This is a genomic window from Mesorhizobium yinganensis (assembly GCF_040081985.1).
GTDB classification, from domain to species: domain Bacteria; phylum Pseudomonadota; class Alphaproteobacteria; order Rhizobiales; family Rhizobiaceae; genus Kumtagia; species Kumtagia yinganensis.
Map to the genome: position 1 here is coordinate 502,804 of NZ_JBEBMH010000001.1, position 54,835 is coordinate 557,638.

At 64.2% G+C, this 54,835-nt stretch carries 53 protein-coding genes (1 of these 53 cut by a window edge); 23 read left to right on the forward strand and 30 right to left on the reverse strand.

Annotation, left to right across the window (positions count from 1 at the left end; translation table 11 throughout):
• A protein-coding gene (gene rph / locus ABMA59_RS02405) for a ribonuclease PH (RefSeq protein WP_349003691.1) crosses the window boundary here: on the reverse strand, nucleotides 1-437 show its 5' portion. The gene continues 280 nt to the left of window position 1, outside the view; only the first 437 of its 717 coding nucleotides appear in the window; its start codon is at nucleotides 435-437; the stop codon falls past the left edge of the window.
• Between the two features lie 70 nt (nucleotides 438-507).
• Nucleotides 508-1,020 (reverse strand): GNAT family N-acetyltransferase, encoded by a 513-nt coding sequence (locus ABMA59_RS02410; RefSeq protein ID WP_349003692.1) that lies wholly within the window; start codon nucleotides 1,018-1,020, stop codon nucleotides 508-510.
• 50 nt (nucleotides 1,021-1,070) lie between these two features.
• Here ABMA59_RS02410 and hrcA point away from each other — a divergent pair, with 50 nt between their 5' ends.
• Together hrcA and ABMA59_RS02420 are read left to right on the forward strand one after the other, a co-directional pair.
• Nucleotides 1,071-2,141, forward strand: a complete 1,071-nt coding sequence (gene hrcA, locus ABMA59_RS02415) for a heat-inducible transcriptional repressor HrcA (protein ID WP_349003693.1) — start codon at nucleotides 1,071-1,073, stop codon at nucleotides 2,139-2,141.
• A gap of 89 nt (nucleotides 2,142-2,230) precedes the next feature.
• A complete protein-coding gene (locus tag ABMA59_RS02420; protein WP_349003694.1) occupies nucleotides 2,231-2,416 on the forward strand; it encodes a hypothetical protein in 186 nt (61 codons plus the stop codon).
• A 41-nt stretch (nucleotides 2,417-2,457) separates the two neighbouring features.
• Here ABMA59_RS02420 and ABMA59_RS02425 read toward each other — a convergent pair whose 3' ends face one another.
• Complete coding sequence (locus ABMA59_RS02425; RefSeq protein ID WP_349003695.1) at nucleotides 2,458-3,060, reverse strand: YceI family protein; 603 nt, start codon at nucleotides 3,058-3,060, stop codon at nucleotides 2,458-2,460.
• On the reverse strand, nucleotides 3,053-3,688 hold the full coding sequence (locus tag ABMA59_RS02430) for a cytochrome b (protein WP_349003696.1): 636 nt from the start codon (nucleotides 3,686-3,688) through the stop codon (nucleotides 3,053-3,055). The genes ABMA59_RS02425 and ABMA59_RS02430 overlap by 8 nt, the downstream gene beginning before the upstream one ends.
• Before the next feature lie 218 nt (nucleotides 3,689-3,906).
• Here ABMA59_RS02430 and ABMA59_RS02435 point away from each other — a divergent pair, with 218 nt between their 5' ends.
• On the forward strand, nucleotides 3,907-4,524 hold the full coding sequence (locus ABMA59_RS02435; protein WP_349003697.1) for a LysE family translocator: 618 nt from the start codon (nucleotides 3,907-3,909) through the stop codon (nucleotides 4,522-4,524).
• 209 nt (nucleotides 4,525-4,733) lie between these two features.
• Here ABMA59_RS02435 and ABMA59_RS02440 read toward each other — a convergent pair whose 3' ends face one another.
• Nucleotides 4,734-5,021, reverse strand: coding sequence for a DUF3303 domain-containing protein (locus tag ABMA59_RS02440; protein ID WP_349003698.1), 288 nt, complete (start codon nucleotides 5,019-5,021; stop codon nucleotides 4,734-4,736).
• Nucleotides 5,022-5,169: 148 nt separating this feature from the next.
• On the opposite strand from ABMA59_RS02440, the gene cysK reads away from it, so the two are divergent.
• Nucleotides 5,170-6,150, forward strand: a complete 981-nt coding sequence (gene cysK / locus ABMA59_RS02445; protein ID WP_349003699.1) for a cysteine synthase A — start codon at nucleotides 5,170-5,172, stop codon at nucleotides 6,148-6,150.
• 126 nt (nucleotides 6,151-6,276) lie between these two features.
• A complete protein-coding gene (locus ABMA59_RS02450) occupies nucleotides 6,277-6,780 on the forward strand; it encodes a PaaI family thioesterase (RefSeq protein ID WP_349003700.1) in 504 nt (167 codons plus the stop codon).
• On the opposite strand, the gene ABMA59_RS02455 is transcribed toward ABMA59_RS02450, so the two are convergent.
• A complete protein-coding gene (locus ABMA59_RS02455; RefSeq protein ID WP_349003701.1) occupies nucleotides 6,743-7,510 on the reverse strand; it encodes a fatty acid desaturase CarF family protein in 768 nt (255 codons plus the stop codon). The genes ABMA59_RS02450 and ABMA59_RS02455 overlap by 38 nt on opposite strands.
• Nucleotides 7,511-7,881: 371 nt before the next feature.
• Between ABMA59_RS02455 and ABMA59_RS02460 the strand changes: the two genes are divergently transcribed.
• On the forward strand, nucleotides 7,882-8,499 hold the full coding sequence (locus tag ABMA59_RS02460; RefSeq protein WP_349003702.1) for a glutathione S-transferase family protein: 618 nt from the start codon (nucleotides 7,882-7,884) through the stop codon (nucleotides 8,497-8,499).
• Nucleotides 8,500-8,529: 30 nt separating this feature from the next.
• Here ABMA59_RS02460 and ABMA59_RS02465 read toward each other — a convergent pair whose 3' ends face one another.
• Nucleotides 8,530-9,801, reverse strand: coding sequence for an RNA polymerase sigma factor (locus ABMA59_RS02465; protein WP_349003703.1), 1,272 nt, complete (start codon nucleotides 9,799-9,801; stop codon nucleotides 8,530-8,532).
• Entirely contained in the window at nucleotides 9,798-10,154 is a 357-nt protein-coding gene (locus ABMA59_RS02470; RefSeq protein WP_349003704.1) for a YciI family protein, read from the reverse strand. Before ABMA59_RS02470 ends, ABMA59_RS02465 begins: the two co-directional genes overlap by 4 nt.
• A gap of 250 nt (nucleotides 10,155-10,404) precedes the next feature.
• Here ABMA59_RS02470 and ABMA59_RS02475 point away from each other — a divergent pair, with 250 nt between their 5' ends.
• The 3 genes from ABMA59_RS02475 (at nucleotide 10,405) to ABMA59_RS02485 (ending at nucleotide 14,090) form a co-directional block, all read left to right on the forward strand.
• Nucleotides 10,405-11,364, forward strand: a complete 960-nt coding sequence (locus ABMA59_RS02475) for a TAXI family TRAP transporter solute-binding subunit (RefSeq protein WP_349003705.1) — start codon at nucleotides 10,405-10,407, stop codon at nucleotides 11,362-11,364.
• A gap of 210 nt (nucleotides 11,365-11,574) precedes the next feature.
• A complete protein-coding gene (locus ABMA59_RS02480; protein WP_349003706.1) occupies nucleotides 11,575-13,659 on the forward strand; it encodes a TRAP transporter permease in 2,085 nt (694 codons plus the stop codon).
• A 53-nt stretch (nucleotides 13,660-13,712) separates the two neighbouring features.
• A complete protein-coding gene (locus ABMA59_RS02485) occupies nucleotides 13,713-14,090 on the forward strand; it encodes a DUF1850 domain-containing protein (protein ID WP_349003927.1) in 378 nt (125 codons plus the stop codon).
• A 63-nt stretch (nucleotides 14,091-14,153) separates the two neighbouring features.
• Here ABMA59_RS02485 and ABMA59_RS02490 read toward each other — a convergent pair whose 3' ends face one another.
• Nucleotides 14,154-14,627, reverse strand: a complete 474-nt coding sequence (locus ABMA59_RS02490) for a thiol-disulfide oxidoreductase DCC family protein (RefSeq protein ID WP_349003707.1) — start codon at nucleotides 14,625-14,627, stop codon at nucleotides 14,154-14,156.
• A gap of 141 nt (nucleotides 14,628-14,768) precedes the next feature.
• On the opposite strand from ABMA59_RS02490, the gene ABMA59_RS02495 reads away from it, so the two are divergent.
• On the forward strand, nucleotides 14,769-15,170 hold the full coding sequence (locus tag ABMA59_RS02495; RefSeq protein ID WP_349003708.1) for an iron chaperone: 402 nt from the start codon (nucleotides 14,769-14,771) through the stop codon (nucleotides 15,168-15,170).
• 73 nt (nucleotides 15,171-15,243) lie between these two features.
• Here ABMA59_RS02495 and ABMA59_RS02500 read toward each other — a convergent pair whose 3' ends face one another.
• Nucleotides 15,244-15,402 (reverse strand): hypothetical protein, encoded by a 159-nt coding sequence (locus ABMA59_RS02500; RefSeq protein WP_349003709.1) that lies wholly within the window; start codon nucleotides 15,400-15,402, stop codon nucleotides 15,244-15,246.
• Nucleotides 15,403-15,814: 412 nt separating this feature from the next.
• On the opposite strand from ABMA59_RS02500, the gene ABMA59_RS02505 reads away from it, so the two are divergent.
• A complete protein-coding gene (locus tag ABMA59_RS02505; RefSeq protein WP_349003710.1) occupies nucleotides 15,815-16,321 on the forward strand; it encodes a YciE/YciF ferroxidase family protein in 507 nt (168 codons plus the stop codon).
• Nucleotides 16,322-16,375: 54 nt separating this feature from the next.
• Here ABMA59_RS02505 and ABMA59_RS02510 read toward each other — a convergent pair whose 3' ends face one another.
• On the reverse strand, nucleotides 16,376-17,056 hold the full coding sequence (locus ABMA59_RS02510) for an ArsR/SmtB family transcription factor (RefSeq protein ID WP_349003711.1): 681 nt from the start codon (nucleotides 17,054-17,056) through the stop codon (nucleotides 16,376-16,378).
• Between the two features lie 129 nt (nucleotides 17,057-17,185).
• Nucleotides 17,186-18,169, reverse strand: a complete 984-nt coding sequence (gene mbfA, locus ABMA59_RS02515; protein ID WP_349003712.1) for an iron exporter MbfA — start codon at nucleotides 18,167-18,169, stop codon at nucleotides 17,186-17,188.
• Nucleotides 18,170-18,305: 136 nt separating this feature from the next.
• Between mbfA and ABMA59_RS02520 the strand changes: the two genes are divergently transcribed.
• A complete protein-coding gene (locus ABMA59_RS02520; protein WP_349003713.1) occupies nucleotides 18,306-18,620 on the forward strand; it encodes a hypothetical protein in 315 nt (104 codons plus the stop codon).
• Nucleotides 18,621-18,743: 123 nt separating this feature from the next.
• Here ABMA59_RS02520 and ABMA59_RS02525 read toward each other — a convergent pair whose 3' ends face one another.
• From ABMA59_RS02525 to uxaC, 9 genes are all read right to left on the reverse strand, one after another.
• Nucleotides 18,744-19,535 carry a class I SAM-dependent methyltransferase gene (locus ABMA59_RS02525; protein WP_349003714.1) on the reverse strand — a complete coding sequence of 264 codons (792 nt, stop codon included), beginning with the start codon at nucleotides 19,533-19,535 and terminating at the stop codon, nucleotides 18,744-18,746.
• A 197-nt stretch (nucleotides 19,536-19,732) separates the two neighbouring features.
• Entirely contained in the window at nucleotides 19,733-20,071 is a 339-nt protein-coding gene (locus tag ABMA59_RS02530) for a cupin domain-containing protein (RefSeq protein ID WP_349003715.1), read from the reverse strand.
• Nucleotides 20,072-20,098: 27 nt separating this feature from the next.
• The gene (kduD, locus tag ABMA59_RS02535) at nucleotides 20,099-20,857 is read right to left on the reverse strand and encodes a 2-dehydro-3-deoxy-D-gluconate 5-dehydrogenase KduD (protein WP_349003716.1); all 759 of its coding nucleotides are present in this window, start codon (nucleotides 20,855-20,857) and stop codon (nucleotides 20,099-20,101) included.
• Nucleotides 20,854-21,696: a 5-dehydro-4-deoxy-D-glucuronate isomerase gene (kduI, locus tag ABMA59_RS02540; RefSeq protein ID WP_349003717.1), complete on the reverse strand. Its 843-nt coding sequence runs from the start codon at nucleotides 21,694-21,696 to the stop codon at nucleotides 20,854-20,856. The genes kduD and kduI overlap by 4 nt, the downstream gene beginning before the upstream one ends.
• A gap of 25 nt (nucleotides 21,697-21,721) precedes the next feature.
• On the reverse strand, nucleotides 21,722-22,489 hold the full coding sequence (locus tag ABMA59_RS02545; protein WP_349003718.1) for a FadR/GntR family transcriptional regulator: 768 nt from the start codon (nucleotides 22,487-22,489) through the stop codon (nucleotides 21,722-21,724).
• A 6-nt stretch (nucleotides 22,490-22,495) separates the two neighbouring features.
• On the reverse strand, nucleotides 22,496-23,776 hold the full coding sequence (locus ABMA59_RS02550) for a TRAP transporter large permease (protein WP_349003719.1): 1,281 nt from the start codon (nucleotides 23,774-23,776) through the stop codon (nucleotides 22,496-22,498).
• A 4-nt stretch (nucleotides 23,777-23,780) separates the two neighbouring features.
• The gene (locus ABMA59_RS02555; RefSeq protein ID WP_425475855.1) at nucleotides 23,781-24,341 is read right to left on the reverse strand and encodes a TRAP transporter small permease; all 561 of its coding nucleotides are present in this window, start codon (nucleotides 24,339-24,341) and stop codon (nucleotides 23,781-23,783) included.
• 168 nt (nucleotides 24,342-24,509) lie between these two features.
• Complete coding sequence (locus ABMA59_RS02560; RefSeq protein ID WP_349003721.1) at nucleotides 24,510-25,487, reverse strand: TRAP transporter substrate-binding protein; 978 nt, start codon at nucleotides 25,485-25,487, stop codon at nucleotides 24,510-24,512.
• Nucleotides 25,488-25,521: 34 nt separating this feature from the next.
• On the reverse strand, nucleotides 25,522-26,931 hold the full coding sequence (uxaC, locus tag ABMA59_RS02565; protein ID WP_349003722.1) for a glucuronate isomerase: 1,410 nt from the start codon (nucleotides 26,929-26,931) through the stop codon (nucleotides 25,522-25,524).
• Nucleotides 26,932-27,107: 176 nt separating this feature from the next.
• Between uxaC and ABMA59_RS02570 the strand changes: the two genes are divergently transcribed.
• The 7 genes from ABMA59_RS02570 (at nucleotide 27,108) to ABMA59_RS02600 (ending at nucleotide 38,642) form a co-directional block, all read left to right on the forward strand.
• Nucleotides 27,108-28,580, forward strand: coding sequence for a mannitol dehydrogenase family protein (locus ABMA59_RS02570; protein ID WP_349003723.1), 1,473 nt, complete (start codon nucleotides 27,108-27,110; stop codon nucleotides 28,578-28,580).
• Nucleotide 28,581: 1 nt separating this feature from the next.
• Nucleotides 28,582-29,760, forward strand: coding sequence for a mannonate dehydratase (gene uxuA / locus ABMA59_RS02575; RefSeq protein ID WP_349003724.1), 1,179 nt, complete (start codon nucleotides 28,582-28,584; stop codon nucleotides 29,758-29,760).
• A gap of 3 nt (nucleotides 29,761-29,763) precedes the next feature.
• On the forward strand, nucleotides 29,764-30,807 hold the full coding sequence (locus ABMA59_RS02580) for a Gfo/Idh/MocA family protein (RefSeq protein WP_349003725.1): 1,044 nt from the start codon (nucleotides 29,764-29,766) through the stop codon (nucleotides 30,805-30,807).
• 246 nt (nucleotides 30,808-31,053) lie between these two features.
• Nucleotides 31,054-31,395 carry a winged helix-turn-helix domain-containing protein gene (locus ABMA59_RS02585; RefSeq protein ID WP_349003726.1) on the forward strand — a complete coding sequence of 114 codons (342 nt, stop codon included), beginning with the start codon at nucleotides 31,054-31,056 and terminating at the stop codon, nucleotides 31,393-31,395.
• 114 nt (nucleotides 31,396-31,509) lie between these two features.
• On the forward strand, nucleotides 31,510-34,869 hold the full coding sequence (locus tag ABMA59_RS02590; protein WP_349003727.1) for a transglutaminase family protein: 3,360 nt from the start codon (nucleotides 31,510-31,512) through the stop codon (nucleotides 34,867-34,869).
• A 245-nt stretch (nucleotides 34,870-35,114) separates the two neighbouring features.
• A complete protein-coding gene (locus ABMA59_RS02595) occupies nucleotides 35,115-37,514 on the forward strand; it encodes a circularly permuted type 2 ATP-grasp protein (protein WP_349003728.1) in 2,400 nt (799 codons plus the stop codon).
• Between the two features lie 252 nt (nucleotides 37,515-37,766).
• Nucleotides 37,767-38,642: a transglutaminase family protein gene (locus ABMA59_RS02600; protein ID WP_349003729.1), complete on the forward strand. Its 876-nt coding sequence runs from the start codon at nucleotides 37,767-37,769 to the stop codon at nucleotides 38,640-38,642.
• On the opposite strand, the gene ABMA59_RS02605 is transcribed toward ABMA59_RS02600, so the two are convergent.
• Nucleotides 38,552-38,839 carry a hypothetical protein gene (locus tag ABMA59_RS02605; protein WP_349003730.1) on the reverse strand — a complete coding sequence of 96 codons (288 nt, stop codon included), beginning with the start codon at nucleotides 38,837-38,839 and terminating at the stop codon, nucleotides 38,552-38,554. The genes ABMA59_RS02600 and ABMA59_RS02605 overlap by 91 nt on opposite strands.
• A gap of 402 nt (nucleotides 38,840-39,241) precedes the next feature.
• On the opposite strand from ABMA59_RS02605, the gene ilvD reads away from it, so the two are divergent.
• The 3 genes from ilvD (at nucleotide 39,242) to ABMA59_RS02620 (ending at nucleotide 42,858) form a co-directional block, all read left to right on the forward strand.
• Complete coding sequence (ilvD, locus tag ABMA59_RS02610) at nucleotides 39,242-41,080, forward strand: dihydroxy-acid dehydratase (protein WP_349003731.1); 1,839 nt, start codon at nucleotides 39,242-39,244, stop codon at nucleotides 41,078-41,080.
• 92 nt (nucleotides 41,081-41,172) lie between these two features.
• Nucleotides 41,173-41,484, forward strand: coding sequence for a hypothetical protein (locus ABMA59_RS02615; protein ID WP_349003732.1), 312 nt, complete (start codon nucleotides 41,173-41,175; stop codon nucleotides 41,482-41,484).
• Nucleotides 41,485-41,634: 150 nt separating this feature from the next.
• Nucleotides 41,635-42,858: an MFS transporter gene (locus ABMA59_RS02620; RefSeq protein WP_349003733.1), complete on the forward strand. Its 1,224-nt coding sequence runs from the start codon at nucleotides 41,635-41,637 to the stop codon at nucleotides 42,856-42,858.
• A 4-nt stretch (nucleotides 42,859-42,862) separates the two neighbouring features.
• On the opposite strand, the gene ABMA59_RS02625 is transcribed toward ABMA59_RS02620, so the two are convergent.
• The 7 genes from ABMA59_RS02625 to ABMA59_RS02655 form a co-directional block, all read right to left on the reverse strand.
• A complete protein-coding gene (locus ABMA59_RS02625; RefSeq protein WP_349003734.1) occupies nucleotides 42,863-44,053 on the reverse strand; it encodes a serine hydrolase domain-containing protein in 1,191 nt (396 codons plus the stop codon).
• 25 nt (nucleotides 44,054-44,078) lie between these two features.
• Nucleotides 44,079-45,281, reverse strand: a complete 1,203-nt coding sequence (locus ABMA59_RS02630) for a serine hydrolase domain-containing protein (protein WP_349003735.1) — start codon at nucleotides 45,279-45,281, stop codon at nucleotides 44,079-44,081.
• A gap of 51 nt (nucleotides 45,282-45,332) precedes the next feature.
• A complete protein-coding gene (locus ABMA59_RS02635; protein ID WP_349003736.1) occupies nucleotides 45,333-46,361 on the reverse strand; it encodes an ABC transporter substrate-binding protein in 1,029 nt (342 codons plus the stop codon).
• A gap of 23 nt (nucleotides 46,362-46,384) precedes the next feature.
• Nucleotides 46,385-47,185: an ABC transporter permease gene (locus tag ABMA59_RS02640; RefSeq protein WP_349003737.1), complete on the reverse strand. Its 801-nt coding sequence runs from the start codon at nucleotides 47,183-47,185 to the stop codon at nucleotides 46,385-46,387.
• On the reverse strand, nucleotides 47,178-48,095 hold the full coding sequence (locus tag ABMA59_RS02645) for an ABC transporter permease (RefSeq protein ID WP_349003738.1): 918 nt from the start codon (nucleotides 48,093-48,095) through the stop codon (nucleotides 47,178-47,180). Before ABMA59_RS02645 ends, ABMA59_RS02640 begins: the two co-directional genes overlap by 8 nt.
• Before the next feature lie 3 nt (nucleotides 48,096-48,098).
• Nucleotides 48,099-49,196 carry an ABC transporter ATP-binding protein gene (locus tag ABMA59_RS02650; RefSeq protein WP_349003739.1) on the reverse strand — a complete coding sequence of 366 codons (1,098 nt, stop codon included), beginning with the start codon at nucleotides 49,194-49,196 and terminating at the stop codon, nucleotides 48,099-48,101.
• Nucleotides 49,197-49,344: 148 nt separating this feature from the next.
• Nucleotides 49,345-51,009: an amidohydrolase gene (locus ABMA59_RS02655; protein ID WP_349003740.1), complete on the reverse strand. Its 1,665-nt coding sequence runs from the start codon at nucleotides 51,007-51,009 to the stop codon at nucleotides 49,345-49,347.
• Between the two features lie 144 nt (nucleotides 51,010-51,153).
• Between ABMA59_RS02655 and ABMA59_RS02660 the strand changes: the two genes are divergently transcribed.
• Nucleotides 51,154-52,185, forward strand: coding sequence for a histone deacetylase family protein (locus ABMA59_RS02660; protein WP_349003741.1), 1,032 nt, complete (start codon nucleotides 51,154-51,156; stop codon nucleotides 52,183-52,185).
• A gap of 296 nt (nucleotides 52,186-52,481) precedes the next feature.
• Here ABMA59_RS02660 and pbpC read toward each other — a convergent pair whose 3' ends face one another.
• On the reverse strand, nucleotides 52,482-54,596 hold the full coding sequence (gene pbpC, locus ABMA59_RS02665) for a penicillin-binding protein 1C (protein WP_349003742.1): 2,115 nt from the start codon (nucleotides 54,594-54,596) through the stop codon (nucleotides 52,482-52,484).
• Nucleotides 54,597-54,835: the final 239 nt, after the last annotated feature.

Below are 54,835 nucleotides of genomic sequence, written 5' to 3' on the forward strand. Positions count from 1 at the left end.
GTCTCCATCCAGCGCAGGCAGTCGTGCAGGGCTACCCAGCCGCCGGTGATGGAGGCCGTGCGCGTGCCACCGTCGGCCTGGATGACGTCGCAGTCCACCGTGATCTGCATTTCGCCCAGCGCCTGCAGATCGACCACTGCGCGCAGCGAACGGCCGATCAGCCGCTGGATTTCCAGCGTGCGTCCGCCCTGCTTGCCGGTCGAAGCCTCGCGGCGTGTGCGCTCGCCGGTGGCGCGCGGCAGCATGCCATATTCGGCCGTCACCCAGCCTCGGCCGGTGTTGCGCATCCAGCCCGGCACCTTTTCTTCCAGGCTCGCGGTGCACAGCACATGCGTATCGCCGAACTTGACAAGGCACGAGCCTTCGGCATGCTTGGAGACGTTGCGCTCGAAAGAAATCGCGCGCATTTCGTCGGGCTGTCTCTTGGACGGACGCATCAAGGCTCCTGCGGTTCAAATCGTGGCGGGCTTTTAGACCCGCCGGCAGGGGAGCGCAAAGGAAAAGCGGTCAGGGCAGACGCTCGAACTTCAACACCCTGTCGCCCTTGTATTCGATCTCGCCATAGTGGCCGTAGCCGAGTTTTCGCGCCACGCCGATGGACGCGGCATTGTCGGGATCGATGATGCACACGGTGCGCCCTGCGCCGCGACTGGCGTCGAACCAGCGATGGGCGGCGTGCGCCGCTTCGGTGGCGAAACCCTTGCCCTGTGCGTGTCCGGCGAAAACCCAGGCTGCCTCCGGAAAGGGATCGAAATCGTTGCCGAGATCGCGATGGAAGTCGGCAAGGCCGGTGTCGCCGAGATAGCGGCCGGTCTGCCTGTCGACGACGGCGAAGACGCCATGGCCGAGGGCCGTCCAATGGCCGATGTTGCGCAGAAGCTTGTTCCAGACGTCCTGCCTGCTCGCATGAGCACCATGGGTGATGAACTGCATGACCTCGGCGTCGTTGCTGACGGCGAGCAATTCGTCGAAGTCATCCAGGATGTGGGGACGAAGGATGAGGCGTTCGGTCTCGATCATCGGGTTCCGCTTGTCACGTGGGCCACGCTGTTTATATCTTTCACAAGGATATGAACACGCCGATCAAAGACCCGACCCTGCAATCACTCGACGCCCGTTCGCGCGACATTTTCCGGCGCATCGTCGATTCCTACCTGCTCGACGGCGAGCCGGTCGGTTCGCGCAACCTGTCGCGCATGCTGCCGGCGAGCCTGTCGCCCGCCACGGTGCGCAACGTGATGAGCGATTTGGAGCAACTCGGGCTGATCTATGCACCGCATATTTCGGCCGGCCGGCTGCCGACGCAAAAGGGACTACGCTTTTTCGTCGACGCCTTCCTCGAACTCGGCGACCTGACGGAAGAAGAACGCCGCTCGATCGACACGCAGATCAAGGCGTCGGGGCAGGGGGTGTCGGTCGAGCAGATGCTGACGGAGGCGAGCCAGCTTCTTTCGGGCGCCTCGCGCGGCGCGGGCCTGGTGCTGGCGGCAAAAAGCGAGGTGCCGCTGAAGCATATCGAATTCATCCAGCTCGAGCCGCAGCGGGCGCTGGCGGTGCTGGTGTCGCAGAACGGCGACGTCGAGAACCGGGTGATCGAGCTGCCGGCCGGCGTGACGGCTTCGCAATTGCAGGAGGCGTCGAATTTCCTCAACGCCCATATACGCGGCCGCACGCTGGCGGAGGCGCGCACCGAGATCGCTCGAGTCCAGCAGGAGACCAAGGCGGCGTTGGACACGCTGTCGCAGCAACTGGTGGAGAAGGGGTTGGCTGTCTGGGCCGGTGCCGAAAGCGGCCTGCCGGCCCGGCTGATCGTGCGCGGCCGCGCCAACCTGCTGGAGAATGTGACGGCGCAGGCCGACCTGGATTTGCTGCGTCACCTGTTCGATGACATGGAGACGCAGGACGGCATGATCCAGTTGCTCGACCTGGCCGAAGCGGGGTCGGGCGTGCGGATCTTCATCGGCTCGGAGAACAAGCTGTTTTCGCTGTCCGGCTCGTCGCTGGTCGTCGCGCCCTATCGCGACAAGGATGCGCGAGTCGTCGGCGCCCTTGGCGTCATCGGCCCGACGCGGCTGAATTATGCCCGCATCGTGCCGATGGTGGATTATACGGCGCAGTTGATTTCAAGGATGCTGCGGTAGGCCGCGTCGACGCGCTCAATCAGAACGTGGCCGAGCCGCCTGATCCGGTATAGGCTGCGCGATACGAGCAGGCGAGGCGGGAGGCAGTCATGGCCCTGGAACAGATCAAGGCGCAGATCGCGCTTTTGCTGGAAGAGATGGTCAGCCGGCCCGAGGACGCGCATGAAGTGCACGAGCAGGTGCGCGAAAAGCTCGCCGAACTCCGGGCCATGGGCATGCCTCTGCCGCAGGATCTGGTCGAACTGGAGCAGATGCTGGACCAGGCCGGGTACTGAGCGTTTCGCGAGCGGCTTTCGAAGCGAATCCGGGTTTGCAGTTACTTCCGCGTCCCGTTCAGCGTCATGTCGAACTGCACGACGTTGGAATAGACCGGCGTGCCGACATCCATGCCGTAGGGCGAGCGGTAGATCGAGCCGGTAACGCGGAAGGAGATGGCCTTGCCGTTGCGTTTGCCCACCGTCGCCTCGAACTGCGCCTTTCGCGATTTGCCGCGCGCCGTCAGCACGCCGTCGATGCGCGCTTCGTCGTCGCTTATCCTGGTGACCGAGGTCGAGCGGAAGGTGATTTCGGGATGGTTGGCCACATCGAACACCGCGTCGGAGCGCAGGAAGTCGGTGATGCGGGCCTGCTGGGCCGCAACGCTCTTGGCGTACAGCGTGATCGAAACGTTGGATTTCGAGACGTTGTTGCCGTCGATTTTGAAGGAGCCGCTGTAGGAGCCGAAGCTGCCGTTGATGCCGCCGCCGCCGACCTGGTCGACCTTGAAGTTGATCTTGGAGGAAGAATCGATGCGGTAGTTGCCGGCTGCTTCCGACAGCGCGTCGGCGGAGGCGGGTGCGGGCAGAAGAAAGAGGCTCGCGGCCATGGCCAGTGCGGCAGCGCTGCCGGCGCTGGCAGGCTTGGGGAAATGGTCAAACATCGTCGTTGGTCTCCAGGGTGACGCGATGCGTCGCCGGCCGTGCCGCCCGGCCGGGCAGCATGCGGACAAGCACGTCGTCGCGTAAGAGGAAGTGATGGCGCAGCGCCGCGGCCGCGTGGCCGAGGGCGAGCAGGCCGGCGCCGTAGGCCAGCAATTCATGCGCCTCGCCCCAAAAAGCCTCGGCCGCGTCGGACGGCGTCAGCGGCAGATGCGGCACGACAACGAGGTTGAAGGCGAAGCTCGGAATGCCGAGCGTCGAAGTGGAGGCCAGCGCCCAGCCGGCCAAAGGGACCGCGATGGTGGCGGCGAGCAGGATCCATTGCACGGTTTCCGCCGCGGCCCGCTCGAGGCCGGACAAGGCGGCAGACTGCGGCGGACGGCCGGCGGCAAGCCGCCAGACCAGCCGCAGCAGCGCCAGCGCCAGGATCAGGAAACCGAAGGATTTGTGCCATTGGATGAGTTCGAACTGGAGAGCCAGGCTTTTGACCTGCTCCATCGAAAAACCGAAGACGATCTGGCTAAGAAACAGCAGCGCGATCGTCCAATGCAGGATAATCGCGACGAGACCATAGGTATTCTGGCGATAACGCGGCATGGTCTTCCGGGCGCTGGCTGCGATCAGGCTCATCCGACACTAACGCACCATGCCGCATGCGTCTTCCGAGGGATCACTATCCCGCGGTCACGAGATCGGGAACGGTGAGGCGGACGGAGCGCTCGGCGAACGCGTCGCTCGAAAACACGGCAAGGGTTCGAGAGGCTCTGGCCCGGAGCGCAACGGAGGCTGCGCCATTTCCGCCGGAGTGGTTTTGTGGCAAAGGGTGCCTCCTGTTTCGGAGAGCTGGAATGACGGTTGCCGGTTTCATAGCCTATAGCGGCGCGCTGGCGCTGGCCGCCGCCATTCCCGGTCCGGGCGTGACGGCGCTGGTGGCGCGTGCGCTGGGCTCAGGTTTTCGCTCGTCGCTGTTCATGTCCCTCGGCCTGATCCTCGGCGACCTGACTTATCTGACCGCGGTTGTGCTGGGTCTTGCGCTGGTGGCGCAGACCTTCGGCATGGTGTTCCTCGTCGTCAAATGGTTCGGCATCGCCTATCTCGCCTATCTTGCCTGGACGTTCTGGAGCAGTGGCATCACGCCTGAAAATGTCGAGGCGAGGAAAGGCAAGGGCGGGCTGGTCTCCAGCTTCGTCGCCGGGCTGACCGTCACGCTCGGCAATCCAAAGACGATGATCTTCTACCTCGCCATCACGCCGACGATCGTCGATCTGAAGACGATCACCCTTGCCGACTATGGCGTGCTTTGCGTGCTGACCGTGGTGGTCCTGCTGGTCGTGCTGGTTCCGTATCTGGCACTGGCGGCAAAGGCGCGCTGGTTCTTGAAGACGCCGCGCGCGCTAAAGGCGCTGAACCGTACCGCCGCGACCTTCATGGCGGGTGCGGCGCTGGCGATCGCCTCGCGGCAGTAATACCTCGTCTGCCCGAAATTGATCCGGAAAGCGCAGGGCCGAAGCGGCGCAAGTGCCGGGGACAGTTTACTTTTTTCGGCCCGCGCGACTTCTGGACTGCTGCGACCTTTCTGCCGAAAGAAAGTAAACAGTCCCCTGCGCTTCCCCTTAGGGCATGCACCACGCGCGAACGGTTTCCGGGATGCCCGGTGGACTGAGTGAAACGGTGTTCACGCCGGCTTAGGCGCCGAGTCGAGATGTGTCATGACCAGCGCGCGCGTCTCCGCGCTGGGGACGACCGGCACGATCTCCATAGTCACGCCCGTACCGCGCCAATGAAGTATCCATTCCTGAAACGCTTTGGCGTCGCTGCAGCGCATGAGCTGGAAACAGCGGCCGAAATTAGCTTCTACCCAGCTTTCGACGAATTCCAACCCGTCGGGAAGGCCGCGCCCGCTCTCGCGGAAGCGCTGGTAGATGGGGACCATGTCGTTGTTTTCGAAGCGTTCGATGACCATGAAAAGCATTTGTTCCCGCTTTCGCCGCTCTTGCCAAACAGCTTTGCGTTGAAGCCGCCAAAGCCGGTCTAATGTTCCGGTTCCGGGTCTCGGCACCTGTGTCAATCTCGGCTATCTTGCCCGCCAAAATCAATCGAGGAGCGAAACGATGAACAAGCCGGTCAGCACCACGCACGTCCCTGGGCGCGGGCGTGTCTACAATTCGATCACCGAGACGATCGGCGATACGCCCCTGGTCCGGCTCGACAAGTTTGCCAGGGACAAGGGCATCGTCGCCAACCTTCTGGCGAAACTCGAATTCTTCAACCCGATCGCCAGCGTCAAGGACCGCATCGGCGTCGCCATGATCGAATCGCTCGAGGCGCAGGGCCGCATCACGCCCGGCAAGACGACGCTGATCGAGCCGACATCGGGCAATACCGGCATCGCGCTGGCCTTCGCGGCGGCCGCCAAGGGCTACAAGCTGATCCTGACCATGCCCGAGACCATGTCGCTGGAGCGCCGGAAAATGCTGGCGCTGCTCGGCGCCGAGCTGGTGCTCACCGAAGGCGCCAAGGGCATGAAGGGGGCGATCGCCAAGGCGGACGAACTCGCCGCCACGCTGCCCGACGCGGTGATCCCGCAGCAGTTCGAGAACCCGGCCAATCCGGAAATCCACCGCCAGACCACGGCGGAGGAAATCTGGAACGACACGCAGGGCGGCGTCGACATTTTTGTCGCCGGCATCGGCACGGGCGGCACGATCACTGGCGTCGGCCAGGTGATCAAGAAACGCAAGCCGTCGCTGCATGTGGTGGCGGTCGAGCCGGAGGCCTCGCCGGTGCTGTCGGGCGGCCAGCCCGGCCCGCACAAGATCCAGGGTATCGGCGCGGGTTTTGCGCCAAAGATCCTCGACACGACGATCTATGACGAGATCGTAAAAGTTTCGAACGAGGATTCCATCGCCAATGCGCGGCTGGTGGCGCGGTTGGAGGGCGTGCCGGTCGGCATATCGTCGGGCGCGGCGCTGCAGGCGGCGATCGTCGTCGGCTCGCGGCCGGAGAATGCCGGCAAGAATCTTGTCGTGATCATCCCGTCCTTTGCCGAGCGCTATCTGTCGACCATTTTGTTCGAAGGGCTGGGCGGATAGCCGTACGGCAAATATCGGAACTCAGAACGGCGGGGCTAACCTACGATGAGTCGATGACTCTCGTGGGAAGAGTGGATAGGATAGAAGAAGTTCGGTTCTTGATATCGCCCGTGTTCGTAGATTCAGATGGGCACAATGCTGCGATTCGTTCTTCCGATCATTTTTCCTATAGGCCGCCCTTTGGTCTTTGCCATGATCCGCCGTCGTCTCGGCGAAATAATTCCCCTCAACAAACTGTTGGAGATTGAATTCGATTCGATATCGGACGGAGCCTCGAAAGCCTCTCTGCCATTTCGGACGGCAATTACCAATCATATCGGAACCGTGCATGCCACGGCAATTTTCGGCCTCGCCGAAGCCGCGTCGGGAGGTGCTGCGGCTGGTGCCCTTGCTCCTTACGCCGCGAGCATTCGACCGGTTACGGCAAGCGCAAGCGTCAATTTCCTGAAGGCTGCCCGCGGACAATTGACAGCTGTCGGTCAGGTCGCGATGCCGCCTGATGAGATTCGTGAGATGTTGTCAAATAAACGAAAGGTTCAATTTGACGTTCTGGTTGACGTTTTCGACGACAGCAACGTAGAGATAGCTAATTTTATATTTTCGTGGCATGTTCTTCTAAAGGGGAGGTAGCCTTTTCTTTTAGTTTATATCTTCTGGCGATTGGTCCAAGAAAAATGTTTACGAGAGGGTCGGACCAACCGTTTACGCTGGAGAAATCGGATTCGAATAGGACATGGTGGAAATTGTGTTCCACGGGATTCAGCATCAATCTGAAATTTTGTAAGACCCTGACCGCGGGCGGAATAGGAGCTTTCCTGAACAGTTTTTTCAATTCGTTCTTCTGCTTTTTACTATCCTGCATCGCGGCTATGCGCCGGAGTGTTTCGTTCAGTTCCGTGGCGGGTATGAACGATCCCATGTGAGCGTATGAATGAATCTGGTGGAAGAAAAAGGCCCAAAAGCTCATCCCCGCGACGACCATCGATGCAAAAAACCAGCCTCCTCCATCAAGGTGAAGGAGCGCCAGACCCAGGATCGAGAACGGGATGCTGCAATAAGCCCCCTTGGTAAGGTTGACGACATAGTCTTGCGGATCGAGCGTGGGATCGTCGTGATGCTGCCGGAACTCGCTCGCAATCGGACCAAGGATCGGCATTTTCTCAGGGAAAATGTAGTCAAATCCAAAATGGGCGAGGCCCGTAAAGAGATCGGACACAAATGCACTGACAAGGAATGCGCATGGTATAAACCACATGCTGATCTTGTAGTTAACGCAAATCTTTATGAACAAGATGACCAAAAGAATTATTCCGGCTAGTACCGTGATCCGTGATTCTTTCGGCAATTCCATTGGAGACATTTGTCATCCCCAGCGGCCATCAATGGTGTCGCTGCCACCATGCGCACTAATTCTTGAGGTCAATGCCTAGCTATCTTAATCAAAACTTGTGAGGACACAACACTGTGAATGCTTCAGTCGACTATTTTTTCTTATCCAACGCACCTTCGGTTGTGGAATCAGCGAACTTAAGTCATTCATGGCTCTAGGCTAGGTGGAGGAAATGCTGATCGGCCACCGTAGCCAGTCGAAAGATCGACGTTGCTCTCTCGAACGCCGGGTGCAAGGAGCCCTTCTGTCACCGAACGCGTTGATCGCAGGCGTTCGAATTCTTGCATGACGATTGCCATTATGTCGCTTGACGCTATCGTCGCCGAAAAATGGGAGGGGCAATGTACACGCTCTACAGCCGGCCGGGTTCCGGCGGTTTTGTCGTCGAGGCCGCGCTGCGCATGGCCGGCGCGGCTTATGAAGTCGTCCGGGTGGAGAAGGCCTCGCCGCCCGCGGGCTACGAGAAACTGAGCCCGCTCAGGCAGGTGCCGGCACTGACGCTGCCGGACGGGCGCACCATCACCGAATCGGCGGCGATATGTCTGCTCTTGCAGGAGACTTTTCCATCCGCCGAAATCGGGCCGGCGGCGGGCGCGCATGAGCGGCCCGAATTTTTACGCTGGATGGCGTTCCTGTCGTCCATGCTCTATCCGACGCTGATGCGGTTCTTCTTCTGCGAGCGCTCGACCACGGATCGAGGCGGGCTCGACGCGGTCAAGGAAGCAGCGATTGTCGAAGCCGACAGAGGTTTTCTGGTCGTCGACCAGGCGCTGGCGGGGCGCGACTGGCTGGCTGGTGGGCAGAAATCCATCGCCGACATCTATCTGCTGATGCTGGCATATTGGCATCCGGTCGCCGACAAGCCGCGCGACGAATGGATCAACATCGTGCGTGTCTGCGAGGCGCTGAAACGCGATCCGCTGGTGGCCGAACTCAATGAGAAGCACAGGTTCTGGTGAGGGTCATGGCCGGCCTTTGCCCGGCGGACTTCAATTCAGCAGCGCAGCCGGCAGGGCATCCATCCTGCCTTGCAGGAAACGACGCAGGGCAGGGTCGCGCTCCAGGGCTATGGCCCGGCGGTAGGCTTCGCGGGCGCTGTCGTTGCGATCGAGGCGGGCCAGCACCATGCCGCGCGCCGCCCAATAGGGCTGGTAGTCGGCGAGACGCCGGTCGGCCGAAAGCCTTTCGAGAATGGCGATCGCGGTGCCGGCCTGCCCGGCCTCGGTCAGCGCCACGGCCCGGTTCACCTCGACCACCGGCGAATAGGCGATGCGCCCAAGCATCGCATAGAGCCCGGCAATGGCCGGCCAGTCGGTCGATCCGAAGTGTCTGCGGGCGCAGTGGGCGGATTGCAGCGCGGCCTCTATCTGGTAGCGGCCGGGGCGGCCCATGCCGCCGGCGGCGGCAAGCAGGCGTTCGGCCTCGTCGATGAGTTTGTTGTCCCACAGCAGAACATCCTGCTCGCCCAGCGGCACGAAATCGCCGTCCGTGGTGCGGCGCGCTTCCCGCCGTGCTTCGGCGTAGAGCATCAGCGCCAGCAGGCCGAGCGCTTCAGGCTGGTCAGGCATCAGCGAGGCCACCAGGCGGCCGAGCCAGATCGCCTCGCCGGCAAGGTCGCGCCGGAGCGCCTCCGTGCCGGCCGGGTCCGACCAGCCTTCGGTGAAGGCCGCGTAGATCGCTTCCAGCACGGCATCCAGCCGTTCGGGCAGGTCGGCACGCTCGGGCAGGCGGAACGGAATACCGGTCTGGCGGATGCGGGTTTTGGCGCGCACCAGCCGCTGGCCCATGGTGGCCGGTGCGACCAGGAAGGCGGCGGCGATGGTTGCCGCGTCGAAACCCAGTACGGTCTGCAGGATCAGCGGCGCTCGGATTTCGGGATTGATCGCCGGATGCGCGCAGGCGAACATCAGCGCCAGCCGCTTGTCGGGCACATCGCCGTCGTTTTCCTCCAGTTCCATGGCCTTGCTCTCCTCGCCCATGAGCAACAAATGGTCCTCGGCCTCGCTGCCGGCGCGACGGCGCCGCTGGCGGTCGATGGCGCGGCGGCGGGCGACGGTGAGCAGCCAGGCCTCGGGCTTTTCGGGCACGCCTTTGCTCGGCCACTGCTCAAGTGCTGCCGCGAATGCGTCGGCCAGCGCATCCTCGGCGGCAGCGACGTCGCGGCTGCGGGCTGCCAACACCGCCAGCAGCCGGCCGTAGCTCTGCCGGGCGGCGGTTTCGGCCGCCGCCCGCGCGTCCCTGGATTTCGGCGTGGCGGTCATGCCACCTGCATCTCCCAGATCGGCCTGACCTCTATCGTGCCGTTTCTGGCGCCGGGGCAGCGCTTGGCCCAGTCGATCGCCGCGTCGAGGTCCGGCGCCTCGATCTTGTAATAGCCGGCCAGTTGCTCCTTGGTGTCGGCATAGGGTCCGTCCAGCACCTGGGGCTTGTCGTCGCGCACCCGCACGGTGGTCGAGGCATTGGTCGGGCGCAGCCGGTCGCCGCCGAGCCAGACGCCGGCCTGCTTCATTGCCTCGGTGTAATGGGCATAGGCCGGCATCATGGTCTTGATCTGCTCCGGCGGGATCTTTGCCGCTTCGGTCTCGTCGCCATAGATCATCAGCAGATATTGCATCGAAATTCTCCTTGTTCGCGGGTCGCGCATGTCGCGTACCGATCCTATGTCGCGCGGCTGTCCGTCATTTCGACAGGTCTCCCGAAAAATTTCCGTGCCGCCCTGTTTTTTTCCGCCGGCCCTTTTCGGGCGAGCCTAAGCCATTCGTCTCGGTTGCCAATTGGTGGTTGGCATTTCGATGCCGGCCGCTAAACTCTCGGACGATCGATGCGCGGACAGGTGCCGCGGCGAATCTTCAGGGAGGAACGGCATGCTGGAATTGGGCAGGAAAATCGTGACGGCCGGCGCGGTGGCTGTGGCGGTCGGGTTGGCCGCGGTGCCCGCCAAGGCGCAGGAATTCATCAATGTGCTGACCGGCGGCACGTCCGGCGTCTATTATCCGCTCGGCGTCGCGCTGTCGGAAATCTACGGGAAGGGCATCGAGGGATCGCGCACGCAGGTGCAGGCGACGAAGGCATCGGTCGAGAATTTGAACCTGCTCCAGCAGGGCAAGGGCGAGATCGCCTTTGCGCTGGGCGATTCGGTGGCGCTCGGCTGGGAAGGTAATACCGAGGCGGGTTATCCCGGCAAGCTCGACAGACTGCGCGGCATCGCCGCCATCTATCCGAACTATATCCAGATCGTCGCCAGCCAGGAATCCGGCATCAAGTCGCTGGCCGACCTCAAGGGCAAGAGCCTTTCTGTGGGCGCGCCTGCGTCCGGCACCGAGCTCAACGCCCGCGCCATCTTCGCAGCCGCCGGCATGAAATACGAGGATCTCGGCAAGGTCGAATATCTGCCCTTCGCCGAATCCGTCGAACTGATCAAGAACCGCCAGCTCGACGCCACCTTGCAGTCGGCCGGCCTCGGTGTCGCCTCGATCCGCGACCTCGCCACCTCGCTGCCGATCAACGTCGTGGCCGTGCCGGCGGACGCCGTGGCCAAGATCGGTTCGCCCTATCTGTCTGTGACCATTCCCGCAGGCACTTATGAAGGTCAGGCGGAGGACGTGAACACGGCGGCTGTCGGCAATTTCCTGATCACGCATTCGGACGTTTCCGACGAGACCGCCTACCAGATGACAAAACTCCTGTTCGACAATCTGCCGCAACTGGTCGCAGCCCACGCGGCCGCCAAGGCGATCGACCCGAAGAAGGTGCTGGACGGCATGCCGGTGCCGCTGCATCCCGGCGCCGAGCGGTATTACAAGGAAGCGGGATTGCTGAAGTAGAGCCAGAGCCGGCTCTCCCGCAGGTTTGATGCTCCTTCGCACCCCCCTCTGTCCTACCGGACGCCCTTCGCTTTCGCTCCGGGCGTTCGTCGCTCGAAAAGCCAGGTCATTGGCTTTTCGTCCGCTGCGCGGACCGTTCCTCACCCCCCTCAAGGGGGGAGATTGGCCGGCCGTAGTGCGCTTGCCTTGCAGTAGCGAGTGGAATTCCGAATGAGCGCGACGACGCCTTTATCGACCACGGCCGAAGAACCCATCGAAGGCCTTCCCGAAGGCTGGGGGACCGGTTCTGCCGCCACCGTGGCGTTCGGCATTGCCATCGCCTTCTCTGCCTTCCAACTGCTGACGGCGGCCTATGGCATACTGCCGAGCCAGGTCATTCGGGCGATGCATGTCGGCTTCCTGCTGCTGCTCGGCTTCGGGCTGATCGCCAATCTGCGGGCAAAAAGGCCGGCGGCCAAAAGCTGGTTCTGGCTGCTCGGCATCCTCGGCTTCGCCACCGGCCTCTACAACTGGATCGAATATGTCCCGCTGCTGCACCGCAGCGGTTTCCTCACCGTGCCGGACGTCATCGTCGGCACGCTGCTGATCGTGCTGGTGTTCGAGGCGTCCCGGCAATTGATGGGTCTGCCGCTGACGATCATGTGCGGCCTGTTCCTCGCCTACTGTTTTTTCGGCCAGTACATGCCGGGTCCGCTGGTCCACCGCGGCTACGATTTCGTGCAGATCATCGACTTTTTCGCTTACGGCACCGAGGGCATATTCGGCACGCCGGTCTATGTGTCGGCGGCTTACATCTTCATCTTCGTGGTGTTCGCCGCCTTCCTCGAACGGGCGGGCATGATCGCGCTGTTCAATGACGTGGCGCTGGGGCTGGTCGGGGCGTGGCGCGGCGGGCCGGCGCAGGTCTGCGTGCTGTCCTCGGCGCTGATGGGCACGATTTCCGGCTCCGGGGTCGCCAATGTGGTGGCAAGCGGACAGTTCACCATCCCGCTCATGAAACGCTTCGGCTTCCGCGCCGCCTTCGCGGGAGGCGTCGAGGCGACGTCATCCATGGGCGGCCAGATCATGCCGCCGGTCATGGGCGCCGTCGCCTTCATCATGGCCGAGACGCTCAACATTCCCTATGCGGAGGTGGTCAAGGCGGCGATCATCCCGGCGATCCTGTATTTCGGCGCCTGCTTCTGGCAGGTCTATTTGGAGGCCGGCAAGGCCGGGCTGCGCGGCATGAACAAGGCCGAACTGCCGAACCCGTGGACGGCGGTGAAGCAGCACTGGCCGCTGGTGCTGCCGCTGGCGGCGCTGGTCTACCTGCTGTTTGCCGGCTACACGCCGATCTTCGCCGGCACGATGGGCCTGGCGCTTACCGTCGTTCTCATCCTCGGCACGCCGCTTGCCGCGCTGATCGGGCCGCTGGCCTTCCGAATCGTGTTCTGGATCGCGCTCGGGCTCGCGGCGGCCGCCTTCATGCGCTTCGGCGTCAATCTGCTGGCGCTGGTCATCGGCGCGCTGGTCGCCGCCTGCCTTGCCTTCAAGGGCGGACGGGAGACGCTGGCGATCTGCCGTGATTCTCTCGCCCAGGGCGCCAAGAATGCGCTGCCGGTCGGCATCGCCTGCGCCATCGTCGGCATCGTCATCGGCACGCTGACGCTCACTGGCATCGCCTCGACGCTGATCGGCGCAATCATTGCCATCGGCAAGGATAATCTGTTCCTGTCGCTGGTGCTGACCATGGTCACATGCCTGATCCTCGGCATGGGCATCCCGACCATCCCCAATTACATCATCACCTCGTCGCTGGCCGGGCCGGCGCTGCTCGAACTCGGCGTGCCGCTGATCGTCAGCCACATGTTCGTTTTCTATTTCGGCATCATGGCGGACCTGACGCCACCGGTGGCGCTCGCCGCCTTCGCCGCCGCGCCCATGGCGAAGGTGTCGGGCCAGAAGATCGGCTGGGAGGCGACAAAGCTTGCCATGGCCGGCTATGTCGTGCCGTTCATGGCCGTCTATACGCCGGCACTCATGCTGCAGGACCAAGGGCCGATGGCGGCCGCCTTCGGCTATCCGGTCGAGGTCGCCTACATCGTTTTCAAGGCCTGCATCGGCATCGGCCTGTGGGGCGCGGCCGTCGTCGGCTTCCTGTTCGGAAGGCTGGCCATTTGGGAACGGCTGGTGGCTTTCGGCGCAGGATTGCTGCTAGTGCTCGCCCTGCCGCTCACCGACGAGACCGGTTTCGCGCTGGCGGCGCTGCTGGTGGCGCAGCATTTTTGGCGGGGACGGGAGAAGGTGGCAGGCTGAGCCATGACAGTGCCCTGCATCATCTCTTTCACAGATCGTCGCGATTGACCGCGATGCTTTGCCTCCTCGCCGCCGGCAAGACGACGGCACTCGCTGCCTCCGCCTTCACCCTGTCCTGGACGCATTCGGTGGAGAGGACCCGCTGGGAGGAGGACTGGCGGGTGACGCCCGCCGGCCTGGAGATCGTGGAGGCGCGCGTAAAGGGTTCAGGCGCGGGCATGGAGCCGCCGGCCGATGCCGTGCTCAGGGATGGCTGGTGGGTCTATGCGCCGAAGTTGCCGGCGCGTGACCGGATCATGCTCGCTGCTTCCGGCGCGACGTCTTCGGGCTGGACTTTGTGTACCGCGACAGAATGCCGGGAACTTGGTGCGGCGGTGGGCGATGCTACGGAGATTTCATCTTGTGAGGGCTCATTCGGCGCTTCGAAGTAGAATCCGGAATTCATTGCAATCGGTTGTTTTTGAAAGATCTTCCAGTGGTGGCTCGCGTCGCGGTCAAGCACCGGAATCTTTGCCGATCAACCGGCTCCGCAACGCAGGCGAAGGGATGTCGCAAGCGTCTCGCTTGCCGAACAGTGCGTAGCGGTTTTTGGCGATGCGGTCGTACAGCCAATCGCGGAGCGCGGCGGGGAGCAGGGTCAATACGATTGCTGCCTTCCACGGCCAGCCGAGTTCGCGCATTACCGCGACCAGGCTTTCGATTCTGACATAGCCGACGCCGTCGATCAGGACGAGATTGGTCTCGTAGACGTCGGTCGGGAGACCGAAATGCCGGAACAGGGCTTCGCCCAGCGGCGACTGCGCCGTTGCGAAACGGAAGCGGCGGCGGCGGTCGAGTCTTGTCACCATGCGAGCGAAACCGGAGCATAGGACGCAGACGCCGTCGAAGACGACCAGCGGCCGGTCGCCAAGATCCGGCGGCAGGATGTCGCCCAGGTTATTGTCGGTCGGCGTGTCGGGTTTTCGCATGATGCTTCGTCATCAAGGTAGCGACGTTTATGTTGCCCGCAAGGCGCGTCGACGCCGCAGTCCGGCCGTCTCGAGCTCTCGCGGGAGGGCAGGCGGGTGCGTTATGCTGATTGTCCGGGCCGATCTGTCTGGGAGGAGCGCTTGGCCAAGACCGACTACAAATCCGTGGATGAATACATCGCCGCACAGCCGGAAGCGTCGCAAGCGGTGCTGAAGAAGGTGCGCGAGAGCATTCGCAAGGTGCTGCCGGAGGCCGAGGAGGTAATTTCGTATCAGATTCCGGCCTTCAAGACGAAAGCCGGCCGGCCGATCTATTTTTCCGGGTGGAAAAAACACTATTCGCTTTACCCGGCGACCGGGCCTCTCACCGCCGCTTTCACGAGCGAACTCGCGGCCTATGAAGTGGAGAAGGGGACGATCCGTTTCCCGCTGTCGGCGCCCGTACCAGAGGACTTGATCGGGCGCATCGCACAGTTCCGCGCGAATGAGGTCGAGGAAGAAGCCAAGGCGAAGGCGGCCGCCGCGGCGAAGAAGAAACGCTAGACCTTTTCAGTCGAGCCTGCCCAGGCAGTCGCCCGCGCCTCTATTGCATGGCGTCCGCAAATTCGGTTCGCACTCAATGGAAGGAAGCGCGGGCTTCCATCGAAAGCGTGCCGCGGCGGCGCGCGCAGGCCGGTCCCGGTCCGCGCATATAGTGGCGCTCGGGCCGATAGGTCGGCGCGATGAATTCGCGTATGGCGAAGGCGTAAGTCGAGATGTTCGCCCAGAATGTCATTTTCTTTGACCCCTGTCCCTCGGATGTCCCGTCCGATTGGGGAGACATCGTAGCCGGCACTTCTGAATCCTCCGTGAACGACATGTTAATCTCGTGCCGAAAATCCGTTGCATCGTGGCGAAAAGGCGGTTTTGGCACGGTCTTTTGACGGCTTCTGCCCGCTTTTGCCCAGGTGTGACTTTCGCACCACATCGGTTTCCCCACGATGCCGCCGCTGCAGCGTGAAGTTTCCGCTTCCGTTACGAAAGCCGCGCGGCGGTTACGCTGCGGCTACAAAGAAATCGGGTGTTGTCAGGAACCGCGTCGGATGGCCGGCGTTGCGGGATCAACCGGCGCGGCCGGCCAGGCCAGGTGCGGCGAGGGCACCTCCTGACCGTTTCATCACAATCCGAAACAGGAAGGGACAAGAGCCATGGGCTTTTTCTCGAAGGACATCAAGACGCTCGACGACCTGTTCGTGCACACGTTGCGCGACATCTACTACGCCGAAAAGCAGATCGAGAAGGCACTGCCGAAGATGATCGACAAGGCGACCAATCCGAACCTCAAGGCCGGCTTCGAAAAACACCTGAAGGAAACGGAGGGGCATATCGCCCGCGTCGAGGAAGTGTTCGAACTGCATGGGGTGAAGGCCAAGCAAGTGAACTGCCCCGCCATCGACGGCATTCTGGAAGAGGCAGACGAACTGGCCGGTGACGTTGATGACAAGAAGGTGCTGGATGCCGCGCTGATCGCGGCGGCGCAGGCCGTCGAGCACTACGAGATCACGCGCTACGGCACTCTGATTGCCTGGGCGAAGGAACTGGGCCGGTCCGACTGTGCGGCCGTACTTGCCAAGAACTTGAAGGAAGAAGAGGCGACCGACAGGAAGCTAACGCAGATGGCCGAAAGCAGCGTGAACCTGCAAGCTGCTGAATAGCGCTGACAAGGCATGTCTGACTTCCAGCAAGGCCGGTGCGGGACACCGGCCTTGCTATTGAAGAAACGTCTTCTCGAACGCTTGCCGGCCGGGCGGCGTGAACCTCACGGCGCGGCTCTCCGGGTCGCGGCGCGCCCATTTATCGGCAAGGATGCGGTCGAGGATCGCAGCACCCAGCGCGCCGGCCAGATGCGAGCGGCGCACGCTCCAGTCCAGGCAGGCGCGGCAGACCGGCCGGCGCTTGCCGGGCAGATTTGAAAGATCGATGCCGGCGTCGGCGAAGAATTTCGGCCCGGCGCTGCCCATGGCGATATCCTCGCCGTTTCGTTGAAGAATCGCGCGCCTGACAAAACCGTCCAGCATCGACACCGCCCGGTCGCCGGCAAGGTGATCGTAGCAGACCCGCGCCTCGCGCATCGAAGCATCGCGCGGGCCGGGGCGGGCACGTTTCGGCCCGACCCCTTCGGCGACGCCCATGATCGCTTCCAGCATGGCTGCGACCTGCGGCCCGGCAAGCCGGAAGTAACGATGCCGGCCTTGGCTGGATTGCGACAGGAGGCCGCCTTCGCAGAGCTTCGCCAGATGCGAGCTCGCCGTCGGCAGGCCGACACCGGCCTCCAGCGCCAGCTCGCTGGCGGTGAGCGAAGCGCCACCCATCAGCGCCGTCAGCATGTTCGCCCGCGCCGGGTCTCCGACAAGGGTGGCGATGCGGGCGATGTCGGGTCCTTCACGCATGGTTTTATGTTAATCGAAGTGTCTTGGTTGGGCAACGATAACCACTCCGCATCAATCCGAGGGAATGAGGTTGCAGACAGACCCTGACATCTTTTCCGTTGCGTGCCGGCTGGCCTTCCATTGGCGTGCTCAGGCGCTGCCGATCAGCACGCCGGCGCCGAAGACCAGCGCACCGCCCAGCACCACCTGGAAGGCGGCGCGCAGGAACGGCGTCTCCATATAGCGGTTCTGGATGAAGGCGATGGCCCAAAGCTCCACGAACACAACGGCGGCGGCCACCGTCGTCGCCGTCCAGAAATCCGGGATCAGATAGGGCAGGGCGTGGCCCAACCCGCCGATGGCAGTCATGATGCCGGATGACAGGCCGCGCGCCAATGGCGAACCGCGCCCAGACAGTTTGCCGTCGTCATGCGCCGCCTCGGTAAAGCCCATCGAGATGCCGGCGCCGACCGAGGCCGACAGGCCGACGAGAAAGGTCTGCCAGGTGTCGCCGGTGGCGAAAGCGGCGGCGAAGATCGGCGCCAGCGTCGAGACTGAGCCGTCCATCAACCCGGCAAGGCCCGGCTGGACATAGGTCAGGATGAATTTGCGCCGCTCGTCCTGCAATTCCTGCTTGCGGACAGCTTCTGGCAGATGTGCGCCGCCAAGGCGCCGGGCCAGCGATTCATGGCCCTTTTCCGCCGTTGCCAGATCGCCCAGCAGCTTTCGCGTGCCGGCGTCCTCCGTGCGTTTTGCCGCTTCTTCGTAGAAGCGCTGGGCCGCGTGTTCCATCCGCTCGGCCTGTACACGTACTTTTTCGAGGCCGAGCGGTCGCACCAGCCAGTCCGGCGTACGGTCGTAATAGCCGCTGATATGCTCGCGGCGGACCAGCGGGATGCGTTCGCCGAAGCGTTTGCGGTGCAGGTCGATCAGTGCCGCCCGATGCCGCTCCTCCTCGTCGGCCATGTCGTCGAAAACAGCGGCGGAGTTCGGATAGGTCTCACGCAACCCGTCCGCATAGGCACGGTAGATGCGGCCGTCGTCCTCCTCCGAGGAGATGGCCAGCGCCAGGACCTCCTGTTCACTGAGCGACGCAAACGGTCGGCGGCCGAAGCCCAACACGTGGGAAAGCATGCAATCGCACTCCAGTTTAGAATTATTCTAAACTAAAAGCGATGCGATTTGGGATCAAGGATATTCGCTGGACCGAGTCTTCCTATAGGTGAATTATAGCCTATATGAATACTGCATTCACTCCCGAGGATTTTCCATGCCGAACCAAAACGCCTTCGATCCCAAGCCCGTGCTCGATCTGATCGCCTCCATCGAGGCGGACCTATTGCGCCTTAAAGGCATGTTGGAAGTTACGCCGGAAAAGTTCGATCCGGCCAATCCGCACAACAAGACCGCCGAGGGCAAGCTGACGGCGGAGGGCGTGGAATGCTGCTACCGCATGTTCGACCAGGGACAGAGCCGCTATTCGGTGGCGCGGGCCATGAAGATCTCCTTCGCCGCGGCCACGCACCGTTTCAAGGCGTGGCGTGAGGTTGGAGGCGCCAAACGAACTATGTCGCTGATGGGGTGAGGAACGGTCGGCCGAAGGCCGATTAATCGACGACGATTTGTCGATTGAAGTGACGAACGCCCGGAGCGAAAGCGGAGGGGAGGAGCGGTCGGCCGAAGCCGGAGATGCCGGCGACAGTTTCAGCTAAGTCTCCGCCCTCCGCGCGATCAGGGCCACGGCCTCCACCACTTCGGTCACCAGACCGCCCTGCGCATGTTCAGCGGTGAGCGCGCGGATTTCGCCAGCCAGGGCTTCGGCCGTGGCCACGCCAAGGCGGGCCGGGCTGGTGCGCGAGCGCGACAGCGCGCGGTCGACGAAATCCTCCGCCGGTGTCGCGCGGCGCTCGATGACCGAGACCCGTTCCAGTGCCGGAAATGGCGAGGAGAGCAGTATCGCCTCGTGCGGCACGAAGTCCGGACTGCGCCAAAGCGGTCGTTCACCGGCATACCGCTTGCCGATATCGCTGTAGTCTTTCAGCCAGGCATTCTCGGGCAGTTTCGGGTGGGAGTCGCTGAGCAGCACGACCGCTCCGTCCGGCTCGATCATGCGGTCGAGGCGCTTGAGGGTGTCGACCCTGTCCATCCAGTGGAAGGCCCGACCGATGACGACAGCCTTGAAGCGGCCGAAGCTTGGCCCGAGATCGGACGAACTGCCTGCGCGAAACTCGACTTGAACACCCGTCCGGGCCGCGTTCAGGGCAGCCTGGGCGAGCATCTCGGGCTCCGGGTCGACGGCCAGAATGCTCCCGACATAGGGGCGAAACATCGTTGCCAGCGGGCCGGGGCCGCAGCCGAGATCGAGCAGGCGGTCGGCCGGCCCCAGCCGGCAAAGCTCCGCGACCAGCGCGATGAGGCGCGGCGGGTAGGCGGGACGGGCGCGATAGTGGGCGGCGGTCGAACGGAACCGTTCCGGTTCGAAGGGGACGACGGCGATCATGGCAACCGGTGCAGGATGGGAGGGTGAGAGGCGTCGCCACTGGATATCGGCTGCTGCCTAGCCCGATCAAGCTTATTGCACGGATGGCACGGTAGCTTTTGCGTGAACGCGGGCTCTTGCTGCAAAAGCGTTTGCGCTTGCGCGCAATGTTTATCGCTGGTCGTCTCGCGGCGAGGTGAAGTCGAAAGGGCTCCCGCTCACTTCAAAAAATCCGCCCTGTGCGGCGTGAAGGAATCGATCAGCCGGCCGGCCTCCAGTGCTTTCACGCCATGGGTGATGTTCGATGGTGCGATGAAACTGTCGCCGGCCGACAATATTTCCGTCTTGCCGCCGACGGTGACCTCGAAACGGCCTTCGGCGACGTAACTCGCCTGAACATGCGGATGCGAGTGGAGCCAGCCGATACCGTCCTTCTCGAAGGCGAACTCGACCATCATCAGTTCGTCGGTGTGCAGCACCACGCGGCGACGGTTACCGTCGGGCGTCGCCGTCCACTCGCCTTGCGAGCCGTAAGCGAAGAGTTTTTGCTCGGTCATCGACAGTCTCCCAAGTTTTCCGAGGCGCTACCGCGCTAGCCAGCCGCCATCCACAGGGATCACCGCGCCATGCATGTACTTCGACGCCGGCGCCAGCAGAAAAACCGCGGCGTCGCCGATGTCGCCGGGTTCCGCCCAGCGGCCCGCCGGGATGCGGCCGAGGATGGCTGCCGTGCGGTCCGGATCGTTGCGCAGTGCTTCGGTGTTGTTGGTCACAACGTAACCCGGCGCGATGGCGTTGACGTTGATGCCCTTGGCCGCCCATTCGCACGCGAGCAGCTTCGTCAGCCCGGCGACGCCGTGCTTGGAGGCGGTGTAAGAGGCGATGCGTATGCCGCCCTGGAAGGACAGGACCGAGCCGATGTTGACGATGTTGCCCTTGCGGCCGTCGCCAAGCACATGCCGGCCGAAGGCCTGGCAGAGCAGGAAGGTCGTCTTCAGATTGACGTCCATCACCTCATCCCAGTCGGCGACGCTGAAGTCGACGGCGTCGGCGCGGCGGATGATGCCGGCATTATTGACCAGCCCGTCGATCGCGCCGGCTTCGCGCCACGCGCCGTCGAACATCGCCTGCACGCCGGCGGTGTCGCCGAGGTCGCAGTGCACGGGGTTGAACGTGCCACCGGCTTCCGCGACCAGCGCCGCGGTTTCATCCATCGACGAGCGGCCGACGCCGAAGACCGATCCTCCGGCGCGGGCTACCGAGAGGCAGATACCCTGGCCGATGCCGGTGTTAGCGCCGGTCACCATGATGCGTTTGCCCGAGAGGCTGAAGGCGGCGTTCATCGCATCGACCCCAGCGGCACCGGGTCGACGTCGGTGTAGTCGACATTGTCGCCGGCCATCGCCCAGATGAAAGCATAGTTGGCCGTGCCGCAGCCCGAGTGGATCGACCAGACCGGCGACAGCACCGCTTCCTCGTTGGCCATGACGACGTGCCGGGTCTCGGTCGGCGCGCCCATGAAGTGGAAGACGCGCGCCGTATCGGCGAGATCGAAGTAGAGATAGGCCTCCATGCGGCGGTCGTGGATATGGGCAGGCATGGTGTTCCACACCGAACCCTTGGCGAGTTGGGTCATGCCGACGACGATCTGGCAGGTTTCGATGGTCGTCGTGAACTGGAAGATGGAGCGCTCGTTCGAGGTCTCCTGGCCGCCGAGATCGAGCCGCTTCGCGTTGGCGATGGTGAGAAGTTTTGTCGGATAGGTTTTGTGGGCGGGGGCGGAGAGAAGGTAGAATTTTGCCGGCGTTTTGGGATCGTTCGAGGCAAACGAGACCGTCTCGCCCATGCCTACATAGATCATGTCGCGCGTGCCGAGGTCATGGGTGCCACTGCCGGTGATAGCCTTGCCCGGTCCGCCGATGTTGACCGCGACAAGCTCACGGCGCTCCAGGAAACTTTTCGTACCAGTCGGTTTGATGGCGTCCAGCGTCAGCGGCTCGCCGGCAGGCATGGCGCCGCCCACGACCATGCGGTCGTAATGCGTATAGGTGAGGTTGATGCGGCCTGGCTCGAACAACCCGCCGATGTGGAAGTTGGAGCGCAGTTCATCGGTGCCCATGCGGGCCGCGGCTGCCGGGTCGATCGCATGGCGCGTGGAATAGCTGATGGGACTGTCGGTCATGCCTGTTCCTAAGTGTTCGCGCCCGTCAGGGCGTTGTCCGGCCAAAACTGTAGTCGGCTTGCTGGTCGCTCAGCCGGGCGCGATAGCGCTGCTGGCTGGCGGAGAGATGCATGCGCATGGTGGTGCGCGCCGCGTCGGGATCGCCCGACGATATCGCCCGCAGGATGGCAAGATGCTCCTGCTGCAGCCCCTCCTGATATTCGCGTGTCAGGACCGAATCCGTGCCCCACGGTGAGGTGACGTCGCACGGGATGGCGCGGGTGCCCAGCGCCTCCAGCACGTCGACATAGAAGGGGTTGTTGGTGGCCGCGGCGATGGCGCGGTGAAAGGCGAAGTCGGATTTGCCGGTGGCCTCGCCGAGGCCAATCAGCCGGTCGAACTCGAAGAAGGCTTCCTGGATTTCCGCCAGTTGCGCGCCGTTGCGGCGGATGGAGGCAAGTGCGGCGCTCTCGATCTCGATGCCGAGACGCACCTCCAGAACGTTCAAGGCATGCGAGATCTTGTTGCCTATTTCCAGGCTCAGCGAACTGAAAGCCTGCGCCGGCCGTTCGCGCACGAATACGCCGGCGCCCTGGCGCGGCTCGACCAGGCCGTCGGCGGCGAGTGTGGCGATCGCCTCGCGGATGACCGTGCGGCTAACGCCGAAGGCCTCGGTCATCTGCGTCTCGGTCGGCAGTTTTTGTCCGACCGGAAATTCGCCCGACAGAACCTGCGCGCGCAGCGCCGAGACGACCCGCTCGGAGAGTTTGGGTCTTCGTTCGATGCGCATGTCGGCTGTGAAGTCGGCGGCCATCGATGTCTACCTGAATACGCTCGGCAGCCAGAGCGACAGCGCCGGGATGTAGGTGACGAGACCGAGCACGACGAGGCCGGCGGCATAGAACGGCCAGATCGAGCGCATCGCTTCCCACACGGAGATCTTGCCGACCGCGCAGCAGACGAACTGGACCGCGCCGACAGGCGGCGTGTTCAGCCCGATGCCGAAATTGAGGATCATGATGACGCCGAAATGCACGGGGTCGACGCCGTAGGCCTGCGCCACGGGCAGGAAGATCGGCGTGCAGATGATGATCGTCGGCCCCATGTCCATGAAGGTGCCGAGGAACAGCATCAGAACATTGAGCAGCATCAGCACGACCAGCGGATTTTCCGACACCGCGTTCATCGACGCGATCAACGCGGCCGGCACCTTCAGGAAGGCCATCAGCCATGAAAAGGCGGCCGCCATGCCGATGATCAGCAGCACCATGGCGGTGGTTCGCACCGCACCCTGGGTGGCGTGGACAAAACCTTCCCACGTCATCTGGCGATAGACCAGGATGGTGACCAGCAGCGCGTAGATGACGGCGATGCAGGAGCTTTCCGTGGCCGTGAAGATGCCGGACCGGACGCCGCCGAAGATGATGGCAATCAGCAGCAGGCCGGGAATAGCGACGGCGCCGAGATGCAGCACCGCCGCGAAGCCCGGGAACCGCTCGGTCGGATAGCCCCGGCTGCGCGCCACCAGATAGGCGGTGACCATCAGCGAGAGCGCAAGCAGCAGGCCGGGGATGATGCCGGCGGTGAACAGGTCGGCGATGGAAATCTTGCCGCCGGCAGAGATCGAATAGATGATCATGTTGTGCGAGGGCGGGAGCAACAGCGCGATAAGCGCCGCCATCGAGGTGACATTCACAGCATAATCAGCACCGTAGCCTCGCTGCTTCATCTGTGGAATCATCAATCCGCCGACCGCCGCCGCTTCGGCGACCGCCGAGCCGGAAATGCCGCCGAACAGAGTGGCGGTGACGACGTTCACCTGGCCGAGCCCGCCGCGCAGATGGCCGACCAGGGACGCGGCGAAGGCCACGATCTTCTGCGCGATGCCGCCACGCACCATCAGGTCGCCGGCGTAGATGAAGAACGGGATGGCCAGCAGCGAGAAGACGCTCATGCCCGAGTTCAGCCGCTGAAAGACGATCAGCGGAGGCAGGCCCATATAGATGACGGTGGCGAAACTCGCGACGCCGAGGCAGAAGGCGATCGGCGTGCCGATCAGCATCAGCAGCGTGAAGACGCCGAAGAGAATCCAGAGCTCCATGGCGTTAAACCTTAAGGTTGGCGGTGTCGAGTTCGGCGGCGACTTCGGCCGGCGGCGCCTCGTCGAGGGCGTCGTCGATCGGCGCACCCGACAGGCGCAGCACAATGCGCTCCAGCGTGAACAGCACGACCAGAATGCCGCCGCCGACCAAGGGCACGTAATCCCAGCCGCCCGAAATGCCGAGCGACGGCAGAGTCGTGCTCCAGGTCAGGATGATCAGTTGAATGCCATACCAGACCATGCCGATGCCGAAGGCAAAGGCGACGACATCGGAGATCATCCGCAGCCACTTCTTGCCGCCCTTGGGCAGCACGTAGAGCAGCACGTCGAAGCCGAGATGGTAATTTTCGCGCACGCCGATCGCGGCACCGAGGAAGATGAACCAGCTCATCAGCATGACGGCGCCGGGCTCGGTCCAGCTCGGCGAGTCATTGAGCACGTAACGGCAAAACACCTGCCACGCGACCATGACGGTCATGACCACGAGGCCGATGCCGGCCAGCCACAGCGACAAGGTGCTCAGCTTCGAGAAGAAGCGACCCATTCTTTCCGAACCGGCGGACATCGTTGTGCTCGCTTTTCTTGTTTGCGCCGCCCCTTACCTGCCTTCCGGCATCCTCTCGCCGTGAAGAATGGGGAGAGGGGGGCAGTTGCTACGCTGGCGAACCCTTCTCCCCGTTCTTCACGAGGAGAAGGGCAAGGCTGTGGGGCGGCGCGAGCGTCGCCCGAAAACTCACTGCACAGCCTGCACGTCGGCGACCATCTTCTTCAGCACGTCGTCGGTAATGTGCTTCTCGTAGACGGGCTTCATGGCGTCGATGAAACCCTGCTTCTCCGGCGTGGTGATCTGCGCGCCGCCGGCTTCGACCTTCTTGCGAGACTCGCCGACCTTGGCGGCCCACAGTTCGCGCTGCTTGGCGACGCTGTCCTTGGCGGCCTGCTTGAAGATCGCCTGGTCTTCCGGCGTCAGCTTGTCGAAGGCGGCCTTGTTCATCACGAACACTTCGGGAAGGATGGTGTGCTCGTCGAGCGAATAGTTCTTCGCCACCTCGAAGTGCTTGGCGGTGTCGTAGCTCGGGAAATTGTTCTCGGCGCCGTCGATGACGCCGGTCTCGATTGCCGAGTAGACCTCGCCGTAAGGCATCGGCGTGGCGTTGGCGCCGAGGGCGGCGACCATGTCGACAAAAATGTCCGACTGGATGACGCGGAACTTCAGGCCCTTCATGTCTGCGACGGAATTGATCGGCTTGGTCTTGTTGTAGAAGGAGCGCGCGCCGGCGTCATAGAAGGCGAGCACGACCAGGCCGGCCGGCTCGAACGCCGCCTTGATCTGATCGCCGATCGCCCCGTCCATCACCTTGTGCATATGGTCTTCCGAGCGGAAGATGTAGGGCAAGGCGGGAACGATGGTTTCCTTCACGGTGCCGTTGAACGGCGCCATGGAGACCCGATTCAGCTCGATGACGCCGGAGCGCACCTGCTCGATCGTGTCCTTTTCCTCGCCGAGCTGGGCGGAGTGATAGACCTCCACCGCGTAGCGGCCGCCGGTGCGCTCCTTCACCAGGTCGCCGAAATACTTGACGCCTTCGACGGTCGGATAGCCGTCCGGATGAGTGTCCGACGATTTCAGCACCGTCTGGGCGCCCGCCGGCCCCATCATGACGACCGCGGCGACGCTCGCGGCGGCAAGAAGTTTCGAAAAATGCAGCATGTTCTCCTCCCGTTTTGTTGGTCCTATGGACCCTTCATAGCCGATACGCCTTTTTCGCAAGCGTATGGGCAAGCTCGATCGCCAGTTCGCAGGCTTCCTCCTCGCGCATCCGGTGTTCGGCGACGAGGCGCGCCAGGAAGGCGCAGTCGACCCGCCGCGCGATGTCGTGCCGCGCCGGGATGGACGGGAAGGCGCGGGTGTCGTCGTTGAAACCGACCGTGTTGTAGAAACCTGCGGTCTCCGTCGTCATCTCGCGGAAGCGGCGCATGCCCTCGGGGCTGTCGTGGAACCACCAGGCTGGGCCGAGCCGGAGCGCGGGATAGACGCCGGCGAGCGGCGCCAGCTCGCGCGAATAGCTGGTCTCGTCCAGCGTGAAGACGATCACGGTCAGATTGGGTTCCAGGCCGACCGCGTCGAGCAATGGCCGAAGTGCGGCGACATAGTCCGTATGCGTCGGGATATCGAAACCCTTGTCGCGGCCGAAACGCGCCATCATGGCGGCCGAGTGGTTGCGCAATGAGCCCGGATGGATCTGCATCACCAACCCGTCGTCGAGGCTCATCTTCGCCATCTCGGTCAGCATCTGGGCGCGGAACAGCCGGCGCTCGCGCTCGTCGGTCGAGCCGCGGCGGATGCGGTTGAACAGTTCCTCCGCCGCGGCATCCGAGAGGTTCGCCGTCTCGGCGGAGGCGTGGCCGTGGTCGGTGGATGTCGCACCATAGGTCTTGAAGAAGGCGCGGCGGGTGCGATGGGCGTCGAGGTAACCCTTCCACAGGCCGGTATCGCAGCCGGTGATGTCGGCAAGCTGGTCGAGATTGTCCGAAAACCCCTCGAAATCCGGATCGATGACCGCATCCGGGCGGTAGGCGGTCACAACGCGGCCATTCCAGCCGCTGTCGCGGATGATCTGGTGCCAGCGCAAATCGTCCAGCGCGCCCTCTGTGGTGGCGATCGCCTCGATGTTGAAGCGCTCGAGCAGGGCGCGAGGACGGTAGGCGTCATCCGCGAGTTTTTCGGCGATGGCGTCATAGCTGGAATCGGCCGTGGCGGCCGTTAGGGAGGTGTCGATGCCGAATAGGTGGGACAGCACATAGTCCATCCACAACCGTGTCGGCGTGCCGCGGAACAGATGATAGTTCTGGGCGAAAATCCGCCAGATAGCGCGTCCGTCGGTCTCAACCGGAGCACCATCGAGGCGCGGCACGCCGAGGCTTTCCAGCGAGATGCCCTGGCTGAACAGCATGCGGAAAATGTAATGATCAGGGACAATCAGCAGCCGCGCGGGGTCCGGAAACGGCTCGTTGAGGGCATACCAGCGCGGATCGGTATGGCCGTGCGGGCTGACGATAGGCAGGTCCTTGACTGCGGCGTAAAGCGCGCGGGCGAGCGAACGGACGCCGGGCTCGGCGGGAAACAGCAGATCGGGGTGGATGATGGCATTCATGCTGGCCTGGCCGCTCCTCCTTCGGCCTGCAATGGCTAGGACCGACAAGAAGTAATGTCAACATACAAAAATCATAGGGTTGTATGATGACTTTTGTTGCCTGACCAAAACTCCTGTGTAATAAGCGCCGGGCGGGACGGCTGGGAGGCGGCCCGGCCTTGTGGAGGAGCAGACGGATGGACGAACGAAACAGGCTCGGCGACGCCGCGCTGGGCAAGATCGCCGGTGCAAGCGTGCCTGCCTATGACCGCTCGGCGATCACCGAAGGCATCATTCATCTTGGCGTCGGCGCCTTTCATCGCGCGCATCAGGCCGTCTATGTCGACGACTGCCTTGGCGCCGGTGCGCGGGACTGGGGCATCGTCGGCGTCTCGCTGCGAAGCCCCGATACGCGCGACGCGCTCGGGCCCCAGGATGGGCTCTACACGATCGCGGTGCGCAGTGGCGATGGCGACGCGCTACGTGTCATCGGGTCGATGAAATCCTTGCAGGTCGCGCCGGAGGATCCAGAAGCGCTGCTTTCCCGCATGGCCGATCCAGGTATTCGGATCGTGACGCTGACGGTCACTGAGAAAGCCTATTTGCGCGGCGCCAATGGCGATCTGGATGCCGGCCATGCCGACGTCGCCTGGGACATCGCCAATCCGCAAAAGCCGCGCACGGTTTTCGGGTTCCTTACTGGAGCGCTGGCGCGCCGGCGGGCGGCAGGCGTTGCGCCTTTCACCGTGCTCTGCTGCGACAACCTGCCGACCAATGGCGAGACGGTGCGCCGGCTGACGCAGCAATTCGCGGCGCTTGCCGGCGGTGATTTGGCGTCGTTCGTCGAGAACCACGTTGCGTTTCCCTCGACCATGGTCGATCGCATCGTGCCGGCGACGACCGACAAAGACCGCGAGCGCGTTTCCGAAGCCCTCGGCGTCTTCGATGCCTGGCCGGTGATGACCGAGCCTTTCACTCAATGGGTGGTCGAGGAGAATTTTCCGACGGGCCGGCCCCGTTGGGAACAGTTCGGCGTCACCATGGTGAAGGACGTCGGGCCGTTCGAGGACATGAAACTCCGGCTGCTCAATGGCGCCCATTCCGGCATCGCCTATCTCGGTCTGCTCACCGGTTATCCGACGGTGGCGGATTCGTTCGGCGATCCGCTGATCCGCAGTTTCGTCGACCGGCTGTGGGCCGAAGCCGCGACGACCCTGCCGACGGATGCGGGGTTGGATACGGTCGCCTATACCTCAGCGCTGGCAGAACGCTTCTCCAATCCGGCGCTGCGCCACCGCACCGCACAGATCGCCATGGACGGCAGCCAGAAACTGCCGCAGCGTATCATCGCGTCGGCGCGCCTGCGGCTCAATGACGGTCAGCCGATCAGCAATCTGATGCTGGTCGCCGCCGCCTGGATATCCGCATGCCGGGAGCGCGGACGAAGTCTGCCCGCCGGTCACTTCACCGACCCGCTGGATGCGAAACTTGCCGAGATATTCGCCGTGACCGACGAGCCGGTTGAACTCGTCCACGCCGTGTTTGCGGCGGCTGGATTTTCAGGCGAGGGCGGTGAAGGACTGAAAGCGGCCGCGGCGCGGCACCTGACGACGATTTTTGAGAAGGGCGCGGCCGAGGCTGTTCTTGCCACCGTGCAGGAAGGGGCATGATATGAAACAAACGTGGCGCTGGTTCGGGCCGGACGATTCCGTAAAACTCTCGCATGTGCGGCAGGCCGGTGCTACCGGCATCGTCAGCGCGCTGCATCATCTCAATGACGGCCGCGCCTGGCCGATCGACGAAATCCTCAAGCGCAAAGCGGAGATCGAGGCGGCCGGCCTCGACTGGCCGATCGTCGAGAGCATCGTCCTGCACGAGGACATCAAGACCCGCACCGGCCGCTGGCGCGAGTATCTGGAAAACTACAAGGCCTCGATCCGCGCCGTGGCGTCCGCCGGCATCAAGGTGATCTGCTACAATTTCATGGCGATCACCGACTGGACACGCACCGATCTCGACTATCCGATGTGGCATGGCGGCACAGCTCTACGTTTCGACATGATTGATTTCTGCGCTTATGACGTGCTCGTACTGAAGCGGCGCGGCGCGGACGATGAGCATCCCGCAGAGCGCATCGAGGCGGCGCGCGAACGTCTTGCCGGGATGAGCGAGAGCCAGATTGCGAAACTCGAGCAGAACCTGATCGGCTGGGTGCCGGCGCGCGAATTCATCTTCGACCGCGAGAGTTTTCGCCGGGCACTCGACATCTACAAGGACGTTTCGCTGCAGGGTTTCCGCGAGAACCTGTTTGCGTTCCTGCGCGAGATCGTGCCGGTGGCGGAGGAGGCCGGCGTCAAGATGGCGATCCATCCCGACGACCCGCCGTTCCCGATCTTCGGGCTGCCGCGCGTCGTCTCAAGGGCTGCGGATGCGCGTGCCCTGATCGCCGCGGTCAAGTCAACTTCCAACGGCATCACGCTGTGCACCGGTTCCTACGGCGCCAATCCGGACAACGATCTGGTCGCCATGGCAAAGGAGTTCGCGACGGACATCCATTTCGCGCATCTGCGCAACGTGACCAAGGAGGGCGATTTCTCTTTCCACGAGGCGGAGCATCTGGAAGGCGACACCGACATGGTGCAGGTGGTCGCGGCACTGCTGGCCGAGGAACGCCGCCGCAACGCCGAGGGCCGCGCCGACTGGCAGATCCCGATGCGGCCCGATCATGGCCATGCCATCGTCGACGATATCGGCAAGAAGGTGAACCCCGGCTATTCCTGCATCGGCCGGCTGAAGGGACTGGCGGAATTGCGCGGCATCATGCGCACGCTGGAGAGTCTTCAGGCCTGAACCATGGCGAGGAAACGCATCGCCATCATCGGTCTCGGCATGGCGTCGGCGCCTCACGCCAGAAGCCTGCTCGACCTGGCCGACCGCGTCGAGGTGGCGGCTGCCTACAGTCCGACGCCGGCACGGCGGCAGGCTTTCGCTCGCGAATGGGGCCTGCCAGTTAGTGGCGATCTCGACGCGATCTTTTCCGATCCGTCGATCGGCGCGGTGATGGTGCTGACGCCGCCCAATTCGCATCTCAACTTCGTCGAGCGCGCGGCGGCGGTGGGGAAGCACGTGTTGCTGGAAAAGCCGCTGGACATCTCGATGCAGTGCGCCGAGCAGTTGGTCGCGGCTGCCGAGGAAGCCGGCGTGAAGCTGGGCGTGGTGCTGCAGCATCGTTTCCGCCCGGTGTCGACGGCGCTGGCCGCATTGATCGAGGGTGGCAGGCTGGGCGAATTGGTTAGCGCCTCGGCTAAGCTCGCCAACTGGCGTCCGCAAAGCTACTATGACCAGCCCGGACGCGGCACGAAAGCGCGCGACGGCGGCGGCGTGCTGTTGACCCAGGGCATCCATACGCTCGACCTTCTGATCTCGCTTGCCGGTCTGCCGGCCGAAGTCTCGGCTTTCGCTGCGACCACGCCGGTGCATCGCATGGAGACCGAAGATCTGGCGGTCGGAACCGTCCGCTACGAAAACGGCGCGCTGGGCACGATCCATGCGACGACGACCGCCTATCCGGGCCTGCCGGATTCCATCGAACTCATCGGCACACAAGGCACGGCACGCATCGAAGGCACGAAACTCTTCGCCGCCTTTCACGACGGCGTCCAGCTTGAGCACGACGACGGCGCGCTCGGCGGCGGGGCAGGGGCGGACCCTATGGCCTTCCCGCATCATCATCATCGTGCCGTGCTGGAGGATTTTCTCGACGCGATCGAAACCGACGATCCGGCGCGGCAGCCGAAGGTCAGCGGCCGCGAGGCGTTGAAGGTGCATCGCCTCATCGAGGCGCTGCTGCGTGCCGCGGAGAGCGGAAAGCGCGAGGCGATCTGCGCCCCGGTGTAGTCAGCCACCCTGCCCCTGACCTGGGGCGGGCCCCTCCTCATCAGGGCAGGAAGAGACGCCAAACTCGCTGTCGCCATGCATATTTTGCCCGACACGGCAATTTCCTTCCGACGCGGATTTCGTTACGGATTGACGATCCGGCGCCGGGGGAGGGCAGAGGAAGCGGATGATATCTTTGAATTCAGCGGCCGATGCATTACCGCAGGCGACCCTCCCGCTGCCCCCCGTTTCACGGTAGTTCAGACTATGCCTTCGCTCAGCCTGCGCATCAATCTCGACCCGGACGGGCGTATTGGCCCGGGCAAGATCGAACTGCTCGAACATATCGCGGCTTTCGGCTCGATCTCGGCGGCGGCGCGGCGCATGGACATGTCCTACAAGCACGCCTGGGACCTGGTCGAGGAACTGAACGTGCTTTTCGGCAAGCCGGTCGTGGCTGCCCAGACCGGTGGCAAGAAAGGCGGCGGCGCCCAGCTTACGCCGGTCGGGCTGGCCGTCGTCGCGCGCTTCCGCGCCATCGAGCGCGCCGCGCACGAGGCTGCCGGGCCACATATGGAAGCGCTGCAGCGCGAGATCGACGCGGCATGATCGCGGCGGTGAGTCCATCGCCATGGATGCCGCACTGCAATAAAGGCTTGGCGCAATTCGCCGATTTGTGGAAATGTGGCGTTCAGGCCCCGTCGAGAGGTTTTCGCGCCCCACATGGCAATACTGGCAGCCGTCTACCATCTGACGCATTACAAGTATGACCGCCCGGTCATCCTCAGTCCCCAGATCATCCGCCTGAAACCCGCGCCGCATTCGCGCACGAAGGTGCTCAGCCATTCGCTGAAGGTTTCGCCGCCAAACCATTTCGTCAACGTCCAGCAGGACCCCTACGGCAATTTCCTCGCCCGCTTCGTCTTTCCGGAACCGGTCACCGAACTGAAGATCGAGGTCGACCTCGTCGCCGACATGACGGTCTACAATCCGTTCGATTTCTTCGTGGAGCCGTCGGCCGAGACGTTTCCATTCGAGTATCCCGAGGAACTGACGGAGGACCTGTCCATCTATCGGCGGCCGGAGCCGGCCGACCCGCTGTTCGAAAAATTCGTAGCCTCGATCGACCGCACGCCGATCAATACGGTCAATTTCATCGTGGATCTGAATGCCCGCATCCAGCGCGAGGTGAACTATATCGTGCGCATGGAGCCCGGCGTGCAGACGCCGGACGATACGCTGTCGCTGGCGATGGGCTCATGCCGCGATTCGAGCTGGCTGCTGGTGCAGGTGCTGCGGCATCTGGGATTCGCCGCTCGGTTCGTGTCGGGCTATCTCATCCAGCTCAAGCCCGACCTCGTTTCGCTCGACGGGCCGGCCGGCACGTCCGTCGACTTCACCGACCTGCACGCCTGGTGCGAGGTCTACCTGCCCGGCGCCGGCTGGATCGGGCTCGATCCGACATCCGGCCTGCTCACCGGCGAGAGCCATGTGCCGCTGTCGGCGACGCCGCACTACCGCAACGCCGCGCCGATTTCGGGCGGTTTCACCGGCGATCCGAACACAAAAATCGATTTTGAGTTCGACATGCGGGTCGACCGCATCGCCGAGCATCCGCGTATCACGAGACCTTTCTCCGACGAATCCTGGGAGGCGCTGGACAAACTCGGCAACGAAGTCGACGCGGTGCTGCAGGCCGAGGACGTGCGGCTCACCATGGGCGGTGAGCCGACTTTCGTATCCATCGACGATTTCGAATCTGCGGAATGGAACACCGCGGCCGTCGGGCCGACCAAGCGCGAGAAGGCCGACACATTGATCCGGCGCTTGCGCGAAAAATTCGCGCCGGGCGGGTTCCTGCATTACGGCCAGGGAAAATGGTATCCGGGCGAGAGCCTGCCGCGCTGGACTTTTTCGCTCTACTGGCGGGCGGATGGCGAACCGGTGTGGCGCGACCCGTCGCTGATCGCGGCGGAAGGCGGTGGCGGCAACCCGACGCCGAAGGATGCGGAAATCCTGCTGAAGACGCTTGCCGCCGAACTCGGCGTCGATGCCGAAATGGTGGACGAGGCCTATGAGGACCCCGGCGAATGGGTGCTCAAGGAGGCAAAGCTTCCCGACAATCTCGATCCGGCGAACTCGAAGCTCGCCGACCCGGAGGAGCGCAGCCGCATGGCGCGGGTGTTCGAACGCGGGCTCACGCAACCCTCCGGCTATGTGCTGCCGATCCAGCGCTGGAACGCGCAGGCGGGAGGCCAGCGTTGGAAGTCCGAAAAATGGAAGACTAGGCGTGGCCGGCTGTTCCTGGTGCCGGGCGACTCGCCGGTCGGCTACCGCCTGCCGCTCGGCACGCTTCCTTACATCCCGCCGTCGCAGTTTCCGTTCATCGTGCCGGTCGATCCGTCGGTGCCGCGCGGGCCGCTGCCGCGCCGCGAAATGCCCGCAGCGGATGGGGCCGGTGGCGCCGACGAGATGGCCCACCGCCAGGCGGAGGCGTCCTTCACCGCCGCCACACCGCAGCAGGACATTGTCGAGCAGCAGCTTGGCGAGATCGGCGGCGCGGTGCGCACCGCGATCTCCGTCGAGCCGCGCGACGGGCGGCTCACCGTATTCATGCCGCCCGTCGAGGCGCTGGAAGACTATCTGGAATTGATCGCGGCAGCCGAGGAGGCGGCGCGCAAGACCGGGCTCGCCGTTCATATCGAGGGCTACGCGCCGCCGCACGACCCGCGCCTCAACGTCATCCGCGTCGCGCCTGATCCCGGCGTCATCGAGGTCAACACCCATCCGGCGTCGAGCTGGGCTGACTGTGTTGCGACGACAACCGCCATCTACGAGGAGGCGCGGCAGAGCCGGCTCGGCGCCGACAAGTTCATGATCGACGGCAAGCACACCGGCACCGGCGGCGGCAACCATGTCGTGGTGGGCGGGGCGACGCCCAATGACAGCCCGTTCCTGCGCCGGCCGGACCTCTTGAAAAGCCTGGTGCTCTACTGGCAGCGGCATCCGGCGCTGTCCTACCTGTTTTCCGGCCTGTTCATCGGGCCGACCAGCCAGGCACCGCGTTTCGACGAGGCGCGGCATGACAGTCTCTATGAACTGGAGATCGCACTGGCGCAGGTGCCGCATCCCGGCTCCGGCCTGCTGCCGCCGCTGCCATGGCTGGTTGATCGGCTGTTTCGCAACCTCTTGGTCGACGTCACCGGCAACACGCACCGCTCGGAAATCTGCATCGACAAGCTGTTTTCGCCGGACGGGCCGACCGGTAGGCTGGGGCTGGTCGAGTTCCGCGGTTTCGAGATGCCGCCCAATGCGCGCATGAGCCTGGCGCAGCAACTGCTGGTGCGCGCCATCATCGCAAGATTGTGGAAGAACCCGCTGGACGGCCGCTTCACCCGCTGGGGCACGGCGCTGCACGACCGCTTCATGCTGCCGCATTATGTCTGGCAGGATTTTCTGGATGTGCTGGAGGACCTTCGCCAGAACGGTTTTTCGTTCCGGCCCGAATGGTTTTTCGCGCAACTGGAGTTCAGGTTTCCGTTCTGCGGCGAGATCAGCCAGGCCGGCGTCAAGCTGGAAATCCGGCAGGCGCTGGAGCCCTGGCACGTCATGGGCGAGCAGGGGGCGATCGGCGGCACGGTCCGCTTCGTCGATTCCTCCGTCGAGCGGCTGCAGGTGCGGACGGAAGGGCTGAACCCGCAGCGCCACGCTGTGCTGTGCAACGGCCGGGTCGTCCCGCTGAAAGTCACCGACAACCGCGAGGTCTCAGTGGCGGGCGTGCGCTTCAAGGCGTGGCAGCCGGCGTCGGGCATGCACCCGGTGCTGCCGGTCAACACGCCGCTGACCTTCGACATCTACGACCGCTGGTCGGGCCGCTCGGTCGGCGGCTGCGTCTATCATGTCGCGCATCCCGGCGGACGCAACTACGAGACGTTTCCGGTCAACGCCAACGAGGCCGAGGCGCGCCGGCTGGCCCGTTTCGAGGCGACCGGGCATACGCCGGCAGCCTTCACGCTGTTCGAGGAGCAGCCTTCGGCGGATTTCCCGATGACGCTCGACCTGCGGCGCCCGGCGGGGGTGTGAGGGGTGATGGGAGGTTCTGAGTGGCAGTTTGGCGGGGAGGTTGCGCTCCTTCGCACCCCCCTCTGTCCTGCCGGACATCTCCCCCTCAAGGGGGGAGATTGGCCGGCCGCCTGGGTTTCGCCAACCGTCAGCGTTGCAGAAGGAGCGGTATCGCTGACGCTGCTAATCTCCCCCCTTGAGGGGGAGATGTCCGGCAGGACAGAGGGGGGGGCGCAGGAATGCGACGTGCGCTGTGAGGGTGCGTCATGAAAGCGCCTTCCGCCGCTTCCAACCGCAAGAAACATCTGCTCCTCGACGGCTATCATCCGCTTCCCGGCGTGCCGGACGAGATGGTGGATTCTTCCGGCAATCCGCGCCCCGTCTGGCGCGACTTCATCGCCGCGCTGGAAGATCTCGGTCCCGACGAACTGTCGAAGCGCTTCGCGCGCGCCGACCAGTATCTGCGCGACGCCGGCGTCTATTACCGCGTCTATGACAAGGTCGGGGCGAACGAGCGCGCCTGGCCGCTGTCGCATGTGCCGCTGTTGATCGACGAGGCCGAGTGGGCGGTCATCAGCGCCGGGCTGATGCAGCGGGCCGACCTGTTCGAGGAAATCGTCGCTGACATCTACGGCGGCAACCGGCTGGTGGCGCAGGGACTGCTGCCGCCCGGGCTGATCGCCTCCAGCGCCGAATATCTGCGACCCGTCGCGGGGGTGAAGCCGGCGGGCGGATATTTCCTGCATTTCTGCGCGTTCGAACTCGGGCGCGGGCCGGACGGCGGCTGGTGGGTGCTGGGCGACCGCACCCAGGCGCCTTCCGGCGCCGGGTTCGCGCTGGAGAACCGGGTGGCGACGACGCGCGCGCTGTCGGACATCTATGGCGAGATGCATGTGCACCGGCTGGCGGGTTTCTTCCGCCGGTTTCGCGGCGCGCTGGTGGAAGGGGCGGGGGACCCGGAAGGGCGCGTCGCCATCATGACGCCCGGGCCGCTCAACGAGACTTATTACGAGCACGCCTACATCGCCCGCTATCTCGGCATCATGCTGCTGGAAGGCGAGGATCTGACCGTGGCGGAAGGGCGGCTGATGGTGAGGACCGTGGCGGGCCTGCGGCCGATCAGCGTGCTGTGGCGGCGGCTCGACGCGGCCTTCGCCGATCCGCTGGAGCTCAACCCGGCCTCGCGCATCGGCACGCCGGGGCTTGCGCAGGCGGTGCGGCAGCAGTCGGTGGCGGTGGTCAACGCGCTCGGCTCCGGCATCCTGGAGACGCGGGCGCTGCTTGCGTTCCTGCCGCGGATCTCGCGGGCGCTGCGCGGAGAGGATCTGGCACTGCCGTCGATCGCCACCTGGTGGTGCGGGCAGGCGAAGGAGCGCGACCACGTTGTCGCCAATCTCGACCGCATGATGGTGGGGCCGGCGCTGTCGACGCGGCTGGCCTTCGAGGACGAGGCCAACACGGTGCTCGGCTCGACGCTGACAAAGGAAGCGCGCGAGGCACTGGTGCGGCGGCTGCGCGGGGAGGGCGGAAATTTTGTCGGCCAGGAGGCAGTTACGCTGTCGACCACGCCGGTGCATGTCAATGGCTGGCTGGAGCCGCGGCCGGCGGCGCTGCGCGTCTATCTCGCCCGCACGCCCCAGGGCTGGATCGTGATGCCCGGGGGCTTCGCGCGCGTCGGCGAGACGCAGGATGCGGCCGCGATCGCCATGCAGCGCGGCGGTCATGCGGCCGACGTCTGGGTGGTGGCGAAGGATGCGGTGGCGCGCGACACGCTGCTGCCCGGCGCCGGCGACGATTTCCGCCGCCGCACGCCCGGCAGCCTGCCCAGTCGCGCCGCGGAAAACCTGACCTGGCTCGGCCGTTATGTGGAGCGGGCGGAGGACACGGTGCGCGTGCTGCGCGCCTATCACGTACGGCTGGCCGAAACGGACGATCCCGACCTGCCCCTGCTCGAGGACGTGCGGGACTTCATGGAACCGCTCGGCATCGACATGGATGCCGCGATTCCGGTCGGCCTGCTCGGCATGATCGACAGTGCCATCTACAGCGCCGGGCAGATCCGCGACCGGTTCTCGCCCGACGGCTGGCTGGCGCTGCGCGACCTATCGCGCACGCTGCACAAATTTGCCGGAACTGTGGAGCCGGGCGACGATGCGACGCGCGCCATGACGGTGCTCTTGCGCAAGATCGGCGGGTTCTCGGGCCTGCTGCACGAGAACATGTACCGCTTCACCGGTTGGCGTTTCCTCGAAATCGGGCGGCGGCTTGAGCGGGCGATGCAGATCGCCCGCACGCTCGGCCGGGTGACGCGGGACGAGGCGCCGGACGGCGCACTGGACATGATGCTGGAGATCGGTGACAGCGTGATGACTCATCGAAGGCAGTACACGGTGCGGTCGGGGCGGCGCACGGTGGTCGACCTTCTGGCGCTCGATCCGCTCAACCCGCGCTCGGTGCTGTTCCAGTTGGAGCGGCTGAAGGACGAGATCGACCATTTGCCGAATGCCGGCGGGCATGGCCTGTCGGAGCCCGCCAAGGAGGTCTGGCGGCTGCATACCTGGCTCGCCACCAGGGAGGCTGCGGACCTCTCGCCCGAGGCGCTGGACCAGATCGCCTGGGATGTCGGCGGCTTGTACGACAAGATTTCGCAGGCTTATTTCGGGTAATTTGGCGTTGGAATCGATGGATATCCTAGTGGCCTTAGCACCCCCCTCTGTCCTGCCGGACATCTCCCCCTCAAGGGGGGAGATTGGCAGCTTCATTCGGTTCGCCTTTCCTGCAACGTCGACGATTGGCGAAATCCAGGCGGTCAAAGCAATCTCCCCCCTTGAGGGGGAGATGTCCGGTAGGACAGAGGGGGGTGCGACGGAGCGCGACCTCAACGCCGGGCGTCGCTTGCTTGCCGGCATTCCATCCTGATGCACTACGACATCCGCCTCTCGCTGCACTATGCCTACGACGCCTGGGCGGGCGGCGGGCGGCATCAGGTGCGGGTGCTGCCACCGACGATTCCCGGCGTCCAGCGGGTGGTCGCGGCATCGCTTTCCTTCGCTCCGACACCCACCGAGCGCTCGGATTTCACCGACTTCTTCGGCACCAATGTAACAGCCATCGTCTGCCGCGACGCGCATGATACGCTTGATGTAAAGATGTCGGCGCGGGTGATGGTGGCTCGTCCGCAGATCGGGCTCGACGTTTCGCCTACGGTTTCCAGGTTGAAGGAGGAGGTCGCCGGCGTGCTGACGCTGGCGCCGGATTCGCCGCAGCATTTTCTGGCTGCGAGCGACCATGCCGGCATCGATGCCGCCATCACCGCCTATGCGGCCGTCAGCCTCGGCGAGCCGTCGGTTCGTGCGCTGGCGCGCGACCTCTGCGGCCGCATCCACCGCGATTTCGTCTATGACGGGGAGGCCACCACCGTCGCCACGCACGCCAGCGATGCGTTCGCGCTCAAGCGCGGCGTCTGCCAGGATTTTTCGCATGTGATGATCGCCGGCTTGCGCGGCCTCGGCATTCCGGCTGGCTACGTCAGCGGTTTTCTGCGCACAATCCCGCCGCCCGGCAAGGAACGCTTGGAAGGCGCCGACGCAATGCATGCCTGGGTAAAGGTCTGGTGCGGACTGGAATGCGGCTGGATCGAATTCGACCCGACCAACGACATGCTCGCCTCCAACGACCACATCACCGTCGGCTACGGCCGCGATTATTCGGATGTGGCGCCGATCGTCGGCGTGCTGAAGACCACGGGCGGGCAGGAGGCGGAGCAGAAGGTGGACGTGGTTCCTGTCGGCTGAGACCGTCGGCTAGCCGTCAGCATTGCCTTGAGGTCGTCGGCCTTCTGCCAGCCCCGTTCGGCCAGCGACACCAGCAGCCGGCCGACGTTGTCGCGCTCCTCGCTGTTCGATGCTATGGCATTGGATCTGCAGAAATCGTCCAGCACGCCGGTGAGGACTGCAAGCTGCTCGGGACCGGCGATTCCGTTGAGACGCATGGCGCTTTCCTTCCCTGGTTCGGGCGAAAGCGTGATCGGCTCTTTCAAGCGCCCCCTTGCCGGGATGGATGGGCAGCGACCGGGTGATCATACATCGATCCGCAAGACTAGCTATAACCATTGACATAGCAGCCGTGATTTCTCGACGATCCTACGGCCAACAATGATCCTCTGGACGGTTAAAAAGTGTCGCCGTTGCGGATTTGCGGTGAAGCAAAGCCGGAATCTGCAGCCGTGGCGCCTTTGCAAGCCTTCCCGCCTTCGGGCGAGGGTGGCCGGAACATCCTCGAATGCGTACCGTACGTTACGGTACGCAATTTCCGTTGCTGATCCGGCCAAAACGGTCTAAAAAGCCTGTCGTCGCAGCGCAGGCTGCGAGCCCGCATCAAGTCGAGGATATCGATGCCAGCCTATCGCTCCCGCACCACCACCCATGGCCGCAACATGGCCGGCGCCCGCGGTCTGTGGCGCGCAACCGGCATGAAGGACGGCGATTTCGGCAAGCCGATCATCGCGGTGGTCAATTCCTTCACCCAGTTCGTGCCGGGGCATGTGCACCTCAAGGATCTCGGCCAGCTTGTGGCCCGCGAGATCGAGCGGGCAGGGGGCGTCGCCAAGGAATTCAACACCATCGCGGTCGACGACGGCATCGCCATGGGCCATGACGGCATGCTCTATTCGCTGCCCTCGCGCGAGGTCATCGCCGATGCGGTCGAATACATGGTCAACGGCCACTGCGCCGACGCCATGGTCTGCATCTCCAACTGCGACAAGATCACGCCCGGCATGCTGAACGCCGCCATGCGCCTCAACATCCCGGCGGTGTTCGTCTCCGGCGGGCCGATGGAGGCCGGCAAGGCGATGGTGAAGGGCAAGCTGCAGGCGCTCGACCTGGTCGACGCCATGGTGATGGCCGCCGACGATCACTACTCCGACGAGGAAGTGCAGACGATCGAGGAAAACGCATGCCCGACCTGCGGCTCCTGCTCCGGCATGTTCACCGCGAATTCGATGAACTGCCTGACCGAGGCGCTCGGCCTGTCGCTGCCTGGCAACGGCTCGACGCTGGCGACGCATTCCGACCGCAAGCGGCTGTTCGTGGAGGCGGGGCATCTCATCGTCGACCTCGCCCGCCGCTATTACGAGCAGGACGACGAGAGCGCGCTGCCGCGCAGCATCGCCACCAGGAAAGCGTTCGAGAACGCCATGGCGCTGGACATCGCCATGGGCGGCTCGACCAATACGGTGCTGCATATCCTCGCCGCCGCGCATGAAGGCGGCATCGACTTCACCATGGACGACATCGATGCGTTGTCGCGGCGCGTTCCAGTGCTCTGCAAGGTGGCGCCCGCCAAGAACGACGTGCACATGGAAGACGTTCACCGCGCCGGCGGCATCATGGCGATCCTCGGCCAGCTCGATCGCGCCGGCCTGATCAACCGCAGCGAGCCGACTGTGCATGCCGTGACGATGGGCGATGCACTCGATCAGTGGGACATCAGCCGCACCAACTCCGAGAGCGTGAGGCAGTTCTTCATGGCCGCCCCTGGCGGCGTGCGCACGACGCAGGCTTTTTCGCAGTCGAACCGCTGGGCCGAGCTCGACCTCGACCGAAAGGCGGGCGCCATTCGCTCGGCCGAAAACCCGTTCTCCAAGGACGGCGGTCTTGCCGTGCTCAAGGGCAACATCGCGCTCAATGGCTGCGTGGTGAAGACCGCCGGCGTCGATGAATCGATCTTGAAGTTCATCGGTCCAGCAAAAGTCTTCGAGAGTCAGGACGCTGCCGTGAAGGGCATTCTCGGCAACGAGGTCGTCGCCGGCGACGTGGTCGTTATCCGCTACGAAGGGCCGAAGGGCGGCCCCGGCATGCAGGAAATGCTCTATCCGACCAGCTACCTCAAATCGAAGGGGCTCGGCAAAGCCTGCGCGCTGCTGACCGACGGTCGCTTCTCCGGTGGCACATCCGGCCTGTCGATCGGCCATGCCTCGCCGGAAGCCGCGACGGGCGGCGCCATCGGACTGGTGCGCCAGGGCGACATCATCGAGATCGATATTCCGAACCGCACGGTCAACCTGCGCATCTCCGACGAGGAACTCGCGGCGCGGCGCAGGGAGCAGGATGTTTTGGGCTGGAAGCCGGTCGAAAAACGCAAGCGCAAGGTGACGACCGCGCTGCGCGCCTACGCCGCCTTCGCGCTCAGCGCCGACAAGGGCGCGGTGCGGTTCGTGCCGGAGGAGTAGGACGACCCGTCCGTCGGGACGATCGCGTGGAGAATCATTGCCCGGAACCGTCCGGCCCCTCTATGCTGTGGCGACAACGCAGGAGGCACGCGATGGACGAACCCACTGGCTGGCGGCACATGAAAAGCGCGCCGAAGGACGGCAGCCGCATCCTGGTGACGGTCCGATCCTCGGAGCAGGGTGGGGCGGAGGTCGATGTGGCGTACTGGGCGCGCGCCGACCAGTTCGGCATAGAGGGGTGGCGGGCCGCCGATTCGCATCCTGGCAATATCGTCGGCTATGCCGACCCCGAGCTGAAATGCTGGATGCCGCTGCCGAAAGCCAACACCGGCGGCGATGTTTCCGGCATGCCGGCCCCGTGGCAAGGGGAAGACGCGGAAGAGCTTTTCGGTTCGGGGATCTAGCGCTTGCCTAAAATCCTCTGACCCAACCGGCTGGGCCAACTGCCACAATCGCTGCGGGAAGTTTGGGAATATGGGCTGACCGTTCCCTTGGATTTTCGCGCGCGCCCTGCGCCCGCGACCCGTGACCGGTTCGCCGGCGAGGACGATGACATGACGGACGTTACCGCGCCGGCCGCAAAGGTCTCGGCACAAAGCAACACGGTCTTCGCGATCATTCTCGCGGTGTCGTTCTGCCACATGCTCAACGACATCATGCAGTCGTTGCTCGCGGCCATCTATCCGATGCTGAAAAGCGATTTCGGCCTGTCCTTCTGGCAGATCGGCTTGCTGACGCTCGCCTTCCAGGTGACGGCGTCGCTGCTGCAGCCGCTGGTCGGCATATATACCGACAAGCGGCCGATGCCCTATTCGCTGACGCTGGGCATGGGCTCGTCGATGATCGGCCTGTTCCTGCTCGCCACCGCGCACACCTACTGGATGCTGGTGGTCGGCGCCTGCTTCATCGGCGTCGGCTCGTCGATTTTCCATCCCGAATCCTCGCGCGTGGCGCGTCTCGCCTCCGGCGGCCGTTTCGGCCTGGCGCAATCGTTGTTCCAGGTCGGCGGCAATTTCGGCCAGGCGCTGGGGCCATTGCTCGCGGCCTTCATCGTCGTGCCGATGGGGCAGGGCAGCGTCGGCTATTTCTCGGTCGCTGCCATGCTCGGCATGGTCATCCTGTGGCGGGTCGGCAACTGGTACGGCAGCCATCTGCGCGCCACGGCCAAGCGGCCGAAGGCGCCGATCTCGGTGAACCTGCCACGGCGCACGATCGTGCTGGCCCTTGTGGTGCTGACGCTGCTCACCTTCAGCAAGAACATCTACACCGCAAGCATTTCCAGCTATTACACTTTTTATGTGATCGAGCGCTTCGGCGTGGACGTGCAGATGTCGCAGTATCTGCTGTTCGTCTTCCTCGGCGCCACCGCGCTGGGCACGGTGCTGGGCGGGCCGATCGGCGACCGCTTCGGAGCGAAGTTCGTCATCTGGTTCTCGATCCTCGGCGTGCTGCCGTTCACGCTGGCGCTGCCCTATGTGGACCTGACGTGGACGATCGTGCTGTCCGGCATCATCGGCCTGATCCTGGCTTCGGCCTTCCCGGCGATCGTGGTGTTCGCGCAGGAACTGCTGCCCGGCCGCGTCGGCATGGTCGCCGGCATCTTCTTTGGCTTCGCCTTCGGAATGGGCGGTATCGCGGCGGCGGTGCTCGGCGTGCTAGCCGACGTCAAGGGCATCGAATATGTCTACTGGGTCTGCTCGTTCATGCCGCTGCTCGGCCTGCTGACGATCTTCCTGCCGTCGGAGAAGGTTTTGCGCGCCAAGACGGTGCACGCGTAACCACTCAAAGCATTACGGCGATCTGCTCGAAGAAACGCAGCGCCTCCTGGTCGAGCGGGTCGTCGACCGGCTCGTGCTGTGACGAGAGCCGCACGATCGTCACTTCACGCTCGGCGTCGACGTACAGCCACTGGCCGTGGATGCCGATGGCCATGAAGGCGCCGTTCGGAAATCCCGACTGGTACCATTTGTTGCGGTAGCTGCCGTCCTTCAAGAGATGCGCGAAGTCGCCGGCCTTCCAGGCGGCCTTATCGCCGGCGGACAGCGTGTCGCGCACCCAGCGCTCGGAGACGATAGCGCGGCTGCCGGCCATGCCGCCGTTGCGCATCATCTCGCCGACGCGGGCGAGGTCGCGCGCCGTCATCGAAACGCCGCCGGCGGCGCGCGCCATGCCTTCGCTATCGACGGTGACGGTGCAGCGCCCGCGCGCCCGCAGCGGGACCCAGAGTTTTTCGCGCAGGAGGTCGGCGTAGCGCAGGCCCGATGCACGCTCGACGATGATGCCGAGCATGTCCGAAAGCGGGGAATAATAGCGGAACGGTCCGCCATGCGGTCCATCGGCTTTCGGCAGCGACAGGATCACCTCGCGCAGGCTCTCGACCTTGTCGCTGGCGCGCATAGGGTTCCACAGCATGGCGCGGCGGTAGCGGGCGAAATCGCTTTCCGGGTCGAGATAGGCTTCGACGAAATCGAGGCTGACGCGCATGTCCAGCACCTGCTGGACGGTAACGTCGTCATAGGCCGTGCCCTTCGCCTCGGGCACATAACGCGTCACCGGCTCGGCCGGGTCGAGCAGGCGCTCATCCTGAAGCACGCCGGCAAGGATGGCGGTCAGCGACTTGCTGATGGAAAACACGATATGCGGCGCTGCGGGATCGGTGGCTGGCGCGTTGTATTCGCCGACGAAATTGCCTGCCTTCATCGCTACCAGCGTGTCGGTGTCCGATCGGGCCAGGAAGCTCTTTACGGTTTCGCTCCCGGCCCCGACATCGACCGTCTGTTCGAGCAATGGCCCCAACGGCTCCAGCGTCTCGTCCTCGATGGTGGCGCTGGTGGAGATTTCGGCTGATGGCACCAGTTCGGCGACGTTCTGGAACGACCAGGCCGAATAGGGCCGCGTGCGCCAGTTGCCGAGGCCGACATCGGCACGTGCAAAGCCGAACTTTTGGGTGAAGGCGGGGTTGGGAAGGCTCAAGATCGGATACTCGACTGGATGCGGATCATGCCCGGCCGGCGAGTGCCGCGGCGATCGCGTGGATGGCGGCCAGCGTCGCCTTGGCGAAGGCGGTGTTGCTGAAGTCGGGATAGGTGGAAAGTTTCACCGCCACCATGCGGTGATCGAAACTGATCCAGATGAGCTGCCCGAACACGCCGCGGCACATCAGCGTGCGGGAGCGCGGGTCCTCGATCCAGAACTGGTTGCGGTAGGAACCTTCCGGAAACGCGTCGTTGTAGAGCTGGTTGTAGCTGCCGGTCCTTGTCGCCTCGATCCAGGCGGACGGGATGATGCCGCCGCCACCGTCGAGGATCAACTGGCCGAAGCGACCGTAGTCGCGCAGCGTGGCGTTGAAGCCGCCGTCGGCGATCGCATAGCCGGCGCTGTCCACGGTGTAGCAGGCGCTCTCCTCCGCGCCCATCTTCTGCCAGAGTTCTTCCGAAACCAGTTGCGGCAGCCGCTTGCCGGTCGCGCGTTCCAGCACGAAGGCCAGCACGTCGGTCTCGATCGAGCGATATTCGAACATCGCCCCGTGCGGGCGCACAGTTTCGGTCAGGCGCAGGATCAGCTCCCACATATGCGCCGGCCAGGAAAAATCCGGATCGCTGCCGGGCGGCGGCGGCTTCCAGCCGCCCGCCACGTCCACCTGGCCGATATCCGAATAGGGGTTCTCGTAGGTCTCGTCGAAGCGTACGCCGGTGGTCATGTCGAGCACCTGCTGCAGCGTCGCGCCGCGCCAGCCCGTTGTGGCAAGTTCCGGCAAATAGTCGGTCGCCAGCGCGGCGGGATCGACGACGCCCTGGCCTGCGACGATGCCGAACACCATGCCGGTCACCGACTTCGCCACCGATTGCGACAGATGCAGCGTGCGCTCGTTCATGCCGTTGAAATAGCGCTCGAAAGCGACCGAGCCGTCCTTCAGCACCAGAAACCCGTCGGTATAAGTGTCGTCGAGATGCCGTTCGAGCGTCGTGCGGCCGCCTTCGGTGTCGAATTCGAGCGTATCGAGATCGACCTCGGCGCGGGGAAACTTCTTGCGGTGGCCGTTGCCGCGCCACACTTCGGCGGTGGTCAGCAGTTCGCGGACATGCTGGAACGACCACCGGTTCCACGGCGGCCGGTCCCAATCCAGCCGCGGCACGATGAGCGCGGGCGGCGAGCCTTGCATGATCGGCGGACGAAGATCGCTGTTCTTGTAGGAGGTCATGGGTACGAGCCAGGGCCTTCTCCCCGCGAGCGGGGAGAAGGCGTCACAGGCCTACTTCTGCAGTTCGGTCCAGATCTTGGTATACAGGTCCTGCACCTCGGGCGAGCAGAGGTGCTGCAACTCGCCGAGCGGCTTGACGTCGGCCGGGATGATCACCTCGGGCGCGGTCTTCATGTCTTCCGGCATGAACTTGTCGGAGCCGGTGATGCCGTTGGCGTAGCGATGGAAGGCCGAGAGCCCCGCCGCGTTCTCCGGGTCCATGATGAAGTTCTGGAAAAGTTTCGCGTTCTCGACGTTCTTGGCTTCCTTGAGCACGACCACGTTGTCGCTCCAGAGGCCGTAGCCCTCCTTCGGATAGAAGAACTGGATTTCCGGATTGGCGAGCCGCTGGCGCAGCGCCGAGCCGTTCCAGTCGCTGGTTGCCTTGAAGTCGCCGGCGCCCATCTTCTCGATGGTGTTGTATTCCATTGCGATCCAGTTCGGCTTGGCGGCCACAAGCGTGTCGCGCACCTTCTTCAGCACCTCCTTGTCATCGGTGCACTGCGCGCCGCCGACATATTTGGTTGCCGCGAACATCACGTCGTTCATCTCCGGAACGACATTGACCTTGCCCTTCAACTCGTCCGGCGTGTTGAAGATGATGCCCCAACTGTTCGAGGGACCCTTGTATACAGCGGTGTTGACCACCACGCCGATGGTGCCCCAGGCCCACGGAACCGTGTATTTGCGGCCGGGGTCGAAGTCGGGATTGGCCCATTCCGGCGCCACGTTCTTGAAATTCTCCATCTGGCCGGGGTTGGTTTCGAGCACCAAGCCTTCCTGGATCCAGATCGGCACGAAGGTCTGCGACGGCACGGCGATGTCGTAGCCGGTGCCGCCCTGGCGCACCTTGGCAAGCGCGGTGTCATTGGAATCGTAGTCGGTGATCGTGACCTTGACGTTGTATTTATCCTCGAACTTCTTGATCACATCGGGGCTGGTGTAGTTGCCCCAATTGTAGATGTTGAGTTCGCCGTCGGCATGCGCCAGCCCGGTCGTGGCCAGCAGCCCGAAGGCCAGCGTTGCGAGCAAACGTTTCATTTCAAGGCTCCCATTGTCGTTGGTTATTCCCGTTTCCTGCTCATGAAGAAGAACAGCGTGACGATGGCGACCGACAGAAGCAGGAAGACGGTCGAAATCGCGTTGATCTCCGGCGTGATGCCGCGGCGAATCTGGCCGAGCATGTAGGTCGGCAGCGTATCCTGGCCGCCCGACTTGACGAACTCGGTGATGACAACGTCGTCCAGCGAGATGACGAACGCCAGCATCAGTCCGGCGAGAATGGCGGGCCAGAGCAAGGGCAGCGTCACGCGGCGGAAGGTCTTCCACGGCGTGGCGTAGAGATCGGCCGCGGCCCGCTCCAGCGTCAGATCCATGGTTTCCAGCCGCGCGCGGATCGGCAGATAGGCGAAGGGAATGCAGAAGGCCGTGTGCGCCGCGATCAGGTAGCCGAGGCCGGTATAGCCGGTGAAGATCTTGATGCGCGAGAAGAAGATCAGCAGCGCCACGCCGGTAACGATCTCCGGCACCATCAGCGGCTGGTTGATCGCCGCGTATTTGAAGGTCAGGCCCGGATAGGGCGGCGTGCGTGTAGTCGCAAGTGCCGCCATGGTCGCGACGGCGGTCGACAGCACGGCGGCCACCGCGCCGATCTGCAGCGAGCGGATCGAGGCTTCGATGACGGCGTCGTTGTTCCAGGCCGACACGAACCATTTCAGCGACAGGCCGCCCCAGGCGGACGTGGAGGTCGCCGCGTTGAAGGCATAGACGACAAGCACGACAATCGGGAAATAGAGCAGCACGAAGCAGGTCGCGGCAATGGCCGTGAAGCCGGGCTGGTGGCGGACGGAAAAACGGTCAGCCATGCCGCGTCTCCGCCGTGCCGGCATTGCGCACGTAGAGCAGCAGCGCGATCATCACGATGACCATCACGGCGATCGAAAGTGCGGCGCCCAGCGGCCAGTTGCGGCCCTGTCCGAACTGCAACTCGATCAGGTTGGCCAGCATCATGTTCTTACCGCCGCCGAGCACGCTGGGCGCCACATAGGAGCCGATGGCCGGGATGAAGACCAGGATCGAGCCGGCAATCACGCCCGGCTTGACCAGCGGGAAGATAATGCGCCTGAGCACCGCGAAGCGCGTGGCGTAGAGATCGTAGCCGGCCTCCAGCAGGCGGAAATCCAGCTTCTCCATGCTGGCATAGATCGGCAGCACCATCAGCGGCAGATAGACATAGACCATGCCCAGCATGATCGCGGTGTCTGTGAACAGGATCTGCAACGGCGCGTCGACGATGCCGAGCTTGATAAGCACGGTGTTGAAGATGCCCTCGTTGCGGATAATCTGCAGCACCGCGAAAGTGCGGATGAGAAGGTTCGTCCAGAACGGGATGGTGATCAGGAACAGCCAGAGGTCACGCTTGTTCTCCGGCCTCGTGGCGATGAAATAGGCGGTGGGAAAGCCGAGGATCAGTGTCGCCGCCGTGGTCATCAGCGCCAGCTTCACCGAGCGCCAGAAGATGGTGACGTGGGCGTCGGCTAGCGAGAGTGTGTCGTCAAAAATGTCGCGTTCGAGGAACACCGAGGTCCAGGCCTCGCCGGACAGCTTCCACTCCACGTCGCCATACTGGCCGGGCGTGAGGAAGGAATAGGCGAGAACGATCAGCAGCGGGCCGGTCGCCGCGAACAGGATGATCAGCAGGGCAGGGGCGGACAGCAGCCAGCGGTTGCGTATATCCCGCTTCTCATGCTCGCGAAGGCGCTCGGCTGCCGACATCCGTCAATCCTTGAGGATCTGGGCGGAATCGGCCGGGATGAGCAGGCCGACTTGGCTGCCCGCAGCGAAACGGTCGGTGTGGCCCCGCGCGTTCTGCCGTCGCACGATGAAGGGCTCGCCGGAATCCAGCCTGAGATGGAAATGCGTATCGGTGCCGAGATAGACGACGTTTTCCACCGTGCCGGCGAGGGCAGCGCCTTCCGGCCTGGAAAGCTGGGCATGCTCCGGACGGATGACGATCGACACGTTGCCCTTGGGCGCAAAACCATCCGGCAGCGATGCTGGTATCTCGGCGCCGGAGGCGAGGCGCACGGTGGCGAGATTGCCGGCGGTCGAGACGACGCTTGCCGGCAAAAAATTGCTCTCGCCGATGAAGTCGGCGACGAATCGCTCGGCCGGCCGGTCGTAGATGTCGCGCGGGCTGCCGACCTGCAAAATCTTTCCCGCCGACATCACGGCGATGCGGTCGGACATGGTCAGCGCTTCCTCCTGGTCGTGGGTGACGAAGATGAAGGTGATCCCGGTCTCAAGCTGGAGCGTCTTCAGCTCGATCTGCATGTCCTTGCGCAGCTTGTAGTCGAGCGCCGACAGCGGTTCGTCCAGCAGCAGCACTTTCGGCTGCGGCGCCAGCGCTCTGGCCAGGGCGACACGCTGCTGCTGGCCGCCGGAGATCTGGCTGGTGCGGCGGCCGGCAAGCTGCTCCATGCGCACCAGCTTCAGCATCTGGGCGACGCGGGCCTCGACCTCGGCCTTCGGCTTGCCGAGCATTTCCAGCCCGAAGCCGATATTCTCAGCGACCGTCATGTGCGGGAAAAGGGCGTAGCTCTGGAACACGGTGTTCACCGGCCGCTTGAACGGCGGCAGCGGCGCGATGTCGTCGCCGTAGAGCAGGATTTCGCCCTCGGTGGGGAAATCGAAACCGGCGATGAGGCGCAGCAATGTCGTCTTGCCGCAGCCGGAGGGGCCGAGGAGCGTGAAGAACTCGTTCTCGCGGATGTTCACCGAGACGCGGTCGAGCGCCGCGAAGCGGGCGTCGCCGCTGCCGAAGATCTTGCTGACGTTGCGAACTTCGATCGCGTTCCTATCCGGTTTTTCCGGCACGCATATGCCCCAGGTCTAGCCGGCTTGGCCGGGCTGTTGGTTCCCCTTGCGTCGATTGTCAGCATATGCGGCAGCACTTGGCAATCGGCTTGAGCGAGGATTCAGAAGTCATTGCGCGACGCACGCTGGAAGGCATCGTGCCACGGGCTTAGTCCCGAAAGGTGACGCGTCCGCCGCAGATCGTGGTGACCGGCCGGATTTTCGTCAGTTCCTCAGCCGGACAAGCATCGAGATCGCCGGAAAGCACCACGATGTCCGCGAGATAACCGGGCTTCAGCCTGCCTTTGCGGTGTTCCATGAACTCGGCATAGGCGCCGCCGGTCGTGTAGGCGGCGAGCGCCTCGTCTAGCGTCAGGCTCTGGTCCGGATCACCCCGGCCCCAAGGCTTTCGCAGCATTGCCGCCTGCATGCCGAGGATCGGGTCGATCGGTGCGACCGACCAGTCGGAAGCGAAGACCAGCGGGGCGCCAGCGGAAAGCAGGCTGCGGACGGGGAATGCATATTGCCAGCGGTTCCGGCCGATGCGCGACGCGGTCGGCTCCAGCGGCACGCCATGGGCGCCCGGCGCATGGGTAGGCTGCATCGAGGCGATGGCTCCCAGTTCGGCAAAACGCGGAACTTCGGCGGGCGCGATCAGCTCGATATGTTCGACCCGGTGGCGGCTGTCGCGGACGCCATTGGTTCGCCGCGCCTGTTCGTAGCCGTCGAGGACGGCCCGCACCGCGCCGTCACCAATGGAGTGAACGGCGATCTGCAGGCCGCGGCGGTCTGCCTCGGTTGCAATCTCGGCAAAGCGTTCCGGCGTGAACAGCGGTTCGCCGCCCCAGTCCGGCCGGTCGGAATAGGGTTCGACCAGAACCGCGGTCCAGGATTCGATGACGCCGTCGTAGAACAGCTTCACCAGGCCGGAGGAAATCCATTCGGAGCGGTAGCGCTCGGCCATAAGGCTGGCCTTTTCCAGCATCTCGATCTTCATGAAGTTCTTGAAGTGGAACGGGATTTTGGTCCGGCAATGCAACCCGCCGAGGTCTTCGATCTCCGACAGCAGCTCCAGCTGATAAAAATTGCCGTCCATGTTGTGGATGGAGGTGATGCCGTGGCGGGCGCACCAGTCCAGCCCGCGCTGCATCGTGTCGCGATCGGCTTCGCGCTCCTTCTGCGAAGGCACCGGGTCGGGCTCCCCGCCGGTGGAAAGACCCAGCCGGGCTCGTTCCTCGCCGGCAAGCGCGATCACCGGGTTGAAAGCCTCGTTCTCGCGCAGCTCGCCGGTCGCAAGCCCGTCCTCGCCCATGACGATTTCGTTGCCGGGCCGCAGCTTCTTGCCGTGCAGCACGCCGCCGAGCTCCAACGCTTTTGTGTTGGCCCAGACCGTGTGATGGTCGGGTGCGGCCATGGCGAAGGGGCGGTCGGGCAGAATGCGGTCGAGGTCGTGTCGGGTGACCGAGCGGCCGCCCAGCACCGTGTATTCGACGCCTTGGCCGAGCAGCATCGGCGCGTCGGGGCGGGAGCGTGCATAATCCTGGATCGCCGCATGCAGCGCGATGGCGCCGTGGACGCCGGAAAGCTGCAGATGTGCCAGTTCGGCCGCGCCGGAAAACAGATGCATGTGGCCTTCGATGAAACCCGGCACGACCGAATTCATGCCGGCATCGATGATCCTGGTGCCTGGGCCGCGAAAATCTTCAATGGTGGCGCTGTCCCCGATGGCCACGATCTCGCCGCCGCTGACTGCCAGCGCTTGCGCCGCGGGCTGGTCCTCATCCATGGTCTTGACGCGGCCATTGACGATGATCAGCTCGGCGTTTCGGGTCATGGAAGGGTTCCGGTTGGACGCCATGATCTAGCACCTGTGAGGGCTGGAAAGCCAGATCGGTGGCCGGGTGGCTGCTTTACAGCAGGGCGCTTGTGGGGAGAGGGCCGGTGCGGCTAGGTTGACGCATCACCAGACGAGGGGTTCATGAAGACGATATTTTCGACGCTGCATGCCGGCCATTCCGGCCAGATGGAACTGGTCGCGGGCGCGATCGTGCCGGGTTTCGAGAAACCGTCGCGGGCGGAGTTCATCCGCGCCAGGGTCGAATCGGAGGAGCTCGGGCCGATCCTGCCGCCAGCGACGCATGACCTTCACGCGGCCAAGCGCGTGCATAAAGCGGACTATATCGATTTCCTGCCAACCGTCTGGCCGGAATGGGAAAAATCCGGCCGGTCGGGATCCGCCTTGCCTTACACCTGGCCGACGCGCGGCCTGCGCGGCGACGTCCGGCCGAAGACCATCGACGCGCTGCTTGGCTATTATTCCTTCGATGCCGGCGCACCCTTCGTGAAGGGGACGTGGGATGCGATCAAGTCGTCCTACGACGTGGCGCTGACCGCGGCGGCGCTTGTCAAAATCGGCGAGCGCGCTTCCTTCGCGCTCTGCCGGCCGCCGGGTCATCATGCGGGGGCGGCCTTCATGGGCGGCTATTGCTTCATCAACAACGCCGCGGTCGCCGCGCAGTGGTTTCGCGACAATGGCGCGAACAAGGTGTCGATCCTCGACGTGGACTATCACCACGGCAACGGCACGCAGGAGATTTTTTATACGCGAGGCGACGTGCAGGTGATCAACCTGCATGGCGATCCGATGACCGAATATCCGTTCTTCCTCGGCCATGCCGATGAAAAGGGGGCAGGCGAGGGCGAGGGCTTCAACATCAACTATCCGATGCCGTTCGGCACGGCATGGGCCGAGTGGAGCGCGTCGCTCGAGGACGCGTGCTCCAAACTGACGGCCTATCACCCCGACATCGTCGTGGTTTCGCTCGGCGTCGATACGTTCGAAAAAGACCCGATCAGCCAGTTCAAGCTGAAGACGGAGGACTATCCGAAGATCGGAAAACGCATCGCCAAGCTCGGCCTGCCGACGCTTTTCGTCATGGAGGGCGGCTATGCGGTCGAGGAAATCGGCGTCAACGCGGTGGGCGTGCTGACGGGGTTCGAGGCAGAATAGCGTTTTGGGTGCGTCCTTCGAGGCTCGCCCTTCAAGCTTCTCGCTCAACAGGTACAGTCGTGCGGGCTCGCACCTCAGGATGAGGACGGTCGTGCCTGCAATCGCTAATCACCAGAGTTCGACTGGATCCTGGAAAAGTAGCGCGATTGGCCGAGAGATCAGACTGCAAGAACGCGTCGGGACGTTGAAGGTTGGCGTGCAGGTACGACCCTCCTCATCCTGAGGTGCGAGCCCGCATGCCACCGGTGGTTTGAGCGCAGTTATCGGCGGGCGAGCCTCGAAGGACGCGCCACAACCTACTCCACGAACACCTTCACGCTTGCGGCGCGGCCGGCGGCGTCGATGACGGTGAGCGTCGAATAGCCGGCGCTGTCCGGCTGCCAGGTGGCGGTGCGGCGGCGCACGATTTCGGAGAGCGGTTTTCCATTGGCGAGCCAGCGGAATGGTGCGCGGCCTCCCTGGAGTTTCAGCACAAGCGGGCCGGCCGGCGAGGCGGCGAGTTCGACATGCGCGCCGTCCGGCGGGAAGACGATCTGCGGCGCCGGCTCGACCACCGAGACGGAGGCCGCCGCGGCGGGCAGGGCGTCCTGGCCGGATTCGAAGCGGCGCAGTGTAACGGGAAGGTCGTTCGGCGCGGCGTGGAAGGCACCGGCGGGCGGACGCTGCTGCTGCGCGGCGGGAAGTCCGGATTTCGCAAACGCCTCGAACAGGATGGGCGCGGCCGAGACATAACCCGCCAGCCCTGGCACGGAGCCGGAATCGGCGCGGCCGACCCACACGCCGAGCACATAGCGGCCATCGTAGCCGACCGACCAAGCGTCGCGATAACCGTAGGAGGTGCCGGTCTTGTAGGCGATGCCGCGCTGCGTGGCACCCTCGGGGGCGCGGACGCCGGAAAGAATGTCGGTGACCTGCCAGTTTGCCGCGGGTTCTAGGATCATGCCGTCGGCCAGCGGCTGGAAATCCGCTTCGGTGCCGTCGCGCAGTTTCTTGGCGCGGCCGCCATTGGCGAGGCCCGTATAGAGCTGAACGAGGTCGCGCAGGGTGACGCCGACGCCGCCTAGGCCGATCGCCAGGCCCGGCGCCTCGCCGGGCGGGAGCGACGGCGTGACGCCCGCCTTGCGGAAACGCGCGGTAAGCCGCGCGGGGCCGACCGCGTCGAGCAGGCGGACGGCCGGCACGTTGAGGGATAGCTGCAAAGCCTGGCGGACGCTGACGTCGCCCTGATAGCTCATGTCGAAATTTTTCGGTCGGTACCCGGCGAAGTCCGCGGGCCGGTCCTCTATCAAGGTTTCCTGGGCGATCAGCCCCTGCTCGAAGGCGAGCCCGTAGATGAAGGGTTTTAGGGTGGATCCCGGTGAGCGGCTGGCACGCGTCATGTCGATCCAGCCGAAACGGCGTGCGTCGAAATAGTCGGCCGAGCCGATGGAGCCCAAAATGTCGCCGGTGCGGGCGTCGGCAAGGACCATCGCCACCGACACGCGCTCGCCCAGCCGCCGGGCGGCCTCCTTCGCCACGGTCTCCAGCCCGGCCTGCACGGATTTCTGGATGGCCAGTTGGAGGCGGGATTGCGCAGGTGCTGCGCGGAGCGCATCGTCGGCGAGGTGGGCGGCGAGCGAAGGCAGGGCGTAGCGCACTGCGGATACGTCGTCGATCGCGGCGCGGGCGGCTTCCCGCTCGGCGAGCACATTTGCTTCGACCATGCGCGCCAAGACGCGATCTCGGGCGGTCTGGGCATTGTCGCGGAACCGGTCCGGCCGGCGGCGCTCGGGCAGTTGAGGCAGGGCCGCCAGCAGGGCTGCCTCGGAAACGGTCAGGCGCTTCGGCTCCTTGCCGAAATAGGCGAGGGAGGCGGCGCGTACGCCTTCCAGATTGCCGCCATAGGGTGCCAGCGTGAGATAGCGCTCCAGAATGTCGCGCTTGGAAATGCGGCGCTCGATCTGCCAGGCGCGAAAAATCTGAGTGAGTTTCGAGGTGAGGCTGCGGCTTTCGCGCGGCTCGATCAGGCGGGCAAGCTGCATGGACAGCGTCGAGCCGCCCGACACGATGCGGCCATTGCCGGCAAGCTGGCCGGCGGCGCGCATCAGCGCCAGCGGATCAACGCCGGAATGCTCCCAGAAACGCTTATCCTCATAGGCGACCAGCATTTTTATGAATTCGGGATCGACCTCGTCCAGCGAGGTTTCAAAGCGCCAGAAACCATCCGGCGTGGCATAGGCGCGCAGCAGCTTGCCGTCGCGGTCGTCGACTTCCTTCGAGACAACGATCTTTTCCGGCAAGGGCGGCGGGAAGGCGCGGTCCAGAGAGAAAAGTGCGGCTGCGGAGAGCCCGGCAATAGCCGCGCAGCCGACGAGGGCTATGGTCGCTCGGCGGACGAGTTTGGAGCGAGGGAAGTTCTGGAGAGCCGACATCGGTTATCGGCCCAGTTGGGACCGGCTGAGGACTTTCGGCCGGGCCGACATACTGGCAATTGCCGCTGCCGCACTCCGTCCAACAGCCCTCATCCGACCTCGCTTCGCTCGGCCCCCGTCTCCCACAGTGGGAGAAGGGGGAGTTTCGCGTGTACGGCTCCGCCAACCTTCAACGACGGAGATTTGCAGAGGCGTTGCGGCAGCGCTCCACCTTCTCCCACTGTGGGAGAAGGTGGCCG

What these genes read in the sequence shown, in the direction of transcription:
- ABMA59_RS02410 (WP_349003692.1), bottom strand. Translation starts at nt 1,020, where the DNA reads ATGATCGAGACCGAACGCCTCATCCTTCGTCCCCACATCCTGGATGAC.
- hrcA (WP_349003693.1), top strand. Translation starts at nt 1,071, where the DNA reads ATGAACACGCCGATCAAAGACCCGACCCTGCAATCACTCGACGCCCGT.
- ABMA59_RS02420 (WP_349003694.1), top strand. Translation starts at nt 2,231, where the DNA reads ATGGCCCTGGAACAGATCAAGGCGCAGATCGCGCTTTTGCTGGAAGAG.
- ABMA59_RS02425 (WP_349003695.1), bottom strand. Translation starts at nt 3,060, where the DNA reads ATGTTTGACCATTTCCCCAAGCCTGCCAGCGCCGGCAGCGCTGCCGCA.
- ABMA59_RS02430 (WP_349003696.1), bottom strand. Translation starts at nt 3,688, where the DNA reads ATGAGCCTGATCGCAGCCAGCGCCCGGAAGACCATGCCGCGTTATCGC.
- ABMA59_RS02435 (WP_349003697.1), top strand. Translation starts at nt 3,907, where the DNA reads ATGACGGTTGCCGGTTTCATAGCCTATAGCGGCGCGCTGGCGCTGGCC.
- ABMA59_RS02440 (WP_349003698.1), bottom strand. Translation starts at nt 5,021, where the DNA reads ATGGTCATCGAACGCTTCGAAAACAACGACATGGTCCCCATCTACCAG.
- cysK (WP_349003699.1), top strand. Translation starts at nt 5,170, where the DNA reads ATGAACAAGCCGGTCAGCACCACGCACGTCCCTGGGCGCGGGCGTGTC.
- ABMA59_RS02450 (WP_349003700.1), top strand. Translation starts at nt 6,277, where the DNA reads ATGGGCACAATGCTGCGATTCGTTCTTCCGATCATTTTTCCTATAGGC.
- ABMA59_RS02455 (WP_349003701.1), bottom strand. Translation starts at nt 7,510, where the DNA reads ATGTCTCCAATGGAATTGCCGAAAGAATCACGGATCACGGTACTAGCC.
- ABMA59_RS02460 (WP_349003702.1), top strand. Translation starts at nt 7,882, where the DNA reads ATGTACACGCTCTACAGCCGGCCGGGTTCCGGCGGTTTTGTCGTCGAG.
- ABMA59_RS02465 (WP_349003703.1), bottom strand. Translation starts at nt 9,801, where the DNA reads ATGACCGCCACGCCGAAATCCAGGGACGCGCGGGCGGCGGCCGAAACC.
- ABMA59_RS02470 (WP_349003704.1), bottom strand. Translation starts at nt 10,154, where the DNA reads ATGCAATATCTGCTGATGATCTATGGCGACGAGACCGAAGCGGCAAAG.
- ABMA59_RS02475 (WP_349003705.1), top strand. Translation starts at nt 10,405, where the DNA reads ATGCTGGAATTGGGCAGGAAAATCGTGACGGCCGGCGCGGTGGCTGTG.
- ABMA59_RS02480 (WP_349003706.1), top strand. Translation starts at nt 11,575, where the DNA reads ATGAGCGCGACGACGCCTTTATCGACCACGGCCGAAGAACCCATCGAA.
- ABMA59_RS02485 (WP_349003927.1), top strand. Translation starts at nt 13,713, where the DNA reads ATGCTTTGCCTCCTCGCCGCCGGCAAGACGACGGCACTCGCTGCCTCC.
- ABMA59_RS02490 (WP_349003707.1), bottom strand. Translation starts at nt 14,627, where the DNA reads ATGCGAAAACCCGACACGCCGACCGACAATAACCTGGGCGACATCCTG.
- ABMA59_RS02500 (WP_349003709.1), bottom strand. Translation starts at nt 15,402, where the DNA reads ATGACATTCTGGGCGAACATCTCGACTTACGCCTTCGCCATACGCGAA.
- ABMA59_RS02505 (WP_349003710.1), top strand. Translation starts at nt 15,815, where the DNA reads ATGGGCTTTTTCTCGAAGGACATCAAGACGCTCGACGACCTGTTCGTG.
- ABMA59_RS02510 (WP_349003711.1), bottom strand. Translation starts at nt 17,056, where the DNA reads ATGCGTGAAGGACCCGACATCGCCCGCATCGCCACCCTTGTCGGAGAC.
- mbfA (WP_349003712.1), bottom strand. Translation starts at nt 18,169, where the DNA reads ATGCTTTCCCACGTGTTGGGCTTCGGCCGCCGACCGTTTGCGTCGCTC.
- ABMA59_RS02520 (WP_349003713.1), top strand. Translation starts at nt 18,306, where the DNA reads ATGCCGAACCAAAACGCCTTCGATCCCAAGCCCGTGCTCGATCTGATC.
- ABMA59_RS02525 (WP_349003714.1), bottom strand. Translation starts at nt 19,535, where the DNA reads ATGATCGCCGTCGTCCCCTTCGAACCGGAACGGTTCCGTTCGACCGCC.
- ABMA59_RS02530 (WP_349003715.1), bottom strand. Translation starts at nt 20,071, where the DNA reads ATGACCGAGCAAAAACTCTTCGCTTACGGCTCGCAAGGCGAGTGGACG.
- kduD (WP_349003716.1), bottom strand. Translation starts at nt 20,857, where the DNA reads ATGAACGCCGCCTTCAGCCTCTCGGGCAAACGCATCATGGTGACCGGC.
- kduI (WP_349003717.1), bottom strand. Translation starts at nt 21,696, where the DNA reads ATGACCGACAGTCCCATCAGCTATTCCACGCGCCATGCGATCGACCCG.
- ABMA59_RS02545 (WP_349003718.1), bottom strand. Translation starts at nt 22,489, where the DNA reads ATGGCCGCCGACTTCACAGCCGACATGCGCATCGAACGAAGACCCAAA.
- ABMA59_RS02550 (WP_349003719.1), bottom strand. Translation starts at nt 23,776, where the DNA reads ATGGAGCTCTGGATTCTCTTCGGCGTCTTCACGCTGCTGATGCTGATC.
- ABMA59_RS02555 (WP_425475855.1), bottom strand. Translation starts at nt 24,341, where the DNA reads ATGTCCGCCGGTTCGGAAAGAATGGGTCGCTTCTTCTCGAAGCTGAGC.
- ABMA59_RS02560 (WP_349003721.1), bottom strand. Translation starts at nt 25,487, where the DNA reads ATGCTGCATTTTTCGAAACTTCTTGCCGCCGCGAGCGTCGCCGCGGTC.
- uxaC (WP_349003722.1), bottom strand. Translation starts at nt 26,931, where the DNA reads ATGAATGCCATCATCCACCCCGATCTGCTGTTTCCCGCCGAGCCCGGC.
- ABMA59_RS02570 (WP_349003723.1), top strand. Translation starts at nt 27,108, where the DNA reads ATGGACGAACGAAACAGGCTCGGCGACGCCGCGCTGGGCAAGATCGCC.
- uxuA (WP_349003724.1), top strand. Translation starts at nt 28,582, where the DNA reads ATGAAACAAACGTGGCGCTGGTTCGGGCCGGACGATTCCGTAAAACTC.
- ABMA59_RS02580 (WP_349003725.1), top strand. Translation starts at nt 29,764, where the DNA reads ATGGCGAGGAAACGCATCGCCATCATCGGTCTCGGCATGGCGTCGGCG.
- ABMA59_RS02585 (WP_349003726.1), top strand. Translation starts at nt 31,054, where the DNA reads ATGCCTTCGCTCAGCCTGCGCATCAATCTCGACCCGGACGGGCGTATT.
- ABMA59_RS02590 (WP_349003727.1), top strand. Translation starts at nt 31,510, where the DNA reads ATGGCAATACTGGCAGCCGTCTACCATCTGACGCATTACAAGTATGAC.
- ABMA59_RS02595 (WP_349003728.1), top strand. Translation starts at nt 35,115, where the DNA reads ATGAAAGCGCCTTCCGCCGCTTCCAACCGCAAGAAACATCTGCTCCTC.
- ABMA59_RS02600 (WP_349003729.1), top strand. Translation starts at nt 37,767, where the DNA reads ATGCACTACGACATCCGCCTCTCGCTGCACTATGCCTACGACGCCTGG.
- ABMA59_RS02605 (WP_349003730.1), bottom strand. Translation starts at nt 38,839, where the DNA reads ATGCGTCTCAACGGAATCGCCGGTCCCGAGCAGCTTGCAGTCCTCACC.
- ilvD (WP_349003731.1), top strand. Translation starts at nt 39,242, where the DNA reads ATGCCAGCCTATCGCTCCCGCACCACCACCCATGGCCGCAACATGGCC.
- ABMA59_RS02615 (WP_349003732.1), top strand. Translation starts at nt 41,173, where the DNA reads ATGGACGAACCCACTGGCTGGCGGCACATGAAAAGCGCGCCGAAGGAC.
- ABMA59_RS02620 (WP_349003733.1), top strand. Translation starts at nt 41,635, where the DNA reads ATGACGGACGTTACCGCGCCGGCCGCAAAGGTCTCGGCACAAAGCAAC.
- ABMA59_RS02630 (WP_349003735.1), bottom strand. Translation starts at nt 45,281, where the DNA reads ATGACCTCCTACAAGAACAGCGATCTTCGTCCGCCGATCATGCAAGGC.
- ABMA59_RS02635 (WP_349003736.1), bottom strand. Translation starts at nt 46,361, where the DNA reads ATGAAACGTTTGCTCGCAACGCTGGCCTTCGGGCTGCTGGCCACGACC.
- ABMA59_RS02640 (WP_349003737.1), bottom strand. Translation starts at nt 47,185, where the DNA reads ATGGCTGACCGTTTTTCCGTCCGCCACCAGCCCGGCTTCACGGCCATT.
- ABMA59_RS02645 (WP_349003738.1), bottom strand. Translation starts at nt 48,095, where the DNA reads ATGTCGGCAGCCGAGCGCCTTCGCGAGCATGAGAAGCGGGATATACGC.
- ABMA59_RS02655 (WP_349003740.1), bottom strand. Translation starts at nt 51,009, where the DNA reads ATGACCCGAAACGCCGAGCTGATCATCGTCAATGGCCGCGTCAAGACC.
- ABMA59_RS02660 (WP_349003741.1), top strand. Translation starts at nt 51,154, where the DNA reads ATGAAGACGATATTTTCGACGCTGCATGCCGGCCATTCCGGCCAGATG.
- pbpC (WP_349003742.1), bottom strand. Translation starts at nt 54,596, where the DNA reads ATGTCGGCTCTCCAGAACTTCCCTCGCTCCAAACTCGTCCGCCGAGCG.